The following is a 57,671-nucleotide window of genomic DNA, read 5'->3' as shown; positions in this document are numbered from 1 at the left end:
AGAATTGTCTTGCCCAAATCGCTGCGTAAGAGATATCAAATGAACGAAGGGGATCCGGTAGAAATTTTAGTTCAGGGCGACCATATCATTTTAGAGAGATATCGTCCAAAATGCGTTTTTTGCGGTTCCATGGAACAGGTCAGTGAATTCAAGGAACGTTCCATATGCAGCCAATGTCTCGTTGAAATGAACCGGCTATCCTAGCCCGTTCCGAAACGGCAGAGTATCCTTGCAAATTACGATGTGGGATGCTGTCATTCCGGCCTGTAAATAAATAAGCCTCCCTATAGGGAAGCTCATTTATTTACAGGCCTTTTGTTTTGTCATCGTTGTAGGACGAGGTCAGAATACCGCACAGGAACATGGCCAGCACCACAGTAATAATCCAAAATGTCAGCGAAAAACTCATAGCGGAACACCTCCACGATTAACTCCTGCTCCTATTATACCCGTCTCCTTCATAAAAATAAATCAAAATTATGAACTAATTCATAGACAGAATGAAGTCGAGCGTGTTTCAGACCCTTATTTGAAAAACAGAAAATGGGTCGGAACCGGACGCAGCTGTCCGTCCGAAGGCTTGTTGACGACGCGTCCGTTGACGATGAGGGAAGATGAGCCGCCTCCATCGAGATTATAAGCGTCCTGTACGCCCATTTTGAACAATTTGTTTTGCAACTCGGTCAGCGTGGCCCCGGAGCTTCCGTTCTCATCTCTCCCGTCGATGACGAGGATGAGAAGCTGGTCATCCTTGTAGTTGCCGATCACCGTACGTGGAGCCCGCAGCGGTGAATTCAACCATTTAGTCGGAATGGTCGTTTTAACACCGTTATTGAGCAGCAGAGGTACGAAGGACGCACCGAAGGATGGCTGAAGCATGTCCAAATCGGTTTTGTTCTTGAATTTCCCGCCGATCAGCTTGCCGGATTTATTAAGGCCGACAAAAAATAAATCTTTAAAAGAAGGTTCAAAGCCGGTCAAATATTCGCCGTTCAGAACAGTCGTGCTTAGTGGGTAACGTTTCCCATGCGAATCGGCAAATCCTCCGGCGTTGATTCCGGCCACCGCGCCGTGCCGTTGCACCGCACGCAGCGTCGTTTCCGAACCTCCAAGCTTGTCCTTGCCGAGCGACATTTTCATTGCATCCGGGGATTTCAGTTTGACTTTCATCGCATAGCCTTTATAGGTGCCGGGATTGACTTTATACAATTCTATCCGGATTTTGTCGCTTTGAATGGTTTGGTAAGGCGACCCTAATTGGGCCGTTATCCTTTTGTTGTAGATGGTTTCCGGCTGTTTTGCCGACTGCTGCGCCGTCTCTACGATTGAGGACATCGTCGCGGTAGTTTTATGATATAACTCCGCGGTTTCCCGGATGGAAGATGCAGTCAGCTTCGCTGCCCCCTCCGCTTCGTCCAGCCGTTGGGCGATTGCTCCGGTGACTTGCGGAATTTCCGAATCCGGTACAAAGCTTTGGATCCCGGCTTGAAATTCGATACCGGCACCGCCTATAAAGAGAGCGATCAATAATCCCAGCAGAGGGCCGGTGGCCAGCAGGAAAAATCGGTTGATTTGTTTGATTGGAGTGATCATTTCAGCAAATCCATCTTCTTCTGCAGTTCGGCCAGTTGTTTTTTGACCTCGTTCAATTGAGTGTACAGCTTGTTGCTGTTGTCGCTTTTATTCGTGGTGTTGTCTTTGGTGAATTCCAGCAGTTCATTGAAAGTTTCGACCTTGTTCTGCAGGTTGCTTACTTCGCTGTTTAGTGCGGATAGTTGAGCCGTATAGTCGGCTTTTAATTCATCCGCCTTGATCTGCCAGTTGGCATTGAGCTGTTGCATCATGGATTCCTTTAGATGATTGCTGTATAAGTAAGCGGAAACTCCGCCAGCTCCTATTAGTAAAATCCAGACAAAAACAACCAATTTCGCGGAAGGCCTTCGCGTTTTCCTGCTGCGCGGGGACTCGCTAGCGAGCTCAGTATTGTACGACATGATATCACCTCAGGGTTGTTATTTCCAGACTACATTCTATCATGAGGTTCCTATTATCGCAAAAACGACTAGATTCCGACAAGTCCGCACAAAACTAATAGTCTGCTAACGGAATTGCCGGGACATTTTGTCCTCGGTTACAATCGGCATAGGAGACAAAATCGGGAGGTGTGCAGATGCAACCGTGGCTCAAAAAGAGGATTGAGAACTTTCCGGCTGTGCTGAAAAGCCAGGTTGACAGTTACTTAGATGAAGGAACGTTTATATCTTTTGCGGGACCTGAAAAAGCTGGGCAGGATTCCTCGGAGAGGGACGGGAAAGGGCTGGAGGAAAACGTAGGGGAATCCGCGAAGAGCTTGCTTATGCATGATTTATTGGGCGGCCCGGATTGGACGGGAACCGGTATCCTGGACCCGGGGAACAAAGAGTATCTATGGGTTACCTTGCCTGAGGGTATGGATGCGGAGGTGTTGTTAAAAGCTTCTTTACTAAAAGGAACGGCGTTTTGGCCGGGCTCGATCCCTTTTCCGGAGGAGGGTAAAGATGACCAGGCCGTGGGACGAAGTCCCGATTCCGGGATGATCCGGCTATACTACGCCGGGCAAAGCGAGGATAGAATCTTGGCGGGCTTGGCCCGGATCTCCGAAGCGATCTCGGAATTTACCGCACGATTTGAAAATTGAGGCATGCCATTCCGGAGCGAGTTTAAAAGTCTTGCTCCGGACCGGCATCGGCTGCTGAAGCGGCCTGGTTCCACCCGTCCGCCACGCCCCGGTAAAGCGCTATTCCTTCAATCCCTTCCTCCGTCAGGGCATAGCGGCCGCGCGCGACCCGGCGGAACCAGCCATAGTAGTTTCGCTGAAGGAATGCGGCGGCATTACCGATGCCGCTGCGGTCGCGAACTTCGCGTGGCGCCATCTCCCCGCCGGCCTGAAGGGCGAGGGCGACGCGCAACGCTTTTTCCCGGTAGGCGGTCACCAGCTTGGTTCCGTGGCTGCCGCCGACATTGTAATCTCCGCTGCGCTCGTTGAACTCGTAAAGCAGCTTGGAGGCTCTCGCCTTGATCACCTTCGGAGACGGTACGATCACTTTGTCCCCTGGAGAGCAAAGGATCTCCACGAAAGGCGGCTTGGTTTTGTACCGCGTAACGGTAAGGAGCCCGAGACCCAGCCTGCGGCAAAGAATGGTGATCTCGCTCCAGCGCTGATTGTGTGCGCCGCGCTTAACCCGATTCCTTTCCACGGCCAGGTAGACCTCGCTGCTTAATTTTTGTCGTTCCAATCCCTGCAGCAGCAGGGCAAGATTGAATGTTTTTTTCATTTCCACAATCAGCGGTTGCTCACTGCCCGGAGAGATTCCGACCAAATCACAGTGCCGAACCTCGCTTTTTATCGTATATCCCCGCTCCTCGAAAAATGCTTTCAGCGGCGCATACAGTTCCGTCTCATGCTGTACAGCCATCACGATCTTCCTTTTCAAGAAATTTGCCTTCCCGAAAAATTATATCATATTCGATGGTCAACTTATCCGCTCCCTACGCATAGGTATGTAGTACACTTTTTCCAAAAAAGCGCGGTGATTAGAGCCGCGTTGACATCCGGTGTAAGAAGCTTGCGAGACAATGAGCGAAGGCATGCGCCCAGCCTAAAGCCTATCAGCCAGGATTTTACTAACGGGGGAATCAGAACACATCAAGCGGAGTACAGGAGGTACCGAACATGGACATTTTTGAACGTATAGCGGCATACCGGACGGAGAGCGATTCCCTGGCGTGGAATGGCACATTCAAGCAATATATTCAGCTGCTCGCCAAGGACCCTGCTCCTGCCATGACGGCCCATGCCCGGGTATATGAAATGATCGAGTCTTACGGTGTGGAGGAAATGAACGGTCGAAAGAGGTATAAATTTTTTGAACAGGAAATATTCGGTCTCGATCGTGCGGTAGAAAAACTCGTGGAGGAGTATTTTCATTCGGCGGCCAGGCGGCTTGATGTCCGTAAACGGATATTGCTGCTCATGGGTCCGGTCAGCGGCGGCAAATCGACGCTGGTGACGCTACTGAAGCGGGGACTCGAGAAGTTCTCGCGAACCGACAGAGGAGCCGTTTTTGCTATCTCCGGCTGCCCGATGCATGAAGACCCGCTTCATCTGGTACCGCATGAGCTCCGGCCCGAAGTGGAGAAAGAACTCGGCGTACGGATTGAAGGGAACTTATGCCCCGTGTGCCAAATGAGATTAAAGACCGAATATGAAGGCGACATTGAAAAGGTTGCCGTAGAACGAGTTCTGCTGTCCGAAGACGGGCGGGTCGGCATCGGCACGTTCAGTCCCTCTGATCCGAAATCCCAGGATATTGCCGATTTGACGGGGAGTATCGATTTTTCCACCATTACGGAGTACGGATCGGAATCGGATCCGCGGGCTTACAGGTTTGATGGGGAACTCAACAAAGCCAATCGCGGTTTGATGGAGTTCCAGGAAATGTTGAAGTGCGACGAGAAATTTTTGTGGAATTTGCTGTCCCTGACTCAGGAAGGCAATTTCAAAGCGGGGAGATTTGCGTTAATTAGCGCGGATGAGCTGATCGTGGCTCACACGAACGAATCGGAATACAAAGCGTTTATTGCCAACAAAAAAAATGAGGCCTTGCAGTCACGGATGATTGTTATGCCGATTCCATACAATCTCAAGGTATCCCAGGAAGAGAAAATTTATGCCAAGCTGATCGGACAGAGCGATATGAGTCATGTGCACATTGCCCCGCACGCCCTGCGTTCCGCGGCTATTTTTTCTATTCTGACCCGGCTCAAGGAGACCAAGAAGCAGGGCGTCGATCTCGTAAAGAAGATGCGTCTGTACGATGGCGAGGAAGTCGAGGGGTACAAGGATGCCGATTTGAAGGAGCTTCAAAACGAGTATCTGGAGGAGGGCATGTCCGGCGTGGATCCGCGCTACGTGATCAACCGGATTTCGAGCGCACTGATCAAGCAGGATTTACACTGCATGGGGGCGCTGGATATCCTCCGCGCGATCAAGGACGGTCTGGATCAGCATGCTTCCATTACGAAAGAAGAGCGCGAACGTTATTTGAATTTTATTAGCATCGCCCGCAAGGAATATGATGAACTCGCCAAAAAAGAAGTGCAAAAAGCATTTGTATATTCTTTTGAAGAATCGGCAAGAACCTTGTTCGAGAACTATCTCGATAATATTGAAGCCTTCTGCAACTGGACGAAAATCCGCGATCCGCTCACCGATGAGGAGATGGAGCCGGATGAACGGCTCATGCGCTCGATTGAAGAGCAGATCGGCATTTCGGAGAACGCCAAGAAAGCCTTTCGCGAGGAAATTCTGATCCGTATTTCCGCGTATTCCCGCAAAGGCAGAAAGTTTGAATACAACCACCATGACCGGTTGCGCGAGGCGATCGAAAAGAAACTGTTTGCCGACCTCAAGGATATCGTCAAAATCACGACGTCCACCAAAACGCCGGATGAAAGCCAGTTGAAGCGCATGAATGAGGTCAGCAAGCGGCTGATCGACGAGCATGGCTACTGCCCGGTCTGCGCCAATGAACTGCTTCGCTATGTGGGGAGCCTGCTGAATCGTTAGAACTTTATCTTACTTAATCCGATACACCGTCAATCCGGTACTGCGCGCCGCTCCAGTAGCTATTCTGATAGAAGATATAGATTCACAGCCTGACGACGATTCAGTCGTCGGGTTATTTATATTTGTTTGGCTTAAATAGAATCATGAGTCGCCAAATTGGTTAAACTATGAAGGAAAACGTCTAGGGAAGCATCGAGAGTTCAATGATCGAGAACAAGGATAGAGACAAAAATCAAGAATTACGCCGGGAAACAAACCTCAGGAGGGATTCTATATGCCAAACATAAATTTAGCCGTTATTTATTACAGTTCTACAGGGACGAATTATCAATTAGCCAGTTGGGCTGTCGAAGGAGCCAAGATTGCAGGTGCAGAGGCTAAACTGCTGAAAGTGGAGGAACTTGCACCGCAGTCGGCCATTAGCAGCAACCCGGCTTGGAAGGCGCATGTGGAAGCGGCCAAAGACGTTCCGGTCGCCACCATGGATGATCTGATATGGGCGGATGGAATCATTTTCAGTGTACCTACCCGATTTGGTAATGTACCGTCCCAAATGAAGCAATTCCTGGATACAACCGGCGGCCTTTGGGCCCAAGGCAAGTTGGCCAACAAAGTCGTAAGCGCAATGTCCAGTGCCAGCAACCCCCATGGCGGCCAAGAAGCTACGATTCTGTCGCTATATACGACGATGTACCACTGGGGTGCGATTATCGCAGCTCCAGGTTACACGGACCCGGTGACCTTCGCGTCCGGAGGAAATCCTTACGGCATGAGCGCAACGGTAGGTCAGGACGGGGAAATTCAGGAGAACCTGCGTGACGGAGTCATATACCAAGCCAAACGCACCGTTTCCGTCGCGCAATGGGTGAAAAACGGGAAGCCGCAGTAAGTGGAGCAAGTTTAGAAAAAGAAGCAAGAGCAAAGTAAGAAAGTCAGAGTTGAGCAAAGAGTAAGGGTAAATTAAAAGTAAGAGGAAGAATAAAAATATAACTATAAATATAAATAAGAGTAATAGTCAGAGTGAGGGTAAGAAAAAAGAGTAGAGTGAACAGCAAGAGTAAGTGTAAGTGTGAGTGTGAGTGTAAGTGTAAGTGTGAGTGTGAGTGTAAGTGTAAGTGTATGAGAGTAAAGAGTTAATAGGTTTGAACAAGAGTAGAGGTAGCACGGTGGGCAACTGCAATAAGCAAACGCTGGCAAGGTCCCAAATAACTGTAATTCCTACAGGTAATTTACCGGATTTCATGGGTTTTGGAAAATTAGCTGGATTTTCTACAGTTAATTTTTCTGCGGAAAGAGATCTTTCGGCGGAAAAGGCGAGAATCTCAAATATTAGCTGCAGGATTTACAGTTAAATTTCGAAATCAGGCGGATCTTTGAAGATTAACTGTAGGTTTTACAGTTAATCTTATGGATCAGACTCGCGGAAGACAAACGAGCTATGCAATCGAGCCGCCGATGCCTAGCCAAGCATCAACATCAATTAAATCAGCAGCCAGAGATTTCTGGCTGCTCGTTTGCGTTCAGGTCATAGCTTAAGGCATGTTTCTTCCGCGGGTGCTGACGTAAAGGGTGTACCACTCTTCACGAGTGAGACGCACCTCGGCCGCGTCGCGGCAGGCACGGATGCGGTCCGGGTTGATGGTGCCGATGACGGGCTGGATGCCTGCCGGATGCCTCATCAGCCAGGCGAGTACGATTGCCTCGGTAGTCGTTCCTTTTTCATCGGCCATATTCCGGACAAGTTCCGCCGTTTTCACGATGCTTTCGCCTTGTCCGTCCAGGGACCGCCCGGAATACAGGCCTTGAGCCAACGGTCCCCACGATTGGAGCTGGATGTTCTCCAGCCGGCAAAACTCCAGCGTTCCTTCCGGGAAGACGGTATCCTTATATTCGTCCTGATTGACGTGGATACCGGTCTCCAGGAAGCCGAACTTGTTCAGGCTCATTTCGAGCTGGTTTACGATAAACGGCTCTTCGCAGTAGGCTTGAAGCAGTTTGATCTGCCCCTGGCTCATGTTGGATACGCCGAAATGGCGGACCTTGCCGGCCGATTTGAGCTGATGGATGGCACTGGCAACCTCCTCGGGCTCGACCAAAGCATCGGGGCGATGCAGCAGCAGAATGTCCAGGTATTCCGTGCCAAGACGCTCTAAAATTCCATCTACGCTGTTCAAAATATGGCTTTCCGAAAAATCGAACCGATGCGGGCTTGTCCCCTCCGCGAACCGGATTCCGCATTTGGACTGAATCACTATTTTTTCGCGCAAACCCGGATTTTGCTTCAGAACGTGCCCGAATACCTTCTCGGCTTTGCCTGCGGTATAAATGTCGGCATGGTCAAACATATTGATGCCGATCTCCAGCGCGGCTTCGACCGCGGCTTGTCCCTCACGGTAATGCTCTTCGGTGATACCGCTATTTTTATCCCAGTCACCGCCCATGCGCATGCATCCGAGAACCAGTTGACTGACTTCAAGACCCCGCTGCTGTAATGGAATCGCTTTCATATATAGCCTCCTGTGCAATGAATGTAATCCAAACAACTGATCATATTATAACAAATAACGATCCATCGGACGCTAACGTTAAAACGTAGATCTGAAAAAGACACCCCGCCACCCTTCCGGCCGACGGAGAGTCTTCTCGAAACAGGATACGATCAAAGTATTTTCCGGTAATGCTTTTCCCCGTCATAGCTGAACAGGGCGGTCTTATCTTCCACGACGGTCTCCAGGTGGACCGGTCTGCCCCAAAGCCGGAAAACGTAAGGCAGCGTGCGCTCCAGATACTTGAGATCCAGTTCGATCCCTTCGTACTGATGTCTCAGCAGCAGCTCTCCGCCCCGCTGGTAATCTCCGTCTTTGACGACGATATAAGGGGAGCCGCCATTGACGCGGGAAGCGACTAACTGGTCGCGGATGTTTTCCCAGGCTTTGTCGGTAATTTTCCATTCCGGACCCTGCTTTTCGAAAATATACAGATCCAGCTCGCGGACCAGATCTTTCGTCAAATAACTGCGGAGGAAGGAAATATCGGAGTCGAGTTCGCGGACCTCGAAGATTTTATCCCGTCCCTTACCCGGCTCCCGTCCGAACCGGGTTATTTCTTCTTCCGTTGGATGGTCCCAGCGCCGCTCGATATCCTCGAATATTTTCAGCCCCAGATAATACGGGTTCAGGCTTTGGCGGGACGGTTGAACGACCGATGAATTCAGCTTCGCGAATTCGATCGTTTCCTCGCTGGTCAAATCAAGTTCGCGCAGGATGCGCTGATGCCAGTAGGAAGCCCAGCCCTCATTCATGATCTTCGTCTCCATCTGCGGCCAGAAATACAGCATTTCCTCGCGCAGCATGCTCATGATATCCCGCTGCCAGTCTTCCAGGGTTTCCGAATATTCCTGGATAAACCAGACGACGTCTTTTTCGGGCTCCGGCGGGAAAAGGCCAAAGGAATCCGGTTTCGATTCTTTGGCTTTACCACCTTCGGCTGCTGTATCGAGCGCCCATAAGTCATCATATTGTCCGCCCTGGAACGGCCCTTGCCGCGACTCTTTCGCCCGGCGAAGCTTCTCTTCCGTTTGTCTTCGTTTATCGTAACGCATAGGTTTAATCAGTTGCTGGTCCACATGCTCCTGAATCCCCAACACCGAGTCGATAAAAGCCTCGACGATATCGGCGCCGTACAGCAGTTCATAATGGCTGATCCGTTCGGCGGTGGCGGACATGCTTTCCACCATATCGCGGTTTGTACTGCTAAAGCGCATATTATTTTTAAAAAAATCGCAATGGGCCAGGACATGAGCCACGATCAGCTTGTTCTGAATCAGGGAATTGCCTTCCAGGAGGAACGCATAGCACGGATTCGAGTTAATGACCAGCTCATAGATTTTACTTAGCCCGAAGTCGTATTGCATCTTCATTTTATTGAACATTTTGCCGAAGCTCCAGTGCGAAAAACGGGTTGGCATACCGTAAGCCCCAAACGTGTAGATGATGTCGGCCGGGCAAATTTCGTAACGCATCGGATAATAGTCCAGTCCGAAACCGTCCGCGATCTCCATGATTTCCGCGATGGCATATTCGAGCTGCGAGAGTTCACTCGTCACGATAGCGCCCCCTTTTCCCGTTTGTGAAAAAACCGTTTCAGCGCGTTGTACACTTCGCCCTTTTCCTTAATGACATAGTATATGAACCGGTCCTGCTTCAAATTACGGTAAGCGGACATTAGCGTACTGCCCCGGTTATACTGGTTCACTTCGCCGTAACCGAACAAGTTGCAACGGTTCAGCAGTTCGCCGATCAGTCGGATGCAGCGCTCATTGTCGGAAGTCAAATTATCTCCGTCGGAGAAATGGAAGGGATAAATATTGTAGCTGGAAGGGGGATAACGGGCATCGATAATTTCCAGCGCTTTCTGATAGACCGAGGAGCAGATCGTGCCTCCGCTTTCCCCGCGGGTAAAGAAATCCTGCTCGCTGACTTCTTTGGCTTCCGTATGATGGGCGAGGAAAACAATCTCCACCTTCTCGTATTGCCGCCGCAGAAACCGCGTCATCCAGAAGAAAAAACTGCGGGCGCAGTATTTTTCAAAGGCCCCCATACTCCCGCTCGTATCCATCATCGCAATAATGACCGCATTCGACTTCGGGATGCGTACATCCTCCCAGGTTTTATAGCGAAGATCGTCGGGGGATATGCCGTGGATGCCGGGTAAGCCCGTAGTGGCGTTGCGTCTGAGATTTTCAAGAATGGTACGTTTCTTATCGATATTGGACATCAGCCCTTTTTTACGGATATCGTTGAACCGGAAGGAGACGGTTTCGATTTCTTCCTTGTCTTTATCTTCGATAAAAGGAAGCTCCAGCTCATCGAACAGCAGATCTTCCAAATCTTCGATACTGATTTCCGCCTCGACGACATCGCTTCCCGGCTGATCTCCCGCTTTTCCGCCTTTGCCCGGATCCTTGGGGCTCTCCTGCGCAAGCACATCTCCCACTTCGCTGTCCCCGTCACCCTGACCGACATGCTTTTGCTTCTGAAAATTATGAATGAATCGGTACTCCTCCAAATTCCGAAGGGGGACCTTGATGATCTGTTTTCCATCCGACATGATGATGTTCTCTTCCGTGACTAGGTCGGGAAGGTTCTGCTTGATGACTTCCCGTACTTTCTCCTGGTGGCGCTGCTGATCCTGATAGCCCTTGCGGTGCAGCGACCAGTCTTCTTTCGATACCAAGAAACTTACTTTGTTAGGATCAAACGATGACAATGATAAGCACCTCCCCAATTGGCTTGGTTGAACGGCGAGAGTAGTTGTAAATAAAGTATATTCACGGGGACTCCTGATATGTGAGCGGGCATAGGACATAAAAGTCGAAAGGGTGCCAAAAGTAGTATATTTGCAGCCAGATTGCGAAGAATAGGGATATTATCCCAGGCATGTCTTCCCCTAAGTTTCAGGAAACGGTTTAAATTTGAGGGAACGGGTATGGTAATAAAAGAAACACTCACCATTGGAGGTATAAAATGGTCAGAAAATTACAATTGCCTCTTCAAACCTTAAGTCTGGTCGTTTCCTTCATGGCCTGGGTGTTGATTTCCTCGCTGATTACGTACATAAGCCTGGATATTCCGCTGAGCTCGGGGCAAAGGGCCTGGTCGACGGCCATTCCCGTTATTTTGGGCTCCTTGTTGCGAATTCCCGCAGGTTTTCTAACCAACCGGTACGGCTCAAGGATGATGAATAGTCTCAGTTTCATCATTTTATTGGTGCCGGTGTTTTATTTGAGCCGGGCGGATTCATTTCTTGATCTGGCCATCAGCGGCTTCTTTCTCGGGATTGGCGGGGCGACCTTTTCAATCGGGGTAACGTCTCTGCCGAAATATTATCCCAAGGAAAAACAGGGAACCGTCAACGGGGTATACGGAATCGGTAACCTCGGGACCGCGATCTCCACGTTCGGAGCACCGTTGCTGGCTGATGCGCTCGGATGGGAACGGGCCGTAGCCTGGTTTCTTGTTTTGCTGGCTTTATTTGCATTGCTTAATTTACTGTTTGGCGACCGGCATGAAGAGAGGGTCCGCAGTTCCTGGATCAGTCAGTTCAAACAGGTTTACTGGAACCGGAAATTGTGGTTTTTCAGTATTTTTTATTTTATTACTTTCGGTTCTTTCGTGGCCTTTACGATTTACCTCCCCGGCTTCCTTGTTAGTTATTTCGACCTTGATAAAGTGGACGCGGGTCTGAGGACGGCGGGTTTTATCGCTTTGGCGACGTTTCTTCGCCCGGTCGGCGGTATCTTGTCCGACAAAACCAATCCGTTTATCGTGCTGATGTTCGTGTTCGCAGGGCTGACTTTATCGGGAGTGTTGCTGTCCTTCGGATTAACGATGCCGCTCTTCACTGCCGGTTGCTTCGTAGTGGCCATATGCGCAGGGATCGGAAACGGCGCCGTGTTTAAGCTGGTGCCACTTTATTTCGCCAAGCAGGGAGGGATTGCAAGCGGGATTGTGTCTGCGGCCGGGGGGATAGGCGGTTTCTTTCCCCCGCTGTTACTTACCTTGCTGTTCGATTGGACGGGTCATTATGCCATCGGATTTATGGCTTTGTCCGAAGCTTCGCTCGCCAGCCTGATACTAGTGCTTTGGGTATTTTTCAACAACAAATTGGAGTTTGCCGCCGACATTATCAGATCCACGGCGGATGCCGTGATGGTCACGGACACGAAGGGAGTGATCCAAACGGTAAACGACGCATTTACCAAAGTTACCGGGTACGCCAAGGAGCAAGTCATCGGCAAAAATCCGAACCTGCTGAGTTCCGGTTATCATGAGAAAGCTTTCTATGACACTTTCTGGAATACCTTGAAGGATACCGGAAAGTGGCAAGGAGAGATCGTTAACCGCAGGGCGAACGGAGAAGTCTACCGTGAATGGCTCTCGGTTACTGCGCTTGGAGATGATCAGGGCGGCGTCAGGCATTATGTTGCGATATTCAGCGATGTGTCGCAGGCCGATTCCGTCCTTGCATCGGATATAGACACCGTGCCGTTAGAACACCCGGACAAAAAACCATAATCGAGGAGAGGGGAAGTGAATTCATGTCGGGACCTGCACTGAAAAACGTGGACAGCCATACTTCCATTCATGAGGCTGCACTGGAGGAAGCCAGAGAACTGACGGAACTCTTCGGAAAGTCCCTTAGACAAGGAGAACGGGAGAAATCGTTGGAGCTTGCCTACATCACTTTGGAACACTGGGAAACGCGCACGCTGCAGCATGCATTGAGTGAAGAAGAAGGGTTATACGTGGAAGCAGTAAACCTCAAACCGGAGCTTCAGCCCGTCATTATTTCTTTGACCAGGGACCATGATCTGCTGAGGCAAACCGTTCAGGAGATCAGGCTACTGCTGGCCGGTGGCGAGGTATCCGAAGAAATTCTTTACCGGTTTCAAGCGCTGATCGTTATTGACCAGCTTCATAACCGGGATGAGATGGAGATGCTGGAAAAGGAAATCGAGGGGGTGCTCCATGACCATCATTAATGATCCATATGCGCTTGCGGCTATGTTACCGGACAAGCCTTTGCCTGCGGTGGAACCGAGACTTTACCAATTGCTGGCCAGGGAACTGCAGGCATTGCATCTTCATCCTTATGACGTTAAGGCGGGAGGCCGTGCTGATGAACAGGGATTAACTCTCAATTTGCGGTTCGGCGAGGATTTGGGACAGCTGCTCAGCCGGAGATTTTCCTGGCAGGTCATTGAAGCGGGTGATGAAGAAGTAGTGGCGTTTTTCCGTGAGGCGGCGGAAAGGATGCGGAAAACGCTGATCTCCGACTATTTTAAGATCATGAAGTCCTGATAGGTTTGAAGATTGCAGTTAACAATTCCTTTACGGAAGAGGTGGACGTGATGGATCAGGCGGAAATGGAACGGTTTGTCCGGAATGACCGGGAAGATTTGTTGGCCTTGTTGGAGATGCGCTTTGAAACCGTGCCGGGTAGCGTACGTGAACAAATCGGCCGGATGGATGATCTGAACGAGCTTCAGCGGCTAATACTTGCCGCATGCAACGCTGCGGAATGGGAAGTTTTTAGGGAAGAACTGAACGCAGGAAAGGGCAGCTTCAAGCTGACGGGCGAAAGATTTAATCCTGTGGCAAATCCAAGCGGGAAAGGAGCATCTCTGTGAGCGACAAAAAAAACAGGCTCTTCGAAACCCTGAAATATTTGAAGCGCGGCGAAGCGATCAATGAGGGTTGGACCGAGGAGAGCCCGAGGTCCCGGGATTGGGAAGGATTGTACCGCGGACGCTGGCAACATGACAAAGTCGTGAGATCGACGCACGGCGTCAACTGTACCGGATCCTGCAGCTGGAATGTGTTCGTCAAGGACGGGATCATCACCTGGGAAACGCAGAAGACGGATTATCCGACGACGGGAGCGAACTTCCCGGAATACGAACCGCGGGGCTGTCCGCGCGGCGCCAGCTTCTCCTGGTACACTTACAGCCCGATTCGCGTGAAGTACCCTTATATCCGCGGTGATCTATACGAGATGTGGCAGCAGGAAATGGCTGCGGTACAGGATCCGGTCATGGCCTGGGACAATATTGTGAGCGATCCGCAAAAGCGGGAGAGATATGTCAAGGCAAGAGGGAAAGGCGGATTTGTACGGGCAGACTGGGATACGGTCTGCCAGATTATCGCCGGCGCCACGATTCATACGATCAAGAAATACGGACCCGACCGGGTGGTGGGCTTCAGCCCGATTCCCGCCATGTCCATGGTCAGTTATGCGGCGGGTACCCGCTTTTTGTCCCTGATCGGAGGGACGATTCTCAGTTTTTATGACTGGTATGCGGATCTCCCTCCGGCTTCGCCGCAAGTTTGGGGTGAACAAACCGACGTGCCGGAGAGCGGGGACTGGTACAATACCAAATATTTTATCATCTGGGGCACGAATATCCCGCAGACGCGATCTCCGGACGCCCATTTCATGGTAGAAGCAAGATACAACGGGACGAAGGTGGTCGGCGTCAGTCCCGATTATTCCGAGTACGAGAAATTCGCGGACATTTGGCTGCCTGCCCGGGTAGGCACCGACGCTGCGCTGGCGATGGCGATGACGCATGTCATCCTGAAGGAATTTTATGTGGATCAGCCAACCCCATATTTTACGGATTACGTGAAGAAATTTACCGATTTGCCGTTTCTCGTCATCCTGGATGAGCAAGCCGGCGGTTTCCGTTCCGGACGCTTCTTGCGGGCATCGGATCTGGGATCCTCAGTAGAACTGGCTGAATGGAAAACCGTGCTATGGGATGCGGCAACGGGTGTCCCTGAAGTTCCGAACGGCAGTCAGGGCTTCCGCTGGGATCAAGACAGCAAGTGGAATCTGGATCTGGAGAAACCGGACGGGACAATCATCGATCCGCAATTGACCTTTATCCATGAAGCGGACGAAGTGGCGCTCGTTGACTTTCCTTATTTTGCGGAAGAAGAAGGCGCTATGGTTAAGCGGGGGGTTCCGGTCAAGTACTTGCGGGATGCCGCAGGCGAATTGATAAAGGTAGCGACGGTATATGACCTGATGATGGCCCATACCGGCGTTTCCCGGAATTTGCCGGGCGACTATCCCATCGATTATGACGATATGAAGCCATATACGCCGGCCTGGCAGGAAGCCATAACGGGGGTGAAAAAATCCCATTGCATCCAGGTGGCCAGGGAGTTCGCCGATAATGCGGCCCGCACGGGCGGCAAATCGATGATTGCCATGGGCGGCGGGACGAACCATTGGTACCACAGCGATCAAATTTACCGGTCGATTTTGAACCTTGTTCTGCTTACGGGGTCGCAGGGCGTGAATGGCGGAGGCTGGGCCCATTATGTGGGACAAGAGAAGGTCCGACCGCTGGAAGGCTGGCAGCAGGTTGCATTCGCCGGCGACTGGATCAAGCCGCCCCGGCTGCAGAACGGGACCTCGTTCTTCTATTTCGCTACGGAACAGTTCCGGTATGAAACAAGAGTCAATGAAGAACAGCAGACTCCATGGGGCGGAAGGTTCAACAAAATGCATCCCGCGGACGTGAACGCGATGGCGGTGAGATTGGGCTGGCTGCCGTCCTTTCCGCAGTTCAGCGAGAATTCCATCGATGTGGCCAAGCAGGTTCGGGATAAAGGATTCGCGGATGACAATAAAGCGGCTCAAGAAGTTGCAAGAATGCTTAAAGAAGGGGAGATGGACTGGTCGATCGAGCACCCGAACGATCCGCGCAATTTTCCGCGCGTCTTCTTTAATTGGCGGTCGAACCTGCTGGGGGACAGCGGTAAAGGCCATGAGTATTTCGCCAAGCATTTGATCGGCGCGGATAATCAGGTGCTCACCGACCCGAGCCATTCCTGGCAGCCGGAAACGGTAGAAACGGATGAGGTTCCTCCGGAAGGCAAGACGGATTTGTTCGTCAGCATGGACTTTAGGATGACCAGTACCGGGCTGTTCTCGGATATCGTGCTTCCGGCTGCGACCTGGTACGAAAAGTATGATTTGAGCAGCACGGACATGCATCCCTTTGTCCATCCGTTTAATCCGGCCATCGAGCCCCCTTGGCAAAGCAAAAGCGACTGGGATGCCTTCCGTGAAATCGCCAAATATTTCTCCGAATTGGCCGAGAAGCATCTTCCCGTATGCGAGGATGTCGTCATGACGCCGCTCGGGCATGATAGTCCGGACGAGATTGCTCAGGTTTACGGAAAGATCCGGGATTGGCGGAGCGGGGAAAGCGAGGCCGTTCCGGGGATAAGCATGCCCCATTTTCAGTTTGTGGAACGGGATTACCCTAATGTTTACGGGAAGATGATTACGGTCGGGCCCAATATTAAAAAGGGTTACGGAGCTAAGGGGGTAAAAATTCCCGGCGAAAAGGTGTACGGGCAATTGGAGGACCGGCTGGGGATTTCCAAACGCGAGGGCATCGGCAAAGGTCAGCCCGAGCTATATTATGACCGGCAGGCCATCGAGGCCATTCTCTTGATGTCGGGAGCGACGAATGGAGAGCGGGCCGTAGAAGGCTGGCGATCCATGGAGGGAAAGACGGGCAAGCAGCTTGCGGAAATCGCGGAGCCCCGCGAGGAGGATGCCTTTACGCTGCTGGATATAACGGCGCAGCCTCGCCAGGCCATCTCCGCTCCGGTCTGGAGCGGACTCGAGAAGGATAACCGCCGCTACTCGCCGTTCACGCTCAATACGGAATACGGCATTCCGTGGCGTACCCTGACCGGCAGGCAGAGTTTCTATCTCGATCATGAGATGATGCTCGATTTCGGGGAAGGACTGCCGCTTTACTTGCCGCCGCTGGCCCATGTTCCTTTTCTTAAGGGAGAAAAGGAAGTGCCGAACAACGGCAAATCTTTGACGATCCGTTACTTGACCCCGCATCAAAAATGGGGGATTCACACGATGTTCACCGACACGAACCAGATGTCCACGCTGTTCCGCGGCTGGCAGGTCGTCTGGATGAACGAAAAAGACGGGGCATCCATCGGAATCAAGGATAACGATTGGATCGAAGTCTATAACCGCAACGGGGTGGTAGCGGCCAGAGCGGTGCTGACTTACCGGATTCCTCAAGGGATTGCGTATATGTATCACGCGCAGGACCGCACGCTTGGCGTTCCCGGCACCTCCATCACCAAGCAGCGGGGCGGCACGCATAACAGCGTTACGCGCATAACTCTGAAGCCGACTCACATGATCGGCGGCTATTCCCAACTGAGCTACGGATTCAATTATTACGGGCCGACAGGAAACCAGAGAGATACGATGACCATTATCCGTCCGCTGAAGGAGGTAGATTGGCTTGAGGATTAAAGCGCAGGTAGCGATGGTGATGAACCTTGACAAATGCATCGGCTGCCACACCTGCTCCGTGACGTGCAAAAATACGTGGACCAATCGCCCCGGCACGGAATACATGTGGTACAACAACGTGGAAACGAGACCGGGGCCGGGCTATCCGAAGGAATGGGAGGACCAGAAGAAATTCAAGGGAGGCTGGGTACTGCGAAACGGGAAGCTGACGCTGCGCGCAGGCGGGCCGATAACGAAGCTGGCCAATATTTTCTACAATCCGAACATGGCCGGTCTCGACAGCTTCTATGAACCCTGGACCTATGATTACGATAACCTGATTCATAGCCCGAAAAGAAAGCATCTTCCGGTCGGGCGTCCCGTATCGCTCATTACCGGCGAATATTTGGACAAGCCGGAGTGGGGGCCCAACTGGGATGACGATCTGGCCGGCGGGAGCGAGATCGTGCCGCTGGATCCGAACGTCAAAAAACTTCAGGAGCATATTGCTATGGAGTACGAGAAAACGTTCATGATGTATCTGCCGCGAATTTGCGAGCATTGTCTGAATCCGTCCTGCGTAGCCTCCTGCCCTTCGGGAGCGCTGTACAAGCGGGAGGAGGACGGGATCGTTCTGGTGGACCAGGAGGCGTGCCGGGGATGGCGGTTCTGCATGAACGGCTGTCCTTACCACAAGGTGTACTACAACTGGAATACGCATAAAGCAGAAAAATGCAACTTTTGCTATCCGCGGACCGAAGCGGGTATGGCTACCATCTGTTCGGAAACCTGCGTCGGCAGAATTCGGTATATCGGCGTTGTATTCTACGATGCCGACCGCGTCAAAGCGGCCGCATCCGTGGAGGATCCGCAAGATTTGTATGAATCGCAGCTTTCCGTGTTTCTGGATCCTACGGATCCCGAAGTCATCAAGGAGGCGAGAAAAGCGGGGATTAACGATTCCTGGATCGATGCGGCCCAGCGCTCGCCCATTTACAAGCTCGCCATGAAGTGGAAGGTAGCCCTGCCTTTGCATCCGGAATACCGTACGCTTCCGATGGTATGGTACGTACCGCCGCTCAGCCCGATCATGAATCATATCGAGGAGGAAGCACTGCAGACCGATCACTATATTCCGGCCGTGGATCAAATGCGGATCCCGATGGAATATCTGGCTTCCCTGCTCACCGCGGGAGACACCTCGGTTGTCCGGTGCGTTTTGTTGAAAATGACGGCGATGCGCATACACATGAGGGGCAAGTCGCTCGGCGGGATGGATGATTTAAGGCACAGCAAACTGTTGGAGGAGGCCGGAATCACGGTGGAAGAGATTGAAGACATGGCCAGATTGTTTGCCGTCGCCAAATATAACGAACGGTTCGTGATTCCGACGGGAAGAAGAGAAATGGATGGCGAGGAAGCGCTGCATTACAAGCAGGGGGCTTGCAGCATAGAATCGATTACGCCGTCCTCTGCTTTCATGTCGCATCTTTTTGCAAAGGAGGAGTAAGAGTGGAAGCGAAACATGTTCTTTTGGCCGCTTGCGCAAGAATGTTGGGGTATCCCGACGAGGGGTTCCATGATATGCAAACCGATCTGCTGGATACTGTACAAGCCGGCATCGACGATCCGATCCTGCGGGAACATTTTAAAGCATCGGTATTCCCGGTTTGCTCCATTCCATTAAAGGAACTGAGGGAGATTTATGTATGGACCTTCGACTGGAAGGAGAAAACCGGGCTGTATCTGACCGCTCATGAGCTGGGAGACAGCAGGGAGCGCGGAGCGGCGCTAATTTTGCTGCAGCATATTATCAGGGATGCCGGATTCAGTTTGGCTGACGGGGAACTGAGCGATTACATGCCCATGCTGTACGAATTGCTGGCAATCCGGCCCGATCATGTCCATGTGCGCGCGTTGGAGCTTCGACTTGCGGCAGCCAGCAAGCGGATTCGCGACAATTTGCCTGAGGACTGCCCCTATGGAGGTTTGTTCCGCATTCTCATGACCGATGTGTTCGAAGAGCCGACGGAGGAAGAAATCCGTAAGCTGGAAAGTAAGCGGGAGACCGCCGATCTGGACGAACTGCCGTATCCGATCCTGTTCGGGATGGACGGATCAGCCCGGAGTGATACCGGTTTGCCGGTTTACAAAATGTGTAACTGAAAGAAATGGAGGTACATCGATGACCGGTATTTTCTGGTGGGTCGTGTTTCCGTATATAACGTTGACAGTAATGATCGTGGGCTTGTTGTACCGTTTTGCTTTTCGTCAAGTTAGCTGGACTGCGCCTTCTACGGAAATTTTTGAAAAAAAATGGCTTAAGGTCGGTTCGACCGTGTTCCACTACGGGATTATATTCGCGTTCATCGGCCACATCATGGGCGTGCTGATTCCGAGAAGCGTTTATCATTCCTTGGGCGTTTCCGATGAAACGTATCACGTGTTCGCGATCGCCGGAGGAGGCCTGGCCGGGTTGATGGTCGTCGGCGGCCTGGTGGTTCTCCTGATCCGGAAATTGACTAACCGGCGGGTGCGCGTCCATGCGGGATTCGGGGATTATTTTGCCGTCATTCTGGTACTGGTCGTAGCTGCGATGGGAACCTATATGACCCTTGTCTACAATACGACCGTGGTTGCCTACGAATACCGGACTACGATCGGTCCCTGGTTCCGAAGCCTGTTCATTTTGAACCCGCAGTATCATTTGATGGAAGGTGTCCCGTTCCTGTTTCAGCTCCATATTGTGCTTGCTTTTCTGTTGTTTGCGTCCATTCCGTTTACCCATCTCGTGCACATGTTCTCTCTTCCGGCGCGTTATCCCGCGAGAGCTCCGCAGCAGTATCGCTCGCGGATAAACTACAAGAAACGGGAAAGAACCTGATTTTTTTGAAACTACAGCGTCCCGGAACGAAACAGCCGGGGCGCTGTTTTTATGTATAGGCTTCTAGGCATATGGACCCTATTCATAGTTTCCGAGAATCGGTAAAATGTAGGGTGATATAGATCATAACTTGTCAATTACTACCTTTGATAAAAGGAGCCTTGGCCGTGGAACACGATAAAAGCGGACTGCTGAAACAGCTCATTTCCGAGGATAGCACATACAAGTTACTGTACGAGAATCTCCCTGATGCGATTTGCATCATTGATGTTAACGGCAGATATGTGGAAGTGAATCCGGCGACCGAGAAGCTGACCGGATATCCGGCCTCTCATTTTTTACAATTGAATCTCGATCAGCTGTTTTGTGAAAAAGGACAGCAGAAGCGGGACGCTTATTTTAAAAAAGCACTGCACGGAGAAACCGGCAATTTCGAAATTACGTTCAAACGCCGGGATGGAGAACTTCGGGATGCCTGCGCAACCTACATTCCGATTGTTCATGAAGCCGGGGTAGTCGGCGTCTTTTCAATAACGAAGGACATAACGGCAGAAAAAATAAACCAGGCGCGCGGAGTTAAGGAAAGAAACCGGATCGAGGAAGCGCTCCGGGAAAGCGAGGGACAGTATCGCCTGATTTCCGAGTATTCCATGGATTTGATTTCCCGGCATGCCGCAGATGAGGACAATACGTATCTTTATGTCTCGCCTTCCTCTCTTTCGCTGCTCGGGTATGAACCCGAGGAAATGATCGGAAGCAGCGCTTTTGACTATTTGCACCCCGAGGACGTGCAGATGGTCAAAGATGACATGAAATTGCGGATGAATTCCAGGAGCGTTTTTTCATTGACTTACCGGGTTCGCCACAAGGACGGGAGATATATCTGGTTCGAGAGTACGGGCAGGTACAGATATTTGGCGTATTCCGGCGAAATCGGTGAAATTATTACGATTTCCCGCGATGTGACCGAGCGCAAAGAGAGCGAACGGCGCCTTCAGGAGAGCCAGCAGCGTTACCGCTCTTTGTTCCAGTACAGCCCGTCCAGCGTATATTCGATGGATTTGAGCGGCAAATATACCTCTTTGAATTCCAATCTGGAGACGCTGCTGGGATATTCCAGACAAGAATTGCTCGGCATGAGCTTCCAGCAAATCATTGATCACGTAGATCTGCATCCTACGATTCATCATTTTGAACAGGCTAAGAACGGAAATCCGCAAAACTATGAAACGACGGTGATCCGCAAGGATGGAAGCCATTTGGAAATCGCGGTGACGAATGTGCCGATCATCGTCGACAAGCAGGTGGTCGGCGTTTACGGCATCGCTAGCGATATCACCGAAAGAACGCGATATGTTGAGCAAATCGAGAAGCTGAGCTATCTCCATTCGTTGATTTTGAGTTCCGTTTCCGAAGGGATTTACGGGCTGGACGAGAACGGCAAGACCGTCTTCGTCAATTCTGCTGCGGCGGACATGTTAGGTTACGAAATTCATGATTTTATCGGACAATCCAATCACCAGCTTATTCATCATACCAAAATAGATGGTGCCTCCTACCCGCTGGAGGAATGTCCGATCATCCGGACGATGAGAGACGGGGTCCCCCGGATCGTGAATGAGGACGTGTTTTGGAGAAGAGACGGGTCCAGCTTTCTGGTGGAATACCGCGTAAATCCGATGATCGAGCGGGGACAGCTCATCGGGGCCGTCGTCGTCTTTAACGATATTACCGGGGAACGGGAAATCATGCGGGCAAAAGAGTCAGCGGAACGTGCCACCCAGGCAAAATCGGAATTCCTTGCTATGATGAGCCATGAAATTCGCACGCCGATGAATGGCGTGATCAGCATGATCGACCTGCTTCAGGATACGAACCTGAACGAGGACCAGCGATATTATGCCGAGGTGCTGTCTAGCAGCAGTCGGGCGTTGCTGTCCATTTTGAACGATGTCCTGGACTTCAGTAAGATTGAAGCCGGAAAAATGGCGCTGGAATATGAAACTTTTCATTTGGAAAGCTGCGTTATGGGGGCGGTGGATTTGTTTCTCCCGGAGGCGGCCAAAAAAGGGCTGGAGCTCAGCTATACCATTTCACCCGAGGTTCCGGAATATTTCTACAGCGATCCTTCCCGGCTGAGGCAAATTCTGGTCAACCTGATCGGCAATGCTTTGAAATTTACCGAAGAAGGTGAGATCACCGTTCAAGTCCGGCAGGCTCCAGCATATGATTCGCGGGATCTCCTTGAATTCGTAATTACCGATACCGGGATCGGCATTCCGACCAACAAGCTGCATCGACTCTTTCAATCTTTCTCCCAGCTCCATCCGATCATTAACCGGAAGTATGGGGGAACAGGCCTTGGCCTGGCGATTTGCAAAAAAATCGTGGAAATTCTGGGCGGCAATATAACGGTGGAAAGTGTAGAGGGTGTCGGCTCCACGTTCCGTTTCACCTTGGTCGGCGAGTTTTCCAGGGAAGGAGTGCCGAAGGAAGGTCCTACGGAAGCTTTAACGGAATTGGCGTCGGCAGCGATGGCTGAGGGCAATTCTTTTGAAGAACAAACCGGACATCAGAACCGTCCCTGGAAACCCAGGACTTTGTCGATCCTGATTGCTGAAGATCATCCGGTTAACAGCCAGGCGTTTGTCCAGATGCTTGAGCATCTGGGATATGAACCCGATATTGCGCATAATGGCATGGATGTGATCGAAGCGCTAATGGGGAAAAAGTATGATCTGGTTTTTATGGATATCGAGATGCCGATGATGGACGGGATAAAAACCGCGCGCCTCCTCCGTCGGCTGCTTCCGGTGGACAGGTTGCCTGTGATCATTGGCGTAGGCTCCTGCGGCGAACCCGATAATCGCGAAAGATGCCTGGCCAGCGGCATGGAAAGTATCATCATCAAACCGCTAAATCCGGAGGATATTCAGGAACTGCTGGACGTATGGGGGCCGGAGTTGCTCAACAAGTAAAGCATGCAGAACCGTAGGACTTGTTTCTAACGTAGTTAAATAGCCAAACAGCTAAAAGATCTCGCCCGTGGCGAGGTCTTTTTTTCTGCGGGTTCAGTGCATTGCGGGGAGGGTGTGATGGACAGTGAGCAAAGAGAATTATCAAGCGATGAACATTGTCCGGAAGAGGAAAACAAGGTGTTACGGCTGATTGATGAACCTTATGGACCAATTGAAATTATTGCAGTAAAACGGGAAAATTCAGCAGCGCTCTCCGACCTCCACCATACTATTGCAGATATTATGATCAAACAAGCTGAAAAGAAAGCCGCTCAGGATTAATGAACGGCCTTCTTTTATTCTAATAGTCTACTCGGTTACAGTTATACCGATAGGAGAATAGTTTTTAAGAAGCCGATAAACTAACCTTTCTGTCACTGTTGCCGGTTGCAAACCGTCATGATATCGTTTTCAAAGATTTTTCAAATATCCATGGTTAGACACTTTACCAAATTACGATCAGGATGTCCATTTTGAAAAAAACCACATTTCTCAAGTACCTGCTGCACTTGATTTGCATATTGTTATTCTATAACTTCTTACTGATAGGGAGGTAGACGATATATGACAATCCCTCTTTATATTGTTGCAGGAACTAGCGGTTCTGGAAAATCGACAGCTGCCAAGGAAGTACGTAAAATAATGGGTTCCGGCTTCAATGTATATGATATGGACACTATCATTGTCGATGGAAATTTCCAGACGGCTTGCCAACACTGGCTCAGGATTGCATATGCAAACTCTTTAAGTGGGAATACCACAATTTTATTTGGAGCAGTTCCTTATCCGTATAATGTAAATATATGTGATTATTTTCATTACTTTCATCCAATCCACTATTTACTCCTACATTGCAATAGCGCCAGCAGAACTGAACGTTTGCTGAAACGTGGTGGATGGACGGAACAGGGGATACAGGGTACGAATATTTACGCAAAACAACTGTGTAATAACTATATTTCCGCAAGCTTACCAATAATAAACACTACTATTAATTCACCTGTACAGGTTGTGAATCAAATCAAGGAATGGATATTGTTGAAGCAGAAGCTAAACACATAGTCCAGTGCGGATAACAATTTCACACCGCGAAGCTTTCAGTTGTCTTAATGTCCTTTGGCAAACCAACAGGCTGCTTCTTGGGCAGCCTGTTTACATGTTAATTTTTCTGTTCGATTTCAGGCTCAATCCGAAGATCACCGATATTAATTTTCTGATCAACTTCCACCATCGAACCCCCCTCCGATTTTGCCGTTTTCGGGATTAAAGGCATGATAGCCTTTATTTCGGTCCGATAGCCGTCAACACCGAAAAAATCGAACAGCTTAACGTCTCCTGTGTCCGTTAGAGCGCCAAAGTTGCGGTCCCGTAGTTCATACGTTCATCTTCGCTCACGAATGCATCCGAATAGCAACTAATAAAAGAACCCCGCCCTACAGGGGCGAGGTTTTATAGTTTTAGAATAATTCCTGATCCTGTGGATCTATCAGTCCAAGGATTTGGTGTAAAGAATGCCGATCGTCTTCGCGCCGCAATGGCTTGAAATGACGCAACCGGCGTTAGAGACGGCGACCTCTCTTGCCCCCGTCTTGGACTGGAGCGCTTTTTGCAGGTGGACGGCGTCCTCATCGGCCAGGGAATGGGTGATGAAAATGAGGTCGTTATCCATTTCCGGAATACGGCTAAGCGCGTTGTCCAGAAGCTGGTCCAGCGCTTTTTCCCGGCTGCCCCGGATTTTGTAGGCCGGCGTCATTTTGCCGTCGATCACCTTGATGACCGGGCGGATACGAAGCAAACTTCCCACAAGATTCTGCATACCGGAGCACCGGCCGCCTTTATACAAATAATCCAGCGAGTCGATGACGAACTCCGTCTCGACCCGGGGGCGAACCGCATCCAGTAAGGCTACGATTTCTGCAACGCTCTTTCCATCTTCTGCCGCCCGGACCGCCTTCATCACTTGGAGACCTATTCCGGATGACAGGTTCAGTGAGTCAAATACCTTCACCTGACCTTCGGCAAACTCCGTTGCGGCTATGAGCGCATTTTGATAGGTCGAAGACAGCTCCGAGGACAAGCTTATGTAAAGAATTTGCCGTCCCGCTTGGATGAAAGGGGAAAAGGCCTGAATAAAGTCGGCCGGAGACGGGGCGGCTGTTTTCGGGAGCCGCCCTGTTGCATCAACTTTATCATAGAGCTGGGGAGTATTCAGGTCAACGCCATCGCGGTAATTATTTTCTCCGAACGTAACGTACAGCGGGACGATGCCAATATCATATTTTTGAATCCATGCAGGCGGCAGGTCACAAGTGCTGTCCGCAAATATTTTGATTGCGCCCATGATTGAGATCCTCCTTGGAATTCGGATAAGCGGATGCCTTAAACAGGAATCTTCTTAGTATACATAATAGCAACGGTATGAGGACCGCAATGGCTGGAAATGACGCATCCCGCTTCGGCAATCGCTACCTCGCCCGCGCCGGTCTGCTCCCGGAGAATCGAGGCCAGACGACGCGCCTCCTCTTCGGCAAGCGTATGGGCAACGATGATCAAATCGTTATCCATCTCCGTTATATTGGAAAGCGCATTATCGAGCATCTGCTGAACCGCTTTTTCTTTCTTTCCGCGCACTTTATAGGCAGGAATGATGTTGCCGTCCACAACTTTCAGGACAGGCCGGATTTGCAAAAGACTGCCTATGAAATTTTGCATGCCGGAGCATCGTCCGCCCTTATATAAGTATTCCAGCGTATCGATAACAAACTCCGTTTCGACCCGCGGCCGGCAGCTTTTCAGCAAAGACACGATTTGCTCGGCGCCCTGGCCTTGTTGCGACGCTCTCACGGCTTTCATGACAAGCAGTCCGATTCCGCTGCACAGATTAAGAGAATCGACGACATGAATCCGGCCTTCGGAAAACTCGGCCGCCGCGATCAGGGCGTTCTGGTAGGTCGATGAGAGCTTCGAGGACAGGCTGATATACACGATGTCTTCGCCCCGTTCAATATGAGGAGCAAAGTGATCCAGAAAATCTTTAGGTGAAGGAGCCGTTGTTTTCGGCAAGTTTCCGCCAGCTTCCACCTTACGGTAAATATCGAGCGGAACGATATCCAGCCCGTCTCTGTAGGTTTTGTCATCAAAAACGACGTAAAGGGGGATGATTCCGATTTGATATTCGCTAATCCATGCCGCAGGCAGATCCGAAGTGCTGTCCGCGAAAATTTTGACCTTTGACATAAGTTTCTCCTTAAATTCAGATAGTCCAATCTATATCTTAACAAAATCCTTGTCCGTTTAACATCGTTTTGAGACGGCCGCTTAAAAAAACATCTTTTGATCACAGTCTGGTTACGAAAAAAGAAAAGATCCCTCGGACCGGGCTGCAAACCACTGGTGCAAGGGATCGGGAAAAAAGTTGTTGTTTGACTTAAACGTTACAAAGCTTAACAGGGAATAATTATATCGAGCCGAGAGCAAACAAAATCATCAGCAGAATAAAGATGCCGACCGAAAACGACAGACCCAGAATGGCGAAAAGCTTTTTGCGGTTTTTAAGAACTAAGCCGATTATCGACAAAATAAGGGCAACCAAATGCAGCACGCCGGCAAGCATCATCATCAGGATTCCGATAATGGCTCCGGAATGTATCATCATGTCTTCGGTAATGGCGTCGATCGATTGGTCCGCGATATCAATGACGGCGGCCGTAACCAGGGTTAGGGAAAAAATGTAGACCACAATGGCCACCAGAATAACGACGAATGAAGCGATGCCCGGTCCGGAATGCTTACGTGCGGAGGCTGCGAGAGCGCCGTATTCGGGATAAGGCGGCACCGGCACGGGAGTCCCGTTTAAATTATTTTGCTCATATTGGTCCATACTTGATAAGTCTCCTTTTAAGGGATTGATATTCTTTGTTTAATTCTTCACATATTTCAAAAAAAATCAATAACGAGATTCCTAGATATGATAAAATCATTGATTTTTCGACTCGGACGTTATCGGACCCCATCCATTTGGAAAGAGAGCCATTGCTGGGTTATGATAATAGAAGTCGTGCTTTCTAGATTGTAAGCATCCCAAAAATCCATTTTGAGAGGCGGAAACATATGCACCGAAAATATGCCGGAACAGGCGCGTTCGTGATGCTGGCTGCCGTTGCGCTTGGAGCCTTCGGGGCTCACGTACTGGAGCCGCAGATCGGCGAGAAGGCGATCGGGACGTTTGAAACCGGGGTTCACTATCATATGATTCACGGGATAGGTATGCTATTGGCGGCGTTTGCTTCCGGGCTTGGCGGTGACCGGAGACGGCTTTTATGGGCAAACCGATTGTTTTTGCTGGGGATCATTCTTTTTTCGGGCAGCTTGTATCTGCTCGCCGTCACCGGCTGGAAATGGTTCGGTCCCATCACTCCGCTAGGGGGCGTGTCATTTATTGCAGGCTGGTTGATGTTTGCTTTGGCTATGCTTAGAAAAGACAATTAACGAGGGCTTTGCATAAAAATACGGCCGGGTCGTCTCAAGTGAGCGTCCAGCCGTATGTTTTAAATAAGATATTTTCTTATTTTTTATCGATAAAATCGATAATCTCGCTGAGATTAAAAGTATATACCTGTTTCTCATCCACATGATACACGCTGAGCGTATAGGTTTCAGGCAGGAAATTCAAGACCCGGCAAGGGATGCTTGTTCGTTTGCCGTTGTGATTGACCAGCAGACGAACCAGCCGGTTTTCGGCGATATAGGTTTTAATCCACTTTTCAAATTCTCCGCTTTTGGCGATTTCTTCGAAAGTGCCCTGCTGTGTTTTTGATGCGGGTTCTTGTGCGGGAGCTTTGGCTTTGGCCGGCTGGGCGTCCGGAGTTTTCTTCGTTTGCTCGGTTGCGGTCAGCCGTTTATAGGATTTGGAGATAATGGACTGTTTCTTGGCGGTTAGCAAGGACTCGATAATTTCTCCAAGCTCAATCCCCGAGTTAATTCTGTAATCGATAATATGTTCCCCGGAATTCAGTAACGTCAGCAGAGATTGCAGCGCCTTGGCATTGGTCTCGTTTCTCACGAGAATCTCTACATTGAATAAATAACCTAAATCTTCTTTCTTGTTGCGTTCAATCTGATTGTCCATATAGCCCCCAAAAACACGTTCATTAATTATTGTTACGTTGTATTGTTATGCATCGTTGCACTAACCATCATAGCACCGCGAGGGAGACAATCATAGTCCTAAACCTCTTTGTTTTCATGAAATTTAAATGGAAAATAAAGGTTACTATAATCGGACAATAAAAATGGAGGGTGTTTGAAGCTCTTTTTCATTTTTTTTGGAAATCGGGTATAATAAGAAAGACAAGCAGCTTGTTTCGGCTTAACTTGGCTCGGGTAAACTTAGAATATTGTTGTATTATACCTTTATCGAAAGCGAGGGTTTACAATGGCGAAAGCGGACTCTAAGACTTCAAGCAAGACGAAAAAATCCAGTTTGGAGCAAGTACTCAATGAGCAGGTTGCCAATCTGAATGTGTTGTATGTGAAAATTCACAATTATCATTGGTATGTGAAGGGAGAAAACTTTTTTACCCTTCATGTTAAATTCGAGGAGCTATACAATGAAGTTTCCGAAAAAATGGATGCGGTAGCGGAACGGCTTCTTACGATCAAGGGCAGCCCTTCGGCAACTTTGAAGGAATATTTGGAAATCGCGACCATCCAGGAGGCTACCGGTAAGGAAGACCAACGAATGATGGTACAGAATCTGATCGAAGATTTCGCTACTTTGACCGAATCTTTCCAGGAAGGCATCGAGCTTGCCGACAAGGAAGGCGATGAGGCGACCAGCGATCTGCTGACCGGCTTTAAGGGAGAACTCGAAAAACATATGTGGATGCTGCGTTCTTATCTCGGATAATATATTGGGACAGGAACAAGGGGCTTACGCGGGCTTGGCCAGACATGGTCAGGCCCGTTCCCGTTTTCGACAAACTCCGCAAATGCTAATTGTCTGTGACAAAGCTTATGGAAAGAGACCATTCTCCGCTTCGACACGTTGATTAAGCTTTAAAAGTGAGTTAGAATGAAATGAGAATCAATGAGAATCACTTAGAATAATTCTAATGTGATAATTATTATGTTACAATAGCAACAAAATAGAAGGATAGATTTTAACGACCAATGGAGGGAGCAGTAAATATGGCTACACATTTCGTTGTTGAGGGACTTAAAGCGACAATTGAGGGCAAGGAGATCCTGAAAGGGATCGACATTGAAATAAAGGGTGGAGAAATCCATGCCATTATGGGACCGAACGGAACCGGGAAAAGTACGCTGGCTTCTGCACTGATGGGTCATCCCAAATATGAAGTTACGGACGGCAACGTAAGTCTGGATGGCGAAGACGTGTTGGAGATGGCCGTTGATGAACGCGCCCGTGCCGGCTTGTTCCTGGCTATGCAGTATCCGAGCGAAATCGCCGGCGTAACGAACTCGGACTTCCTGCGCAGTGCAATCAATGCGCGCCGCGGTGAAGGCAATGAGGTATCTCTGATCAAATTTATCCGCCAAATGGAAGGCAAAATGAAAGAGCTTGAAATGAATCCGGAATTTGCCCACCGTTATTTGAATGAAGGCTTCTCCGGCGGGGAGAAGAAGCGGAACGAAATTTTGCAAATGCTGCTGCTTGATCCAAAAATCGTCATTCTTGACGAAATCGACTCGGGCCTCGACATCGATGCGTTGCGGATCGTGGCGAAAGGCGTCAATGCAATGCGTAGCGAAGAACGCAGTTTCCTGATCATTACCCACTATCAGCGTTTGCTGAACTATATTACACCGGATTATGTCCATGTCATGATGCAAGGACGTATCGTGAAATCCGGCGGACCGGAACTGGCGGAACGCCTGGAACGCGACGGCTATGATTGGATTAAAGAAGAGCTTGGGATCGTGGATGAAACTGTAGGTCAAGAAGCCTAAACGGAAGGAGGAAAAAAAATGACTACACAAACCGTTCTTCCGGTAGAACCCCAAACACTCCAGAACATCTCCGCGAGCAACGGGGAACCGGCCTGGTTGACCGAAAGCCGTCTGAACGGCATTCGGCTGGCCGCGGAACTGGAATTGCCGAAGCTGGAAAAGACGAGACTCGACCGTTGGGATTTGAGCAACTTCGGAACGATGCGCCAAGATCGCCCTGGGCTGACCCAGCAACTGCCTGAAGGCGTTGCTTCCTATGTCGATTTGAAGGAAGACAGCAACCTGGTCGTGCAGCATAACAGCTCTGCGGTATTTGCCCGGCTGTCCGCCGACCTTGCGGCCAAAGGCGTTATTTTTACCGATTTGGAGACTGCGGTGCGCGAGCATGGCGAGCTGGTGAAAACCTACCTGCATACCATTGTTAAACCGGAAGAGAACCGGTTGACGGCATTGCATGCGGCACTTTGGAACGGCGGCGTATTCTTGTACGTGCCGAAAAACGTGGAAGTGGATGTTCCGTTGCAAAGTATTTTCCTGATCGATGACGCCTCGGCATCTTTTGCTCCGCATATACTGATCGTGGCGGAAGCTAACAGCCGCGTGACTTACGTCGACAATTACATTTCAGGACAATATGAAGGAAATGTCGTGCATAACGGCGCTGCTGAAGTTTTCGTCAAAGAAGGAGCCAAGGTGCAATTCGCTTCGGTTCATCATTTGAATGAGCAAACGACCGATTTGATTAACCGCCGCTCTGTCGTAGAAAATGACGGCAGTATCGAATGGATCGTCGGCGAAATGAATGCCGGGGATGTAGTAAGCGAGACATTGTCCATCCTGAAAGGGAACGGATCGGTATCCGACGCGAAGGTAATCGCGGTAGGTTCCGGTTCGCAAAAACTGAACTATACAACAAAGGCGGTTCATTTCGGCAAAAGCTCGGAAAGCCAAATGATTACCCGTGCCGTAATGCGCGAGCAAGCAACAGCTATCATTAACGGTATTACCAAAATCGAGAAGGGCGCGACGAAGGCGAACGGAGAGCAGACGGAAAAAGTGCTGATGCTCAGCCCGAAAGCCCGCGGAGACGCGAATCCAATTCTGTTGATTGACGAGGACGATGTGAAGGCCGGCCATGCCGCTTCCGTCGGCCAGGTCAACCAGGAACAAATTTATTATTTGATGTCGCGCGGTATTTCCCGCGAACAGGCTGAGCGTTTGATCATCTACGGTTTCCTCGCTCCGGTCGTTTCCGATATTCCACTGGAGCAACTGCAGCAGCAATTGCAGGGACTGGTGGAAAGGAAGCTGGGCCAATGAACGCGGAACAGATCAAAGCGCAGTTTCCCATATTAAATCAGGAGATCAACGGGCATCCGCTCGTTTATCTCGACAGCGCGGCGACTTCCCAGAAGCCGCGCGCCGTGCTTGAGGCGCTGCAGCGTTACTACGAATCGGATAACGCGAACGTACACCGCGGCGTCCATACCCTGGGCAGCCGGGCTACGGATGCTTACGAAGGCGCCCGCGAGAAAGTCGCTCGGTTTATCGGGGCCTCGAGAACCGAGGAAATTATTTTTACCCGGGGAACGACGACCGCATTGAACCTGGTGGCCTCCTCTTACGGTCCTTCTGCTTTGGCGGAAGGGGACGAAATCGTGATTACCCAGATGGAGCATCACAGCAACCTGATTCCCTGGCAGCAGCTTGCCAAAGCAACCGGGGCTGTGCTTAAATTCATTCCGCTCCAGCAAGACGGAAACATCGCGTTGGAAGATGTGGAGAAGACGGTGACGGACAAGACGAAAATCGTCTCCACTGCGTATGTCTCTAACGTTCTCGGCGTAGTGAATCCGGTGAAGGAAATCGCTGAAATTGCCCACCGGCATGGGGCTGTCATGGTTGTTGACGGGGCGCAAAGCACGCCGCACATGAAGGTCAACGTGCAGGATCTGGATTGTGATTTCTATGCGCTATCCGGCCATAAAATGTGCGCTCCGACCGGGATTGGGGTACTATATGGTAAGAAGCATCTGTTGGAATCGATGGGACCCGTCGAGTTCGGCGGTGAGATGATCGACGATGTCGGCCTGTATGAATCGACATGGAAGGAGCTTCCGTGGAAATTCGAGGGCGGAACGCCGATTATCGCCGGAGCCGTTGGTCTCGCGGCAGCGATCGACTTCCTGGAAGAAATCGGGCTGGATGAAATTCACCGGCATGAAACGAAACTCGCGGCTTATGCGATGGGGCGTCTGTCGGAGATTGAAGGAATTACGGTGTACGGTCCGCGCGAACGCGAAGTCGGCCTCGTCACCTTTAATCTGCTGGATGTTCATCCGCATGATGTGGCTACCGTACTCGACGCGCAGGGCATCGCCATCCGGGCGGGCCATCACTGCTGCCAACCGCTGATGCGCTGGTTGCAGGCAAGCGCAACGGCAAGAGCCAGCCTGTACCTGTACAACACGGAACAGGACATCGACCGATTGGCGGAAGCTCTAATCCAAACAAAGGAGTATTTTGCGTAATGCAATTGGACGATTTATACCGCCGCGTCATTATGGATCATTATAAAAATCCGCGCAACCGCGGAAAGTTTGAAGACGGTGGCCTTACGGTCGATTTGAACAATCCGACCTGCGGAGACCGTATATCGTTGCAGCTCAAAGTCGAAGACGGCATCGTGAAGGATGCCCGGTTTACCGGGGAAGGCTGCTCGATCAGCATGTCATCGGCATCGATGATGACGGAGGCCGTCAAAGGCCGGACTTATGAAGAGGCCATGGATTTGGCCAACCGGTTCTCCTGTCTTATGAAGGGCGAGCCTGCGGATTTCGAGGATTACGAAGATATAGAGGCCCTGTCGGGTGTGAATAAATTTCCTGCCCGGATCAAATGCGCCACGCTGGCGTGGAACGCGCTCAAGAAGGGCATACACGAAGAATCATAATTTTAAGGAGGTAATGCAGCCATGGCAAAAAAAGCGCCTGAAATGGAAGAGTATAAATATGGCTTCCGCGACGAGCACAAGGCGGTTTTCCAATCGGGCAAAGGCTTGACCCGCGAAATCGTCACGGAAATTTCCCGTATCAAGGATGAACCGGAATGGATGCTGAACTTCCGGCTTAAATCGCTTGAACAGTTTGAGAAGATGCCGCTGCCGCGCTGGGGCGGAGATTTGGATGATCTCGATTTTAACGATATTCAATACTATGTTCGACCTTCCGAGAAGCAAGGGAAGACTTGGGAAGAGGTTCCTTCCGAAATCAAGGAAACGTTCGACAAGCTCGGCATCCCTGAGGCCGAACAGAAGTTCCTGGCCGGAGTTTCCGCGCAGTACGAATCCGAGGTCGTATATCACAGCATGCAAAAGGATCTGGAAGATCAAGGCGTAATATTTACGGATACCGACACTGCGCTTAAAGAGCATCCGGAAATTTTCCGTGAATATTTCGGTACGGTGATCCCTCCGGCGGACAACAAGTTCGCGGCACTGAACAGCGCCGTATGGTCCGGCGGAAGCTTCATCTACGTGCCGAAAGGCGTTAAATGCGAAGTTCCGCTGCAAGCCTATTTCCGGATCAACTCGGAAAATATGGGGCAGTTCGAACGGACGCTGATTATCGCTGACGAGGATAGCTTCGTGCACTATGTGGAAGGCTGTACGGCTCCGATCTACAGCACCAATTCCCTGCATAGCGCCGTCGTTGAAATCATCTGCAAAAAGAACGCGCGCGTTCGTTACACGACGATCCAGAACTGGGCGCCGAACATCTACAACCTTGTTACCAAACGGGCGGTTGCTGAAGAGAACGCCACGATGGAATGGGTCGACGGCAATATCGGCTCCAAATTGACGATGAAATATCCAGCAGTCGTGCTGAAGGGCCGCGGAGCGAAAGGCAGCGTGCTGTCGATCGCAGTAGCGGGCAAAGGCCAGCACCAAGACGCAGGGGCCAAAATGATCCATCTTGCGCCGGACACCACGTCGACGATCGTTTCCAAATCGATCAGTAAGCACGGCGGCAAAGTAACGTACCGCGGTCTGGCTTCCTTTGGACGCCAGGCGGAAGGCGCCAAATCCAACATCAAATGCGATACGCTCATTCTTGATAATGAATCGACGTCCGACACGATTCCTTATAACGAAATCATGAACGACAATATCGTTCTGGAGCATGAAGCTACCGTCTCCAAAGTGTCCGAGGAGCAGCTCTTCTACCTGATGAGCCGCGGTCTCTCCGAAGCCGAAGCGACGCAAATGATCGTCATGGGCTTCATCGAACCGTTCACCAAGGAATTGCCGATGGAATATGCGGTAGAAATGAACCGGTTGATCAAGTTCGAAATGGAAGGGTCTATCGGGTAAGTTAAAAGCTGTATAAAAGCCCGCTGTCCATATAGGTCAGCGGGCTTTTTGTGATTACACTTTAAACAATATTTCTTTTTTCTTAGCCTCAAATTCTTCGAGGCTAATTATTCCTTGATCTTTCAATTGCGCTAATTTTTCAAGCTTTGATAATTCATCTTCAACAGTTTGGTTTGTAGGAGCAATCGTGGAAGGTACACTTGGTTCATTTTGGAGCTTATAAATTAATTGCTCTAATCTCGTAAAGTTTTCGTAATCTTTATTATTGGCGATAGTTATCGTATTCTCATCAAAGAGATAATCAGAGCCCTTAGTGAATCGCTTGACTTCACTTCCGCCGGAATTTGGTATTATTTGAAAATAACCATTTTGTAAAAAAGTTTTCTTTTTACTTTGTATGGAAGCAATATTCTTGATAGTATAGGTCTTTAAAGATTTTCTTTCAAGGACCTTGCCTCTTTGTAAATAAACGGCATTCTTGGTCACTGCAATTAGTCCATTGAAACCTTCCGCATAGTCAATAATATCCTGCTGGTTGACGGATTGAAGTAACGTGTTCAATAATTTTGACATATCAGACTTCCTTCCCATATTCATGTGAATACATGATACCAAAATAAGGATGTATTTTCTATTAGTAAACTTAATAGTATCTGGACGCAGCACTATCGACACAAATTGATGGAGTGGACACGCTTCTACTTCTGACTAATTTAGAATTGCATCGGTATTATCCGGGTTACATGCTTAATTTCCTCCAACATCACCCAAACGGCGCCCTCAACGGTCCTAATCTGAACCTTTTCAGGTCTATGCCCCCATTTAGGTAAACCGACGATAGAATTTCCGTCTTCCAGCGTCAACACAACATGATGCTCCAAGGTTACCGCCATTTTTAATTCATGCATATTACTCATTTCTGCCACCCTTCTAAATATGCCTTCTTACTATATCGGTAGTTGAGGTGTGAATCTAAACCTGTTCTGGAAATAATAAAAACTCTTCCATATTCCGTATATGGGAGAGTTTTTATTGAGAGATGCCGATCATTATGTTACAAGTAAACTTCCTCAATCGCCGTGTCGCGTTCCTTGGACAGATCGACGAATCGGGAATCCGTCTGTACGAGAGGCCTGAAGAAATCGGATTGGTTCGTCATTACGATGGAGCCGACTTCTCCGGAGCTAAGCAGTACTCTTTTGCCGATAAAATTAGGAAGCAAGTGGTTGATGAGTGCCTGGGTTGGTTCCGGACTCAGTTTCCCGAAGCTGAGGCTGTTCAATTCCCGCAGAACGGATAACAATTCCTGCTTCGACTGGTATACCCGGTTGGAGGTCATCGCTGTGTACACATCGGCAACGGCCGCGATTTTGGCGAGCGGATGGATGTCTTTTTCAGTAAGGCCATGAGGATAACCGCTCCCGTCTTCACGCTCGTGATGCTGTAGGGCCACCAGGGCAGACAGCTTGTCTCCGGTGGATTTCAAAACGATGTCATGTCCGTATGTCGTGTGGTGTTTGATTTCTTCAAATTCTTCCGGCGTGAGCTTGCCTGGTTTATGTAAAATATCCTGGGGCACCATGCATTTACCGATGTCGATCAAATAACCGGCTTTTCCTGCCGTATAGGCTTCCTCCGTAGGATAGCCGAGCCAGGAGGCGATATAATAAGAGAGCATTCCAACCTGCATGGAGTGATTATATGTGTAATTGTCGCTGTCGCTTAACAGGAGCAGAAGGGAAACTACGTCCTTTTGGTTCACTAATTGATTCACCATGGGCTCAAGCAGTTCATCCACTTGATTTTCGTCAAAAGTACCCCGGGTTAGCGCTTCCAAGAAAATCGATTCAAATCCGTCCACCGCATTGTCGAAGTAGGGCTTTAATTTTTGTACCTGCTCTGAAATCGGCGGTGCCACAGGGATCTGAACATCTGGCGTATAGGGTACGACATCCACATAATCGATGCCGTGCTGCATGAGTTTGACGATTGCATCGTTTGTGAGTTCTTTTTCCTTTTGAAGGACCAGGACCCCAAAATGATTGAAAATATCGGATTCGAGACGGTCTCCGGGACTGAGATCCATAATGTGTATTTTCAAGGACGATGACACCTCGTTATGAGTTTTCTTTCATCATAACAGGGAATAAATGGATTGACAATGAATGTTTATGGGACTTGAAATTAGCAAGTCTAGGAAAGCTCGCCCGGAGCTGAAGGGTCCCAGGGTCCCAGTCCGTGCCCCTTCCATTCGGTTCCGTCCTCCCAGGATTCTTTTTTCCAAATGGGCACAATTTGTTTCAATCTTTCGATCGAGTAGCGGCTTGCTTCATAGCAGCCGGCCCGGTGCGGGGAGGATACGGCGATCACTACGCTGGCCTCGGCAATCTTCACAAGGCCGATCCGGTGGCTGATCGCGCAGCGGGTCCCTGGCCATTTTTCGTTGATTTCGTCGCCGATTTGTTGCAGTTTCGCCAGGGCCATCGGAACATAGGCTTCGTATTCCAGGTGAATCGTCCGCTGCTCTCCGGTCATTTCGCGAGTAGTCCCGGTGAACGTAAGGACTGCACCGTGGTTTGCGGTAATGACTTTAGTGGTAACTTGATCTATAGATAGCTCTTGATGCGTAATGACGTACATCCCGTCCTCCGAGGCATGGTGCTGAAGGTCTGGTTTGGGTTCGCCTCCGGAGACGGGCGGAATGAGCGCCACTTCATCTTTCTCCGAAATGGGAGAGTTCCCTGCGGCGTACTCCTGATTGACGGCAACGAAAGAAACGGAAATCAAGGAAGCGGCCGCCGGATAATCCTGTGATAACAGCTCTTTCAGCCGGTCTGCGTTCAGTTCGTTTTCGTTACAAGCAAATTCTAGGGATGACGTTCCGATTCGGTCGGCAAGCCCTGCAAATAGCGATATTGTAATTATCATTTTAATTCACCTCGGAATGGATATGAAACCATTTTAATATATCATATAAAGAAGACAATATATAAATTTGAGGTATATAATATTCTTTATAACTGAAAAGTTCGTGCAAACTCAGTGTAACGTAATTTCTAGATAACAAGGAGGGTGGGCCATGCTACCGGAGAGTGACCAGGAAACGTTAATGATCGTATACACCAATGATTTGCACAGCCATTTTGGCACGATGGGACGCATAGCGGCGATGGTCGACGAGCTTCGCGGCCGGCCCCATACATCCGTATTGCTGCTCGACATCGGCGATCACATGGACAGGGCGGCTCCCGAAACGGAAGGGACAATGGGACAAGCCAATGTCGATGTGCTTAATCTTACCGGTTATGACGCGATCACGATAGGCAACAACGAAGGTCTGACCTTTACGCCGAAACTGCTGGAACAAGCCTATGCGGGTTTGACCTGCCCCGTAATTTGCGGAAACATCCGCGAAAAGGAAACGGGACGTCCCCCTAAATGGATGAAGGAGCATTGGATTGTCCGTCGGGGCGGGATGACGATCGGCCTGATCGGCGCGACGGCGTCTTATCCCGAATTTTATGGTTTGCTTGGACTTGAGGTGCTTGACCCGAAGGTCACGATTGCAGATTCTGTGGAGAAGCTGCGCAGTCAGGTGGATCTGATCGTTGTCATGTCCCATTTGGGACTGCCGATGGATCGGACGCTGGCGGAAAGCATTCCGGGTATCGGCCTGATTATCGGCGGCCATACTCATCATCTGCTGGAAGAACCGTTGATGATTGGTAATACGGCGGTAGTCGCTGCAGGAAAGTTCGGGATGTATCTTGGCCGTATCGAATTCCGCAAAGCGGACGGAAAGCCCGTGCTCGCTGAAAGCCGATGTGCAGTGGTGGGGGATGGAGAAGAGAGCGAAAGCGTGCTGAAGGCCATAGGGATTCATCAAGCAAGCGCTAAGCGGCGTTTGGACCGTACCGTAGCTGTCACGGAGATGGATCTGCCCATTGATTATGGATCAGAATCTCCCTTTGGCAATCTGCTGGCCCAGGCGGTCAAAAGGTATACCGGCAGTGAACTGTCGATCATAAACAGCGGTCAGTTGCTAATGGGTCTTCCCGCTGGAGAAATTAGCGAGGGAATGCTGCATGAACGTTGTCCTTCTCCGATTAATCCCTGCCGGATGAAGCTGAGGGGAGAAGATATTCTTTATAGTCTGGAGCAATCTTTGCTTCCGGAAATGACGGATAAAAGTATCTATGGTTTTGGTTTTCGGGGTAAGCTGCTTGGAGGAATTTGCGTGGACGGCATGGATATTTTATATGACCCTTCCGGGGAACCGTTTCACAAAATTACGCAGGCTAGCGTACAAGGAGTCCCGATCTTACCCGATAAAGATTATATAGTAGGTACACTAGACATGTTTACGTTCGGAATCGGCTATGAACGGTTAAAAAACGGCACGGAAAGGCAGTATATGCTGCCGGATTTTTTGCGCGACCTGCTGAGGATGGAACTTCAAACGGCGGGAGCCGTGGTGAACTGTTTTCTTCCGCGATGGAAAGAGATCGAATTGTAAACGAAGGATGCATTCCCGATAATTCCATTGTATTCTATAATAATAAAGGTTAGTTCAACTACATCATATGCTAAGCAAACAATGAGAGACGGAAGTGGTTTTTTTGCGCCTGATACCAGTAAGTTCCTTACAGCCCGGGATGAAGCTTGGAAAAAAGATTTATAATGAGGACGGGATTATTCTGCTATCGGAAAATGCGGAGCTGAGCGATGCGGTTATTCGCCGGCTGCGTTTGCATGGATTGGATTTCGTCTATGTGGCCGATTCGCGGACAGAGGATGTTGTCATTCCTGATATGATTGAGGATGAGACGCGCCGCCGGGCGCTTCAGGAGATCCGTACCAGTTTCCGTAAAATGACGGGACCGGCCGTGAGGGGGATCGTATATCCTTATTTGGGTAAGACGTTTACCAACTTGGTGGAATCCATAATGGACGATCTTAGTTCACGGGAAGACGCCATGATTATGATGATGAACATCAATAGTATGGATCATTATTTGTACCGGCACTCGCTTAATGTGTGCATTTATACGATTCTGCTCGGTCAAATTCATGGATACGACAAGGAGGATCTGACCTTACTCGGACTTGGCGCGATGCTCCATGATATCGGAAAAACCAAGTTGCCGCTTGAACTCTTGAACAAACCTTCCAAATTAACCGAGGAAGAATTCAATCAGATTAAGCTGCATACCCAAATCGGGTTCAACATGCTCAAGGATGAGCCGGGTATTCCTTTAAAGTCAGCGCACTGCGCTTTTCAGCATCATGAACGTATCAACGGCGGCGGCTACCCTCGCGGACTTAAAGGGAATGAAATTTCCGAATTCGCGCGTTGGATTGCCATTACCGACGCCTATGACGCCATGACTACACATCGGGTGTACCGTCCGGCCATGTTGCCGCATCAAGCACTGGAAGTGCTTTATACCGGCTGCGGGGAATGGTATGAGAAATCCAAGCTGGAAGTGTTCAGGGATCATGTAGCGATCTATCCGTTAGGAATGACGGTTACGCTCAATACAGGCGAGAAGGGCGTCGTGGTCAAGATACATAAAGACATTCCCCATCGCCCGACGATACGCGTTCTGAGTGATCCGCTGGGAGCGGAGCTGAAATCGCCGTTCGATGTCGATTTAAGATTCCGGTTGTCCATGGTCATTACGAAAGTGGACGGGATGGAAAATAAAACGGAGGAGTCCGTCTCTTGACGGTAATATCTTCGTAAGAGGATTCTGCACCGATCCGGTGCATTTTCTTCTTTTTTAGGTTAATAAAAGAAATAAGGTGAGTAAATGATGAAATTAGAGAATGTTAATATGGATAGGTATTCCGCCATCAGTCCGGGCTACGATCCCTGGGACCCGATTGTTTCACTCCGCGAATTCGGACGGCATGTATTGACCAGCGTGGAGATGACGGTGACCAATTTGTGCAATATGCGCTGTGAGCACTGTGCGGTAGGCGACAGCCTTATGCTGAGGGAGCCGGAGCAAATTCCGTTAGAGGTCATGCTGAATTCGCTGGACCAGGTGGAGAATCTGCGCACGATCAGTATCACGGGCGGGGAGCCGACCTTTCGTCGGCAAACGGTGGACGAAGTTATTGTTCCATTACTGAAGTATGCGAAATCAAGAGGCGTACGTTCGCAAATCAATTCCAATTTAACGCTGGACTATGAACGATATGAGAAGCTGCTTCCTTTTCTGGATGTGATGCATATTTCATTCAACTATACCAATGAGCGTGAATTTCATGAGGTCGGATTCGCCCGCAGCGGACATTCTGTAAATGCGGATGTCGCTTATAGGATGTATCATAAAATGATTGAAAACTCGCGAAAGCTAAGTGAAGCCGGAATGTTTATCTCAGCCGAATCGATGATCAATTATCGTACTTATGATAAATTGCCGGAAATACACCGGCTGATTCAGGACATGGGTTGCCGGCGGCATGAAGTTCATCCGATGTATGCCGCCGACTTTGCCGAAGGGCTGCCGGTTCTTCCTTTAGAAAAGATGCGGAGCGCTATTCATTCGCTCCTGGATGCCCGGAACCGGGAACTTTGGATGTTGTTCGGCACGCTGCCCTTTTTCGCCTGCAACGGGAATAAGGAGGATACCGAGTTACTCCGCCGCTTGCGCAAGGAGCCGAATGTAACGGTGCGGAACGATCCCGACGGACGAAACCGGGTAAATGTCAATATGTTTACCGGGGATGTATATGTGACCGATTTTGCGGCGATCCCGGCTTTCGGAAATGTACGGGATGCGCGGTTGGACGATATATTCGCCGATTGGCTGAATAACCATCCCCTGAATCAAAAGGTAAACTGCCACTGCGATGCGGCGGGTTGCTGCGGGCCGAATTTGCTTGTCGCCGATATGTATTACAAAGACATCGACTTCAAATCCCGGAAAGCGATCACACTATAGAAAGAAGGCGCACTTTACATGCACTACGCCATCGCCAACGCTCATGCTGATTTTGAATTTGGCAAACTGGCCATAAATTTATTAATCGTATTTATTTTAGTATTCCTGAACGGTTTCTTCGTTGCCGCGGAATTCTCGCTGGTGAAGGTTCGGCAGTCCAGGCTGACCCAACTCGTCAGCGAAGGGAATAAACGCGCCATATACGCGCTGAGGGTGAACAAGCGGCTGGATGCCTATCTTTCGGCGACCCAGCTCGGGATTACGCTTGCTTCGCTTGGACTCGGTTGGGTCGGGGAACCGGCGGTGTCGGAACTTCTCATCGAACCGCTGATGCTCAAAATGGGCGTCACCGATCCCACGCTGATCTCAACGGTTTCCGTAGCGATCGGATTTGCGATCATCACGTTTTTGCATATTGTCATCGGGGAACTCGCCCCGAAATCTTTGGCGATTCAGAAATCCGAAGCGACTTCGCTTTGGCTTTCCGCTCCTCTCCTGTTCTTTTATAAGATCTTTTTGCCAGTGATCTGGCTGCTTAATTCGGCGGCGAACGGCATGCTTCGATTAATCGGCATCGAGCCCGCAGGCGAAGGGGAAGCGGCGCACTCGGAGGAAGAAATACGCATCCTGATGAATCAAAGCGCCAAGAGCGGGGTCATCGACAAAGATGAAATGAAGCTGATGGACAATATTTTCGATTTCTCCGACATGCTCGCCCGGGAAGTCATGCTTCCGAGGACGGACATGGACTGCCTGTATACCAATTTAACCTGGGAAGAAAATATGAAAATCATAGCGGAAACGAAACATTCCCGCTATCCGGTAGCGGTGGAGGATAAAGACCAGATTATCGGTTTCGTCCACATCACGGACCTGCTGCTTCCGGAGGCCGGACGTCCGCTGAATCTGGCCGACATGGTCCGCCCGATCCTGAATGTGCCGGAATCGATGGAAGTCAGCCATGTGCTTCGCCTGATGCAGAAGAAGCATTCCCAACTGACGCTCGTAGTCGATGAATACGGTGGTACGGCCGGACTGTTGACGGTCGAGGTGATTCTCGAGGAGATCGTCGGCGATCTTCATGACGAGTTTGAAGATGAGCGGCCCGAAGTCGAAAAACTGGGCGAAGGCGTTTATTCCGTAGACGGCCGGTTACTGCTTGAAGACGTGAATGACCTGATGGGCATCGATATCGAAGACGATGAGGTCGATTCCGTCGGCGGCTGGCTGTTCAAGGAACTGGAGGGCGCCCCGGCGAAAGGGAAGAAGAAGTCCTTCGGCAATGTGATCTTCGAAGTGGCCGAATCCGGCCGATTGCGGATTACCCGGGTAAAAATCAGCAAAGAGACTGTCGCTGATAATTCAGCGCAGGAATTTGAGCCAGGAGTGTAACCATTAAAAAGTATAAAAACGTCAGTCCTTGTACCCACAAGGCTGACGTTTTTTTCGGTTTATTCACAAGAAATCGGGTTCATATTCTGGGCGAACGTCATATGTTAATGATGAGGATGCAGGGGACCTAGTTGTCCCGTGCAGCAATGGAATCCCTTAGAAGGAGGAACCCAGATTGAGTTTTCCGAATGAGCAATCTTATGCTCCATTTATCGGCCCATGCGATCCATGCCCTCCCATAACCTGCAAAACATACAGCACACCTCCGCAGTTGTTTATTTGCTTTCAGCCGCCTAATTGGCCCCAGTTCACTCCGCAGGAAGCTTTGAGACATGGCACGTTGTGGCCCGCTTTGTACAGTCCCTATGAATCCAGATGGGGAAAAGGACGGTGATGAAATGAGTTCCACATCGAAACCGCATTGCGATCCGGAGTACTACGCGTTGTTGGAGAAGCTTCAGGCGCTGGATTTCGTGCTTGTCGAGCTGAACCTTTTTCTCGATACCCATCCGGATGATTTGGCTGCGATCCAGCAGTTTAACCAGTTAACCCAGGAGCGGACGCAATTGGCAAACCATTTTCAGCAACTCTACGGGCCGCTGCAAAATTTCGGACGTGCTTATTCCAAGTATCCGTGGGAATGGTCGCAGGCCCCATGGCCGTGGCAGGTATAACAACCTGCCGCCTGCACTTAAAGAGCTAAAGGAGGTAAGTACGAAGCAATGTGGATCTATGAGAAAAAGTTGCAATACCCGGTTCGGGTCGGCAAATGCGATATTCATATGGCGAAGTTGTTAATGGAGCAGTACGGCGGTGCGGACGGCGAATTGGCGGCTGCCCTTCGTTATATGAATCAGCGGTACACGATCCCGGATAAGGTGATCGGTGTTCTTAATGATATCGCTACCGAAGAATTGGCGCACCTCGAAATGATCGCTACGATGGTCTATAAATTGACTAAAGACGCCACCGTGGAGGAACTCAAAGCCGCCGGGCTGGACAGCCATTATGTGGCCCATGACCGGGCGCTCTTCTATGAGAATGCTTCGGGAGTTCCCTTCACCGCCGCTTACATCCAGGCCAAAGGCGATCCGATCGCCGATCTGTATGAAGACATCGCGGCGGAAGAAAAAGCGCGGGCTACATACCAGTGGCTGATTGACATGACGGACGACGTCGACCTGCAGGATAGCCTCAAGTTCCTGCGCGAGCGCGAGATCGTTCACTCCCTGCGCTTCCGCGAATCGGTGGAAATCTTGAAAGACGACCGCGAACATAAGAAGTTCTTTTAGAGTACTGGGCTAATATTTGCCGCCACTTTGAAATGAAGGTGATCCCTTATGTCAAAATCCAAGCGCGGGAAAGCGTTGTGGATCATTCCCTCCAGAGGCCGTGGCACATGCCCGGTCTGCAAAAGCACTCGGATTAAACTGCTTTATACGAAGATGAGCAGCTCGGGTCAGGCTCTGAAAGTCTGCAAACGCTGCTTCAACGCACCCCAGGAACGAATCGATACCGGAGCAGACCAGACCGTGCAGCGATAGAGCAGCTTGTGATCCAAGTCAAGATAAAGAAACCGTCAGGGCATCTTCCCCTGACGGTTTTTCTATGGAAACTAATTTACGTTCGTTTTTCTATGACCAATAATATATTGAACCGCTTCCTGCAAATTTGACGCATTGAAATGAGCCCCGGTTCCTGGGGGAAAGTCCTCTCGCGATCCTCGGCCATCGGTCAGGAAAACCGTGTGCAGTCGCGACTTAATCCCGGCCTGAATATCCGAACAATGGTCACCGATTAAGTAAGAATGCGATCTTCTCAGGGAGAGTTCCGAGATGGCACGTTCGATCAAGCCGTCTTCGGGTTTGCGGCACTGGCACGCCTCGTCCGGAGTATGGGGACAAACATAGATGGCACCGATGTGCCCCCCTTTTAATTGAATCTCCCGCTTTAGCTTGTTATGGATTTGTTCCAATTCCGTTTCACTGAAAAGTTGGCTTCCGATCCCCGCCTGATTCGTAATGATCACGGTAGCAAATCCTGCACGGTTCAATTGTGCGATGCACTCGCCGGCCTGCTGCGTCAGGATCAGTTCATCCACCGATTTTACGTAATCGGAACGGTTTAAGTTAAGCACACCGTCACGGTCAAGAAATACGGTAGGTTGTTCATATTGTTCTCTAAGTTGGCTTGTCCAGCAGTGACATAATAACAAGAACACATCCTCGGCCATAGACGGCGCATCCATCGGCACGGTTAATGCAACGTCGCAAAGCTGAATTAGCTCATTAGAAGATTCACCCGTTACGGCTACGGTGCTCATGCCGATTCCGCTGCAATATTCCACGGCACGAACCACATTCTGATGCGGAGCCGAGGCACTGAACACCATAAGCAAATCATGTTGGGTAACCCGTTTGTTCAAGAAATCGGTAAACATATTTTCCAGCAAGTTGTCATTGGCATATGCGGTTAGGGCTGACATCGATTCGGTTGCGGATACGACATTGAGCGCGAATCCATAGCGGTTTAGCAGCAAGGTACCGAAAGATTTGGAAATATCGTTGGCAAAATGATCGCAGGTACTGCCGCTGCCGCCTGAACCGACCAAATAAAGGGTACCGCGGCGATCGGCGAGGTTGGATAATTGACGATAAATTTCACTGTAGTTGTCCCAGGTGCAGTCACTGATAAACTGGTTTATTGCTTTTACATAATCTGCAGTTATCATGCGAAGAACGACCTCCCTGTATTGAATTAAAAACTATGCCGACAGAGCCAGCTTATTCTTAACTTAATATAATCGGACGGAGATTACTAGATTATATTTCCATAAATTGATTGATCTATCATATTTAAGAAGTATTTCAACCATAAACCTCAATATCGCCCACCTTAAAAATGGATGCAACTATTTTATAATGACAGGGACAAGTAAGTAAGTTTTGTATATTTTTCACTCCACAACCAGTCTCTATGTTTTGAGGATTCATTAGAATTCGGGGGCGAGGGATGTTTAATGATTGTGATTAGAGCACCATTAAGAATCAGTTTTTTTGGCGGGGGAACCGATATTTACGGGTTTTGGAAGCAAGACGTCGGAAAAGTGATCAGCACATCCATCCGAAAATACATCTATGTATTCATCTTTGCCAGAGACGACAATCATATTTATCTGGATTACCTCGATAAAGAGTTTGTTTCGGGTATCGATGAGATCCGCCATGAAATTATTAGAGAGTGTTTACGCCTTACGGGATTGCTTGGCGGAGTAAATATTGTCGTCAGGTCCGACGTCACCTCGAATGGCAGCGGATTAGGCTCCTCCAGTACATTGACCGTGGCTTTGCTGCATGCGTTATTCATGCACCTTGGGCAACAACCTTCCCCGGAAATGCTGGCCATTCTGGCTTGTCACATCGAAATAGATCTCCTTCACAAGCCAATCGGCAAGCAAGATCAATACATTGCGGCGTATGGCGGTTTTAGAGTTCATGAATTTTTACCTTCCGGCAAAGTAACCAGTGCCATTCCCGACATTTCATGCGAAGAGATTGTCCGGCTGGAAAAGCACCTCATTTTATTTTCAACACAAATTCCCCGTAAGGCAGAAAGTATTTTGAGCAGGCAAAGCGACAATATTGAATCGACCCGCCCCATTTTGTCCATTATGCGGGATCATGTTGATGAAGCAATAGCATGTTTGCAGCGAGGCGACATGGATCACTTTGGGCTGCTGATACAAGAAGGTTGGGAGTTGAAGAAAAAGTTGTCCAGCGGGATCAGTAATGCCCGGATCGACTCTTACATTGAGCGGAGTATAGCTGCGGGGGCCTACGGAGTGAAAATCGCCGGAGCCGGCGGAGGGGGGCATATGCTCGTCGTGTGCAAACCTGAGCTTCAGGGAAAGGTCATTACCGAACTGGCGGAACTGGCGAAAGTAAAAGTCGGGTTCGACTCTATGGGAAGTACGGCGATTACGCTCGAAGATTACAATAAGCAAAACGGTCATCATTCGATAGATTCCATTTTGTGTTCTGCGGAGGAGGCTGAATGCATTGTATCCACACAACAAAATCGTTGAACTTAGAGATATTCTGGACGTTGTTTCCGGGCAAGAATTAGATACTTTAACCGCAATTATGGAAGACGTGATTGATCATGAGGGCCTCATTTATTTTTGCGGTAACGGCGGCAGCGGGGCGACAGCCAATTTATTGGCCGGAGATTTTTTGGCAGCTGGAATTCGGGCACTCAGTCTGAATGCGAATATGGGTGTACTGAATCACTATAGTGCCCATTTCGGGTACCGGTATGTTTTTAGCAAACAATTGGAATGTCTGGGCAGAGAAAGGGATCTGCTGTTTGCCATTTCCGGCAGCGGTAATTCCGCCAATGTTCTGGAGGCCGTCACAACGGCAGCAGACAGAGGAATGCATACGTTTGGCCTTACGGGAATGGGAGGCGGCCAATTGAGCCGATTAAGCCGGAAGGCTCTGGTAGTCCATTCCGACGACATGGAACAGATTGAGAATGCGCATGTCATTATCGGGCATGCGGTTTTAGCCAAGCTCAGCAGCTTTTCCGCTGCGAGGTGCTTACATTGAATGTACTGGTTACGGGCGGAGCGGGATTCATCGGCCAGCATACCGTTCATAGATTGGTTTCGGAGGGATATCGGGTTACGGTGCTGGATAATTTCATGTCCCGTGTTCATATGGATGCGCCTGAACCCGATTTTCCCCGGGACGTTCAGGTCGTTCGCGCCGATCTGTTGGATCGCAGCCGGCTGGAACAATTGCTTAGGCAGGCCAACTCCATAATTCACTTGGCGGCGTATCAGGATTATTTAACGGATTTCAGCTCTTTTTTTGCCACGAACAGTGTAGGGACATCCTTGATTTATGAACTGATTCTGGAGAACAAGCTTCATATCGACAAGATCGTCGTTGCTTCTACACAGGCGGTTTACGGGGACGGGAAGTACCTTTGTCCGGAGCATGGACATTTTTACGGTTCTCGGCCCTTAAAACAGTTGGAACTTGGCGACTGGGAGATGAAGTGTCCCGTTTGTAATGGCCCAAGTACTTGGACCGCATTAGATGAGAGCGACGCAAATCCTGTAACTCCCTACGGAATTTCCAAGTTTGCCGCAGAACGGTTCGCGATCTCTATGGGAGAAAAATATGGCATTCCTACGACTTGTTTGCGTTATTCGCTCGTTCAGGGTCCGGGACAATCGATTTACAACGCCTATTCGGGCATCGGGAGGATATTCAATCAGCAATTGATGAACGACAAGCCGCTTACTATTTTTGAAGACGGGGAACAGAACAGGGATTTTGTCCATGTAAAAGATGTGGCAGAGGCTAATCTCCTGGCATTAGAATCTCACCTTACGACCGGACAAATCTATAATGTTGGCGGCGAAATCCCGACCACGGTAAATGAATATGCGAGGAAGCTGATTTCCTTATATGGAGGCGGTTATGAAATGGAGGCTCCGCAGCTGTTCCGGATCGGGGATGCCAGGCACACCTTTTCATCTTCGGCAAAGCTGACTGCCATGGGCTGGCAGCGCAAATATACGCTGGATGAGATTATCCGCGATGCGAAAGCGTGGTTTAATTTACGAAACGAACAAAAAGACAGAAGCGGTGAAGCTATCGTGGTGATGTCCGGTCAAGGGGTATTGCGAAAATCACGGCAAGGCCATTAACGTGTACAGAGGTAAAAGGATGATCAAGAAAGCAGTGATTACGGCTGGAGGGTTGGGGACACGCTTCTTGCCGTTCACCAAAGCAATCCCTAAAGAGATGCTGCCGGTGATGAATAAACCAGCTATCCACGTTATCGTGGATATGCTCGGCCAATGCGGCGTGGAAGAAGTACTTATCATTATAAACAGGCACAAAAAAGTGATTATCGATTATTTCAATCGGCATGAGCCATGGGAGCGGCAATTGCAAGAAAAAAACGCCCTGCTCCTGGAGCAATACCAACGTGATTTTTACGGGCTGCCGATCATTAATTTTGAAATGCAACACCAGCCTTCCGGACTAGCCGATGCCTTGCTTCATGGGGAGCGGTTTACGGGGGATGAACCGTTTCTGGTCATTTTGGGGGATGTGATCATCGAGGAAGGAGTAAGCCATCTTGTGCGGTTAATCAAGGCCTATAGCGAAACCTTGAGCCCGGTTATCGGCCTGGCTACCGTCGAGCGTGAGCGAATTAGCTGCGTGGGGATCGCCGAGCCGGAGGACCAAGCCGGTTGTTCGTCAGATGTTTTTATGATCAGGAGAGTCGTCGAAAAACCGGACCCGCGCGAAGTAACTTCGAATTTATCGATTTTAGGCAGTTACATTTTTCCGGGTCTTATCTACGATTTGCTCAGGTCCTCGATGATAGGTAGATCCCATATGAAGGAAGTAGATTTGTCGGACGCCTTGAATACGCTGGTGGAGAGAGACCGGTTATTTGGCGTGATGCACCATGGGGCCATTTACGATATAGGTACCCCTCAAACCTGGTTTAGGCTGAATGAAGCCTTGTTCACCGGAAAAATAAAACTGGCTTAACATCCGTAAAGGGGGGCAGTTTTCTATGATAAGCGTAATCATGCCTACCTTCAATAAATCGCCGTATTTGAGGCTAACCCTGGCCTCGTTCATGAACCAAAGCTACAAAAATTATGAGCTCATCGTAGTTGACGACGGAAGCGGGGATGATACGAGCCAAGTAGTTCAGGATTACGCGTCGAAATTGAATCTGACTTTTATACGCCAACAAAACCAGGGGCGTTCACAGGCTCGAAATTGCGGGATTCGCGCTTCAAGCGGGCAGCATATCGTGCTTGTTGACGATGATTGCCTTGTTCCGCCGGACTATTTGAAACGATACTCCGAGCTGCTGACGAGGTATGGCGACCGCTATTTTATCATCGGCAAAATCAGCAGGGTTCTTACGCATTGGAGGGAGGGGCTGCCATTGTCTCTCCAAGACATGCAGAAGGCTGGCGAGGTCCTGGGGAGGATCATACCGGATGAAAGAAACGGCATCGCTTTACGTTCGATCGTTAAGGAAGACGAGGTCGTGCATCAATTCGATAAGACCATTTCAACAATCGATCTCGGCGAAGAACCGCATCCCGATAACCCCAAAAACATCGATGCTACCAAACTCTATCATTTCCGGTTCGGCTGGTCCTACGGAACCACGGCCAATATGGGCGTTGCCAAGGCTGCGGCGCTGGAGGCCGGACTGTTCGATACACGCTTCAGCGGCTGGGGGATGGAGGATACCGCTTTCTGCTTCGGCTTGTGGCAAAACGGGCTGGATATGAAATACGTGCACGAGGCCATCAACTATCATCAGGTTCATTCCAGGCCGCCTTCGCGGCACGACGAGTTCAAGGCCAATTTCAAATATTTCAGCGATAAATATCAGCAATACCTGGAACCTTACATTTATGATATGGCCGCGAAACATTATCTTGACGTGTTCGAAGCCGAGCGCTTCATCAGAAAATTGCTTTTGAAAAAGAAAATGTTATCGGAGCGCCGGATCATATCCAAGAAACTGAAATCCAGAGTGTTGTTTCACTTGTATATGTACAAAATCATGCGGCTTAGATTTAACCGGCGTTAACTTTGTTAATGAACGGTCAGTTCCGCCTTTAAAATGGCTATGCTTTGCTGTTCCAATTGTTTAAGCCGGGCCAGCTTTTCTTCCAACAAGCCGTTGTTTGTAGTGCGGGTCAATTTGTATTTTAGCAGCAGGTTTTTCAGATTTTCCGAGAGTCGGGAAGCTTCCTGCAAGGTTTGTTGTACCTCGGGATTTTGGTTCCGATACTGCAAATAAACGGAGAATATGAATCTGGATCCTGCGATAACGGTGAATGCATCGATAAAACGCTCGGAGATCGAGACGAAGTCCATATTTTCCGGAGGAGCAGTTAGCATAGAGGTGACCTGATCGTAGAATGTGCAGGGATCCTCGAAATGAAGCAGCCAGTTGTGATAGCGCCGAGTCGTTTCCGCTAACAGTTGCTGAGGGTCATAAGGAAAAAATTTGAAGAACCCAAGTGCTTTTTTGCTGATAATGAACGCTTTCCGGAAGGTTTCCACATCTAATTTGTAGGGTTTATAGTCTCCAAGACAACTCTCGTTGTCATCCAGAAAGGTGAAATACGGCTTCGCTTCTTTCAAGTTGTGTCCGCTAAAGTAGATGTAGTGATACTCGTCCTGGACGGAATTCCGGTGCGCCAAAAACATCATTTTCGAGTTGAAGGAGACAAGCTCCCCCCGGTCAATGCAGGCAATCATTTCACTTACGGCATTATCGAACGAACGGAACCGCTTGTACTCGACGGAAACGCCGAGCAGTTTTAAATCATCATAAGACATACATTCGGTATGGTAACACCAGCGGGGTTTGGCTTCACCGACGCATTGCTTGAAGATGTTCTCCGTAGATTCAAAACTGTTGTAAAACAGAAGTTCGACCGGCAGATTCGCGAATTTCAAATAACTTACGATTTTTGATGCGCGGCAGTTAAAAAGTTTGGTCTCATACCGTGGCAGCAAATCGATCTTGGTTACCAAGCTTTTCATTGGGCAAACCTCCATTTGGATTAAAATTAGGACCTTAGGCTGGCTAAAATTGTTCTAATCCGGCCGTCAGTTCCTGAAGTTTCTGCCGGTTGCGCACTAATTTCTGGGTAGCCGTTCTCGGTAAGGAGGGGAGGAAAAAAATTTTGTTCGGTATTTTATAATTTGCCATTTGTTCCGTGCACCATTGCAGTACTTCGTTTCTGCTTAATGAAGAGTCGCCGCTGATATAAGCCTCAATTTCCTGTTGACCGGATTGGGTGATGACAACTTCATGAATAGCGGGGTGCAACTTTAGAATATCTTCGACCTCCGTCAGATTCACTTTTAATCCCCCGACAATCAATAACGAATCGGCTCGCCCGCAGATATGCAGTGTATGGTCATATTCGTCCATATAAGCAATATCAAACGTACGCAGCCATCCATCCTGATATCGCTCCGGCAAACGGTCAAAAATGTATGGCGATTGTTCCTGGAAAATATAGAGCTCGTCCCGTTCGATTTTATGCCGCAAGCCACCGAGAATACGGCCGAGACTGCCCGGGAAATCCCCTGGAAAATCGGCAGATATGATACCCGTTTCCGTCATACCGTAGATCTGTCCCAGCGAGATGCCGAACCGGGTTGAAATGAGTTGCAAAGTTGGCTCCGGTAATAGTTCTCCTGCTGTAATCGCGATGCGGACATGGTCCCATGGGCGGAAATCACTGGCGGAAGCCAGCAAATTATAGTGAAAAGGAACTCCGACAATGCCGGTTACCCGGTGTCCATGGATGTTGTAAAGGATGTCTTTAGCTTGCTGGCTGGAAGCGAACAGAATCGATGCGCCTTGCCGTAATAAAGGCAGTAGAGCGGTCAGCAGACCATACGTATGGCTGATGGAGCTCAAAATCAGCACTTTGTCTCCGGCAACGAAGCTGCCTTCGGCTTTAAGAACGCGATCGATTTCTTTGATGAGTGAGTCCGGCGTTCGGCCGACAACCTTCGATTTGCCCGTGGATCCCGAAGTAAATTGGATGAGGCAATAAGAGATATCGGACTTGCATCCGTCATAACGTCTGGTGACACATATATCTATATCGGGTGCAAACGGGGCAAGGCTGTTTACCGGGGATGTAGGACCAATATAGTAATGCGGGTGGCAGATTTGCATCAACTCCTCGCTCTCGGCAGGCTTCAGGCGAAAGTCGAGCAATACAACTTGGCAATTGTGTTTCCACAGGGCGAGCAGCAAGTAAATAAAAGTAAAAGAATTGGGCAGTTGCAGTGCAACGGAGCTGTCGGGTTCGATTCCTTGCATGTGCAAATAAGACTGCCAATATTCGACGAGGTCTTCCAAATCGCCATAAGTAACATTGTGGTGGCCGCTCAGGCAGATGTCGCCCCGGTTTTTACCATTCATGAGATGGACATACAGATTCTCTATGGATTCGTGAGAACTATTCATTTCCTTAATCCTCCTTATTTTAAAATATTTAGAAATATAAACCTACGTCTCTTTTACCATAAAGAAATTCAAAAAGATAGACTGCTTTTCAAAAATATGAATTGACGGTGACTTAAAGCGAGGTGGTCGATGTGGAGCAAAGCGGCATGATCAGGATTCAAAAAGAGGACATCCGGCAGATGCTTCAGGACAGAAGAATATTCCGCAACCTTCCGGAGGGTTTGGAGGATGATACACAAATTGTGTTCGACTCCCTTTCGATGCTCTGGCTGATGCACTGCCTGGAGACGGAATGGGGAATCAATCTTTACGCAGAGGATTATGACTGGCTCGGCGTATGCAGCATTAACGATATTCATCGGGTCATCCTCGGCCAATCAGGTTAACGAGAGCGTTACCGCAAGCGTCGGCAGGATTTCCGGAGGGAGGGGATTCATTGCTAAGAGTCGTGATTACGGGTTACAGCTTGTTTACCGCTTTTGGATTTGGCCGGGAAGTGGCTGCGGAGCATCTTTTTGGGGGAACGCATGGGTTTAAGCCCATCGAAAGGTTTGATCCTGCGCCTTTTCGATGTTCCTTTGGAGCGGAAGCCGATTTTAGCGGAAGCTTGCTGGAGTTGGGAATGATCTGCGCGAAGGAAGCGCTAAGTCACGCCTCGCTGAGCCTGCCCGCAGATGCCGGAATTGTAATCGGATGCGCCGGTGACTTTGAGGTTGTCCATCGGTTTTGGAGCGGAGTCCAGCGCCTTGATCCAAGCGGGGCACACTTGGAAACTGCGAGGTTGTCCGAAAGCTTGCCGGGTTACCACACGCGTGCAATCGCCGATATGTGCGGCATTCCCGGGACAAGGACGCTGACGTTTAATAACGCTTGTATCTCCTCAAGCAATGCGATCGGCCACGCTTATGACCTGATTCAATCGGGCAGGGAACATTCGGTTTTGTGCGGAGGTTACAGTCTGATTAACAAGGAGTTGTTCGCCAAGTTCGATGCCGGAATGGCATTTTCCCGGGACGGGGTTATCCGGCCGTTCTCGCTGAACAGATCCGGACTGCTTTTGGGAGACGGAGGATGCATGATGGTGCTGGAAGAACTGGGACACGCCTTGCATCGGAAGGCGACAATTTTGGCCGAGCTTACGGGATGGGGGTTATCCAGCGATGCCTATCATGTCAGCAAGCCGCATCCCGAGGGCAACGGCATTGCCGCTGCGGTAACAACGGCTTTGAAACGTTCCGAAATTTCGCCGCAACAAATCAGCTATATTAACGCCCATGCCACGGGAAGCAAATTTACCGATTGCGCCGAGACGAACGGGATCAAGCAGGTGTTTGGGGACAAGGCGTACGATATTCCCATCAGCTCGACCAAATCGATGACCGGGCATCTCTTGCAGGCAACCGGAGCCGTTGAAACCGCAATCTGCCTGATGGCGCTGCAAGAGGATTTGGTTCCGCCTACGATCGGGCATGAAGCCTTTGATCCGGAGTGCGATCTCGATTATGTGCTCCACGAAACCAGAACTAAAAAGCTGGAGTATGTACTCAACGTGAATTCCTCTTTTGGCGGAAACAATACGGCCCTCATTTTGCGGAAATGGAGGTGAAGGGCGAGGATGATGCCGATGTCCTTGTCGGTCAAAGCGCAGAGTTGCATTAATGCTTATGGTATTTCCGCCTTGGAGCTTGCGGATAAAGGAACCGCCGGATTATCTCCGAAGGAGATCGAATTGCCGGTCGTTCCCGGCTTTATTAAATCCAATTTCAGCCCGCTCATCTTTGAGAGCATCGCCCGGTTAAATCAAAGTTGCCGGATCCGGAGCGGACCGCGCACGGCAATGATTATGGGCAGCGTTTATGGGGATACCTCGACCATCGATTTAACGAGCCGCGACCTGGTGGAGGGGAGGAACAAGATGAACCCGCTGCTCTTTTATCAATCCGTTCCGAATTGCATCATGGGTTTCATTTGCATGGAATATGAAATTACCGGACCCGTCTCCTGCATTAGCGGGTTGGACGATCTGCTGGTCCCGCTGTTGGATTTGGCGGGAACTATGCTCCACGGCGATCGGTGCGACCAGGTCATCGTCAGCGGGATCTGCTTGTCGCAATCACCATGGAGCGATGAAATGAATGGCCGTCCCATTCGGGACTGCGTTGTTTCCTTGCTGTTGGAGCGCGAGCATGGAACGCACAATTTTCATCCAATGAAATCGTTGGAGAAAACAATTGTCGTAAACAGGAATTCTCAGGGATGGAGCATTCAATCTCGTAACGAAGGCGGGGAGGAGGCATGTCATCATCATTTTCCCGAGTTTCCTGGGTTAGGCCGACTGCTTGAGCTTAGCGCACAGGTTCATCAAATAGCGAAGGCTACCTAGGCCAGCATCATTTCAGCGATATAACATGCGGTGAAAGAAGGTGAATCGATGAAAATATTGCTTGTGGATAACTATGATTCCTATACCTATAATCTGTTCCAGCTCATTGCGCAAGTAAACGGGGAAGAGCCCGTGGTCATTAAAAACGACGATTTGGAATGGGAGCAACTATCCAAATACGATTTTGACGGCGTCATTATTTCTCCCGGTCCGGGACGTCCCGAAGTTCCGCGGGATTTTGGGGTGTGCGAATCGATCATCCTCCAGTCCGGCGTACCCGTGCTTGGCGTTTGCCTCGGACATCAAGGGATCGGGCACCTGTACGGAGCCCGTGTAACGCAAATGCCGGACATCATGCATGGAGGGATCAGCCGGGTAGAGCATACGGGGGCAGACCTTTTCCTGGACATTCCTCAACAATTCCAGGCGGTCCGCTATCATTCTTTAATGGTTCAGGATGTGCCTTCCGACGAGCTTGAAATTACGGCTTGGTGTGAAGATAACGTCATCATGGGCATTCGTCACCGGAAGCTGCCGGTCTTCGGCATTCAATTCCATCCGGAATCCGTTTGCACCGAGTATGGACACCGGATTATCGGAAATTTCATTGGCATAACGAAGAAATTTTGGGCCGACAATCCGAAATCATGCCCGGAGGACAAGACTCCGCTTGAATTTTTGCATTTGACGGAAGGAAAGCGGGAGAAAGCCATACAAGAACGAAACGTAGATCGTAGCGTTCAACCCGTTCAAATACTTGTCCGCAAAATCAATCATTTCGCCGATCCCGAACAAGTCTTCACCCAATGGATTCATGACAGGGACGTTTATTCCTTTTGGCTGGACAGCAGCAAAACGGATCAAGGTTTAGCCCGCTTTTCTTATATGGGAAATACGTCAGGACGATTCAGTCAAACTGTTAAGTATGAAGTGTCCCGTAAAATCGTCACCGTGACCAGTAGAGGCATAACAACGGAGCATAGAATGACGATTTACGAATACCTGGAACGGCAATTGGCCCGGTTCACTGCTGAACCTGAAGTTCCGTTCCCGCTGAATGGCGGATTTGTGGGGTATTTGGGATACGAATTAAAAGCCGATTCCGGTGGAACCATGGCCTATGCAAGTAAACTTCAGGACGGATTGCTGGTGCTGGCTGACCGGATGGTGGTTTTTGATCATCAGGAACATTGCATGTATTTGCTGTGCCTCGCATTCCAGCATGAGGATGAAGCTGAGCCGGGGAAAATGCAGGATGAATCCTGGTTGGACGAGATGGATCGCCGGTTGAGGCACATCGATGGCAAGCCGGTTGACCGTTCCTCGGGTACAACGTTCGGCAAACCTCCAAATTGTCCGGATATGCTTGCTTTTCAACTAAACCGAAGTTACCCGGAGTACATTGAGGATATCGTGAATACGCAACAGTTTTTGCGTCAGGGAGAATCGTATGAAATCAACCTGACGAATGAACTGGAAGTCAGCTGCGCTGTCGACCCTCTGCAATTGTATTTAACCCTAAGGCAGATCAACCCGGCCCCTTACTCGGCATATTTATCCTTCGGCGATGTTCAAGTGCTGTGCTCTTCGCCGGAGTGCTTCATTAAGGCAGACCGGGAGGGGGGAGTCCAGGCCAAGCCGATCAAAGGTACGTCTGGAAGGGGAGCCACACCAGACGAAGACAACGAGCTCCTCCGGAATCTGGCCGTCAGTGCGAAGAATCGGGCGGAGAATCTTATGATTACGGATTTGATGCGTAACGATTTGGGACAGGTCTGCGAGGTCGGAAGCGTCACGGTTCCCAAACTGATGCATATCGAAACTTATCAGACCGTGCATCAGATGGTAACGACCGTTTCCGGAAAACTGAAAAAGGGAAATACCGCCGTTTCCTGCATCCGTACTGCCTTTCCCGGAGGCTCGATGACCGGGGCGCCGAAAATCAGAAGCATGGAGCTTATCGACGTGTTGGAGCACCGCCCGCGCGGCATTTACTCGGGCAGCATCGGATATTTCGCCTTGAACGGGTCTGCGGATTTTAATATCGTGATCCGCACGATCGTATGTCATAAAGGCAAGCTGACCATCGGCGTAGGCGGGGCCATTACGGTTCTTTCGGACCCGGAGGAAGAGTATGACGAGATGCTTTTAAAAGCCAGGGCCCTGATTAAGGCCATCGTT

Annotated in this window: 56 protein-coding genes (2 of these 56 cut by a window edge); 39 read left to right on the top strand and 17 right to left on the bottom strand. The window is 49.8% G+C overall.

All coding sequences use genetic code 11. The features are described 5' to 3' along the window. Nucleotides 1–204: the 3' portion of an AbrB/MazE/SpoVT family DNA-binding domain-containing protein gene (locus DFP94_RS18895; protein ID WP_114498032.1), read on the top strand. It extends 42 nt beyond the left edge of the window; only the last 204 of its 246 coding nucleotides appear in the window; the start codon falls outside the window, past its left edge; its stop codon occupies nt 202–204. A 321-nt stretch (nt 205–525) separates the two neighbouring features. On the opposite strand, the gene DFP94_RS18890 is transcribed toward DFP94_RS18895, so the two are convergent. Both DFP94_RS18890 and DFP94_RS18885 read right to left on the bottom strand, forming a co-directional pair. Then, nucleotides 526–1,593, bottom strand: coding sequence for a phosphodiester glycosidase family protein (locus DFP94_RS18890; RefSeq protein ID WP_114498031.1), 1,068 nt, complete (start codon nt 1,591–1,593; stop codon nt 526–528). After that, complete coding sequence (locus tag DFP94_RS18885; protein ID WP_114498030.1) at nt 1,590–1,994, bottom strand: hypothetical protein; 405 nt, start codon at nt 1,992–1,994, stop codon at nt 1,590–1,592. The genes DFP94_RS18890 and DFP94_RS18885 overlap by 4 nt, the downstream gene beginning before the upstream one ends. Before the next feature lie 176 nt (nt 1,995–2,170). Between DFP94_RS18885 and DFP94_RS18880 the strand changes: the two genes are divergently transcribed. Continuing rightward, nucleotides 2,171–2,677, top strand: coding sequence for a hypothetical protein (locus tag DFP94_RS18880; RefSeq protein WP_114498029.1), 507 nt, complete (start codon nt 2,171–2,173; stop codon nt 2,675–2,677). A gap of 22 nt (nt 2,678–2,699) precedes the next feature. Here DFP94_RS18880 and DFP94_RS18875 read toward each other — a convergent pair whose 3' ends face one another. After that, entirely contained in the window at nt 2,700–3,455 is a 756-nt protein-coding gene (locus tag DFP94_RS18875; protein WP_114498028.1) for a DUF2161 family putative PD-(D/E)XK-type phosphodiesterase, read from the bottom strand. 257 nt (nt 3,456–3,712) lie between these two features. Between DFP94_RS18875 and DFP94_RS18870 the strand changes: the two genes are divergently transcribed. Together DFP94_RS18870 and wrbA are read left to right on the top strand one after the other, a co-directional pair. Next, nucleotides 3,713–5,608, top strand: a complete 1,896-nt coding sequence (locus DFP94_RS18870; RefSeq protein WP_114498027.1) for a PrkA family serine protein kinase — start codon at nt 3,713–3,715, stop codon at nt 5,606–5,608. A gap of 274 nt (nt 5,609–5,882) precedes the next feature. Beyond that, nucleotides 5,883–6,497 (top strand): NAD(P)H:quinone oxidoreductase, encoded by a 615-nt coding sequence (gene wrbA, locus DFP94_RS18865; RefSeq protein WP_114498026.1) that lies wholly within the window; start codon nt 5,883–5,885, stop codon nt 6,495–6,497. Between the two features lie 643 nt (nt 6,498–7,140). Here the strand turns inward: wrbA and DFP94_RS18855 are convergent. From DFP94_RS18855 to yhbH, 3 genes are all read right to left on the bottom strand, one after another. Continuing rightward, a complete protein-coding gene (locus tag DFP94_RS18855; protein ID WP_114498024.1) occupies nt 7,141–8,115 on the bottom strand; it encodes an aldo/keto reductase in 975 nt (324 codons plus the stop codon). 152 nt (nt 8,116–8,267) lie between these two features. Beyond that, nucleotides 8,268–9,713 (bottom strand): SpoVR family protein, encoded by a 1,446-nt coding sequence (locus DFP94_RS18850; RefSeq protein WP_114498023.1) that lies wholly within the window; start codon nt 9,711–9,713, stop codon nt 8,268–8,270. Further along, complete coding sequence (gene yhbH, locus DFP94_RS18845; RefSeq protein ID WP_245954972.1) at nt 9,710–10,876, bottom strand: sporulation protein YhbH; 1,167 nt, start codon at nt 10,874–10,876, stop codon at nt 9,710–9,712. Before yhbH ends, DFP94_RS18850 begins: the two co-directional genes overlap by 4 nt. A gap of 257 nt (nt 10,877–11,133) precedes the next feature. Between yhbH and DFP94_RS18840 the strand changes: the two genes are divergently transcribed. From DFP94_RS18840 to DFP94_RS18790, 11 genes are all read left to right on the top strand, one after another. Then, nucleotides 11,134–12,684 (top strand): nitrate/nitrite transporter, encoded by a 1,551-nt coding sequence (locus DFP94_RS18840; protein ID WP_114498021.1) that lies wholly within the window; start codon nt 11,134–11,136, stop codon nt 12,682–12,684. Between the two features lie 23 nt (nt 12,685–12,707). Next, nucleotides 12,708–13,151: a hypothetical protein gene (locus DFP94_RS18835; protein WP_114498020.1), complete on the top strand. Its 444-nt coding sequence runs from the start codon at nt 12,708–12,710 to the stop codon at nt 13,149–13,151. Continuing rightward, nucleotides 13,138–13,470, top strand: coding sequence for a hypothetical protein (locus DFP94_RS18830; protein ID WP_245954970.1), 333 nt, complete (start codon nt 13,138–13,140; stop codon nt 13,468–13,470). The genes DFP94_RS18835 and DFP94_RS18830 overlap by 14 nt, the downstream gene beginning before the upstream one ends. A gap of 5 nt (nt 13,471–13,475) precedes the next feature. Continuing rightward, the gene (locus DFP94_RS18825) at nt 13,476–13,799 is read left to right on the top strand and encodes a hypothetical protein (protein WP_245954968.1); all 324 of its coding nucleotides are present in this window, start codon (nt 13,476–13,478) and stop codon (nt 13,797–13,799) included. Further along, on the top strand, nt 13,796–17,479 hold the full coding sequence (locus tag DFP94_RS18820; protein ID WP_114498019.1) for a nitrate reductase subunit alpha: 3,684 nt from the start codon (nt 13,796–13,798) through the stop codon (nt 17,477–17,479). Before DFP94_RS18825 ends, DFP94_RS18820 begins: the two co-directional genes overlap by 4 nt. Continuing rightward, on the top strand, nt 17,469–18,968 hold the full coding sequence (gene narH / locus DFP94_RS18815; RefSeq protein ID WP_114498018.1) for a nitrate reductase subunit beta: 1,500 nt from the start codon (nt 17,469–17,471) through the stop codon (nt 18,966–18,968). Before DFP94_RS18820 ends, narH begins: the two co-directional genes overlap by 11 nt. A gap of 2 nt (nt 18,969–18,970) precedes the next feature. After that, a complete protein-coding gene (gene narJ, locus DFP94_RS18810) occupies nt 18,971–19,624 on the top strand; it encodes a nitrate reductase molybdenum cofactor assembly chaperone (RefSeq protein WP_245954967.1) in 654 nt (217 codons plus the stop codon). A gap of 19 nt (nt 19,625–19,643) precedes the next feature. After that, the gene (gene narI, locus DFP94_RS18805; RefSeq protein ID WP_114498017.1) at nt 19,644–20,342 is read left to right on the top strand and encodes a respiratory nitrate reductase subunit gamma; all 699 of its coding nucleotides are present in this window, start codon (nt 19,644–19,646) and stop codon (nt 20,340–20,342) included. A 167-nt stretch (nt 20,343–20,509) separates the two neighbouring features. Beyond that, entirely contained in the window at nt 20,510–23,320 is a 2,811-nt protein-coding gene (locus tag DFP94_RS18800; RefSeq protein ID WP_114498016.1) for a PAS domain-containing hybrid sensor histidine kinase/response regulator, read from the top strand. A 117-nt stretch (nt 23,321–23,437) separates the two neighbouring features. Further along, complete coding sequence (locus DFP94_RS18795; RefSeq protein WP_114498015.1) at nt 23,438–23,641, top strand: hypothetical protein; 204 nt, start codon at nt 23,438–23,440, stop codon at nt 23,639–23,641. A gap of 282 nt (nt 23,642–23,923) precedes the next feature. Beyond that, nucleotides 23,924–24,421, top strand: coding sequence for an AAA family ATPase (locus DFP94_RS18790; RefSeq protein ID WP_114498014.1), 498 nt, complete (start codon nt 23,924–23,926; stop codon nt 24,419–24,421). Between the two features lie 424 nt (nt 24,422–24,845). On the opposite strand, the gene DFP94_RS18785 is transcribed toward DFP94_RS18790, so the two are convergent. The 3 genes from DFP94_RS18785 to DFP94_RS18775 form a co-directional block, all read right to left on the bottom strand. Continuing rightward, entirely contained in the window at nt 24,846–25,700 is an 855-nt protein-coding gene (locus tag DFP94_RS18785) for a DegV family protein (RefSeq protein ID WP_114498013.1), read from the bottom strand. 38 nt (nt 25,701–25,738) lie between these two features. Continuing rightward, nucleotides 25,739–26,596 carry a DegV family protein gene (locus DFP94_RS18780; protein WP_114498012.1) on the bottom strand — a complete coding sequence of 286 codons (858 nt, stop codon included), beginning with the start codon at nt 26,594–26,596 and terminating at the stop codon, nt 25,739–25,741. A gap of 220 nt (nt 26,597–26,816) precedes the next feature. Next, nucleotides 26,817–27,239 (bottom strand): hypothetical protein, encoded by a 423-nt coding sequence (locus DFP94_RS18775; protein ID WP_114498011.1) that lies wholly within the window; start codon nt 27,237–27,239, stop codon nt 26,817–26,819. 230 nt (nt 27,240–27,469) lie between these two features. Here DFP94_RS18775 and DFP94_RS18770 point away from each other — a divergent pair, with 230 nt between their 5' ends. Then, nucleotides 27,470–27,847 carry a DUF423 domain-containing protein gene (locus DFP94_RS18770; RefSeq protein ID WP_114498010.1) on the top strand — a complete coding sequence of 126 codons (378 nt, stop codon included), beginning with the start codon at nt 27,470–27,472 and terminating at the stop codon, nt 27,845–27,847. 76 nt (nt 27,848–27,923) lie between these two features. On the opposite strand, the gene DFP94_RS18765 is transcribed toward DFP94_RS18770, so the two are convergent. Next, nucleotides 27,924–28,487 (bottom strand): hypothetical protein, encoded by a 564-nt coding sequence (locus DFP94_RS18765; protein WP_114498009.1) that lies wholly within the window; start codon nt 28,485–28,487, stop codon nt 27,924–27,926. A gap of 306 nt (nt 28,488–28,793) precedes the next feature. Between DFP94_RS18765 and DFP94_RS18760 the strand changes: the two genes are divergently transcribed. The 6 genes from DFP94_RS18760 (at nt 28,794) to sufB (ending at nt 34,703) form a co-directional block, all read left to right on the top strand. After that, nucleotides 28,794–29,267 carry a Dps family protein gene (locus tag DFP94_RS18760; RefSeq protein ID WP_114498008.1) on the top strand — a complete coding sequence of 158 codons (474 nt, stop codon included), beginning with the start codon at nt 28,794–28,796 and terminating at the stop codon, nt 29,265–29,267. A gap of 281 nt (nt 29,268–29,548) precedes the next feature. Then, nucleotides 29,549–30,331, top strand: coding sequence for a Fe-S cluster assembly ATPase SufC (gene sufC, locus DFP94_RS18755; RefSeq protein WP_114498007.1), 783 nt, complete (start codon nt 29,549–29,551; stop codon nt 30,329–30,331). Between the two features lie 18 nt (nt 30,332–30,349). Continuing rightward, nucleotides 30,350–31,651 (top strand): Fe-S cluster assembly protein SufD, encoded by a 1,302-nt coding sequence (gene sufD, locus DFP94_RS18750; RefSeq protein ID WP_114498006.1) that lies wholly within the window; start codon nt 30,350–30,352, stop codon nt 31,649–31,651. Continuing rightward, complete coding sequence (locus tag DFP94_RS18745) at nt 31,648–32,862, top strand: cysteine desulfurase (protein ID WP_114498005.1); 1,215 nt, start codon at nt 31,648–31,650, stop codon at nt 32,860–32,862. The genes sufD and DFP94_RS18745 overlap by 4 nt, the downstream gene beginning before the upstream one ends. Continuing rightward, nucleotides 32,862–33,284: a Fe-S cluster assembly sulfur transfer protein SufU gene (gene sufU / locus DFP94_RS18740; RefSeq protein ID WP_114498004.1), complete on the top strand. Its 423-nt coding sequence runs from the start codon at nt 32,862–32,864 to the stop codon at nt 33,282–33,284. The genes DFP94_RS18745 and sufU overlap by 1 nt, the downstream gene beginning before the upstream one ends. Before the next feature lie 21 nt (nt 33,285–33,305). Beyond that, nucleotides 33,306–34,703, top strand: a complete 1,398-nt coding sequence (gene sufB / locus DFP94_RS18735) for a Fe-S cluster assembly protein SufB (RefSeq protein WP_114498003.1) — start codon at nt 33,306–33,308, stop codon at nt 34,701–34,703. A gap of 54 nt (nt 34,704–34,757) precedes the next feature. On the opposite strand, the gene DFP94_RS18730 is transcribed toward sufB, so the two are convergent. The 4 genes from DFP94_RS18730 to DFP94_RS18715 all read right to left on the bottom strand — a co-directional run bounded on the left by DFP94_RS18730 (nt 34,758) and on the right by DFP94_RS18715 (nt 37,631). Continuing rightward, nucleotides 34,758–35,276 carry an SHOCT domain-containing protein gene (locus DFP94_RS18730; RefSeq protein WP_181873217.1) on the bottom strand — a complete coding sequence of 173 codons (519 nt, stop codon included), beginning with the start codon at nt 35,274–35,276 and terminating at the stop codon, nt 34,758–34,760. A gap of 140 nt (nt 35,277–35,416) precedes the next feature. Next, complete coding sequence (locus DFP94_RS18725) at nt 35,417–35,620, bottom strand: hypothetical protein (protein WP_114498001.1); 204 nt, start codon at nt 35,618–35,620, stop codon at nt 35,417–35,419. A gap of 137 nt (nt 35,621–35,757) precedes the next feature. Further along, a complete protein-coding gene (locus tag DFP94_RS18720; protein ID WP_114498000.1) occupies nt 35,758–36,804 on the bottom strand; it encodes an HD-GYP domain-containing protein in 1,047 nt (348 codons plus the stop codon). Nucleotides 36,805–36,896: 92 nt separating this feature from the next. Further along, nucleotides 36,897–37,631 (bottom strand): molybdenum cofactor biosynthesis protein, encoded by a 735-nt coding sequence (locus DFP94_RS18715; protein ID WP_114497999.1) that lies wholly within the window; start codon nt 37,629–37,631, stop codon nt 36,897–36,899. Nucleotides 37,632–37,782: 151 nt separating this feature from the next. Here DFP94_RS18715 and DFP94_RS18710 point away from each other — a divergent pair, with 151 nt between their 5' ends. The 8 genes from DFP94_RS18710 (at nt 37,783) to DFP94_RS18675 (ending at nt 44,592) form a co-directional block, all read left to right on the top strand. Further along, entirely contained in the window at nt 37,783–39,219 is a 1,437-nt protein-coding gene (locus DFP94_RS18710; protein ID WP_114497998.1) for a bifunctional metallophosphatase/5'-nucleotidase, read from the top strand. Nucleotides 39,220–39,322: 103 nt separating this feature from the next. Then, complete coding sequence (locus tag DFP94_RS18705; protein ID WP_114498079.1) at nt 39,323–40,432, top strand: HD-GYP domain-containing protein; 1,110 nt, start codon at nt 39,323–39,325, stop codon at nt 40,430–40,432. A gap of 108 nt (nt 40,433–40,540) precedes the next feature. Next, complete coding sequence (yfkAB, locus tag DFP94_RS18700; RefSeq protein WP_425459266.1) at nt 40,541–41,656, top strand: radical SAM/CxCxxxxC motif protein YfkAB; 1,116 nt, start codon at nt 40,541–40,543, stop codon at nt 41,654–41,656. A gap of 18 nt (nt 41,657–41,674) precedes the next feature. Next, nucleotides 41,675–43,048: a hemolysin family protein gene (locus DFP94_RS18695; RefSeq protein ID WP_114497996.1), complete on the top strand. Its 1,374-nt coding sequence runs from the start codon at nt 41,675–41,677 to the stop codon at nt 43,046–43,048. 175 nt (nt 43,049–43,223) lie between these two features. Further along, entirely contained in the window at nt 43,224–43,442 is a 219-nt protein-coding gene (locus DFP94_RS18690) for a spore coat associated protein CotJA (RefSeq protein WP_114497995.1), read from the top strand. Nucleotides 43,443–43,446: 4 nt separating this feature from the next. Beyond that, on the top strand, nt 43,447–43,722 hold the full coding sequence (locus DFP94_RS18685) for a spore coat protein CotJB (RefSeq protein WP_114497994.1): 276 nt from the start codon (nt 43,447–43,449) through the stop codon (nt 43,720–43,722). Between the two features lie 48 nt (nt 43,723–43,770). Beyond that, nucleotides 43,771–44,340, top strand: a complete 570-nt coding sequence (locus tag DFP94_RS18680; RefSeq protein WP_114497993.1) for a manganese catalase family protein — start codon at nt 43,771–43,773, stop codon at nt 44,338–44,340. A 48-nt stretch (nt 44,341–44,388) separates the two neighbouring features. Next, nucleotides 44,389–44,592 carry a hypothetical protein gene (locus tag DFP94_RS18675; protein WP_114497992.1) on the top strand — a complete coding sequence of 68 codons (204 nt, stop codon included), beginning with the start codon at nt 44,389–44,391 and terminating at the stop codon, nt 44,590–44,592. A 71-nt stretch (nt 44,593–44,663) separates the two neighbouring features. Here DFP94_RS18675 and DFP94_RS18670 read toward each other — a convergent pair whose 3' ends face one another. Further along, nucleotides 44,664–45,779 carry an HAD-IIIA family hydrolase gene (locus DFP94_RS18670; protein WP_114497991.1) on the bottom strand — a complete coding sequence of 372 codons (1,116 nt, stop codon included), beginning with the start codon at nt 45,777–45,779 and terminating at the stop codon, nt 44,664–44,666. Between the two features lie 288 nt (nt 45,780–46,067). On the opposite strand from DFP94_RS18670, the gene DFP94_RS18665 reads away from it, so the two are divergent. The 5 genes from DFP94_RS18665 to DFP94_RS18645 are packed head-to-tail and all read left to right on the top strand — an operon-like array spanning nt 46,068 to nt 50,695. Further along, a complete protein-coding gene (locus DFP94_RS18665) occupies nt 46,068–47,132 on the top strand; it encodes a GHMP family kinase ATP-binding protein (RefSeq protein ID WP_114497990.1) in 1,065 nt (354 codons plus the stop codon). Further along, entirely contained in the window at nt 47,107–47,655 is a 549-nt protein-coding gene (locus DFP94_RS18660) for an SIS domain-containing protein (protein WP_181873216.1), read from the top strand. The genes DFP94_RS18665 and DFP94_RS18660 overlap by 26 nt, the downstream gene beginning before the upstream one ends. Further along, complete coding sequence (locus tag DFP94_RS18655; RefSeq protein ID WP_181873215.1) at nt 47,652–48,767, top strand: NAD-dependent epimerase/dehydratase family protein; 1,116 nt, start codon at nt 47,652–47,654, stop codon at nt 48,765–48,767. The genes DFP94_RS18660 and DFP94_RS18655 overlap by 4 nt, the downstream gene beginning before the upstream one ends. Nucleotides 48,768–48,786: 19 nt before the next feature. Then, nucleotides 48,787–49,626, top strand: a complete 840-nt coding sequence (locus tag DFP94_RS18650; RefSeq protein WP_114497987.1) for a sugar phosphate nucleotidyltransferase — start codon at nt 48,787–48,789, stop codon at nt 49,624–49,626. Nucleotides 49,627–49,651: 25 nt separating this feature from the next. Continuing rightward, nucleotides 49,652–50,695, top strand: coding sequence for a glycosyltransferase family 2 protein (locus tag DFP94_RS18645; RefSeq protein WP_114497986.1), 1,044 nt, complete (start codon nt 49,652–49,654; stop codon nt 50,693–50,695). A 5-nt stretch (nt 50,696–50,700) separates the two neighbouring features. Here DFP94_RS18645 and DFP94_RS18640 read toward each other — a convergent pair whose 3' ends face one another. Then, on the bottom strand, nt 50,701–51,660 hold the full coding sequence (locus DFP94_RS18640; protein ID WP_114497985.1) for a hypothetical protein: 960 nt from the start codon (nt 51,658–51,660) through the stop codon (nt 50,701–50,703). A 43-nt stretch (nt 51,661–51,703) separates the two neighbouring features. Then, nucleotides 51,704–53,107, bottom strand: coding sequence for a class I adenylate-forming enzyme family protein (locus DFP94_RS18635; RefSeq protein ID WP_114497984.1), 1,404 nt, complete (start codon nt 53,105–53,107; stop codon nt 51,704–51,706). A 146-nt stretch (nt 53,108–53,253) separates the two neighbouring features. Here DFP94_RS18635 and DFP94_RS18630 point away from each other — a divergent pair, with 146 nt between their 5' ends. The 4 genes in view from DFP94_RS18630 to pabB are tightly spaced (at most 50 nt apart) and all read left to right on the top strand, a layout consistent with a single transcriptional unit that may run on beyond the window. After that, complete coding sequence (locus tag DFP94_RS18630) at nt 53,254–53,493, top strand: hypothetical protein (RefSeq protein WP_147273867.1); 240 nt, start codon at nt 53,254–53,256, stop codon at nt 53,491–53,493. A 50-nt stretch (nt 53,494–53,543) separates the two neighbouring features. Then, nucleotides 53,544–54,713, top strand: coding sequence for a beta-ketoacyl-[acyl-carrier-protein] synthase family protein (locus DFP94_RS18625; RefSeq protein WP_114497982.1), 1,170 nt, complete (start codon nt 53,544–53,546; stop codon nt 54,711–54,713). A gap of 9 nt (nt 54,714–54,722) precedes the next feature. Further along, entirely contained in the window at nt 54,723–55,490 is a 768-nt protein-coding gene (locus DFP94_RS18620; protein ID WP_114497981.1) for a hypothetical protein, read from the top strand. A 48-nt stretch (nt 55,491–55,538) separates the two neighbouring features. Continuing rightward, nucleotides 55,539–57,671: the 5' portion of an aminodeoxychorismate synthase component I gene (gene pabB / locus DFP94_RS18615; RefSeq protein ID WP_114497980.1), read on the top strand. It continues 87 nt past the right edge of the window; 2,133 of the gene's 2,220 nt are visible here — the first part of the coding sequence; it begins with the start codon at nt 55,539–55,541; its stop codon lies off the right edge, out of view.

The organism is Fontibacillus phaseoli, from assembly GCF_003337355.1.
In the GTDB taxonomy this organism is placed as follows: Bacteria; Bacillota; Bacilli; order Paenibacillales; family Paenibacillaceae; genus Fontibacillus; species Fontibacillus phaseoli.
The sequence above is the reverse complement of the archived record's forward strand: the minus strand, read 5'-3'. Positions and strand labels throughout refer to the sequence as shown.

Excerpts from the sequence above, each read along its gene's own strand:
- DFP94_RS18795 (WP_114498015.1), top strand. The coding sequence starts at position 23,438 with ATGGACAGTGAGCAAAGAGAATTATCAAGCGATGAACATTGTCCGGAA.
- yfkAB (WP_425459266.1), top strand. The coding sequence starts at position 40,541 with ATGGATAGGTATTCCGCCATCAGTCCGGGCTACGATCCCTGGGACCCG.
- DFP94_RS18785 (WP_114498013.1), bottom strand. The coding sequence starts at position 25,700 with ATGGGCGCAATCAAAATATTTGCGGACAGCACTTGTGACCTGCCGCCT.
- DFP94_RS18770 (WP_114498010.1), top strand. The coding sequence starts at position 27,470 with ATGCACCGAAAATATGCCGGAACAGGCGCGTTCGTGATGCTGGCTGCC.
- DFP94_RS18650 (WP_114497987.1), top strand. The coding sequence starts at position 48,787 with ATGATCAAGAAAGCAGTGATTACGGCTGGAGGGTTGGGGACACGCTTC.
- DFP94_RS18680 (WP_114497993.1), top strand. The coding sequence starts at position 43,771 with ATGTGGATCTATGAGAAAAAGTTGCAATACCCGGTTCGGGTCGGCAAA.
- DFP94_RS18670 (WP_114497991.1), bottom strand. The coding sequence starts at position 45,779 with ATGATAACTGCAGATTATGTAAAAGCAATAAACCAGTTTATCAGTGAC.
- DFP94_RS18855 (WP_114498024.1), bottom strand. The coding sequence starts at position 8,115 with ATGAAAGCGATTCCATTACAGCAGCGGGGTCTTGAAGTCAGTCAACTG.
- sufU (WP_114498004.1), top strand. The coding sequence starts at position 32,862 with ATGCAATTGGACGATTTATACCGCCGCGTCATTATGGATCATTATAAA.
- DFP94_RS18710 (WP_114497998.1), top strand. The coding sequence starts at position 37,783 with ATGCTACCGGAGAGTGACCAGGAAACGTTAATGATCGTATACACCAAT.
- DFP94_RS18765 (WP_114498009.1), bottom strand. The coding sequence starts at position 28,487 with ATGGACAATCAGATTGAACGCAACAAGAAAGAAGATTTAGGTTATTTA.
- DFP94_RS18695 (WP_114497996.1), top strand. The coding sequence starts at position 41,675 with ATGCACTACGCCATCGCCAACGCTCATGCTGATTTTGAATTTGGCAAA.
- DFP94_RS18685 (WP_114497994.1), top strand. The coding sequence starts at position 43,447 with ATGAGTTCCACATCGAAACCGCATTGCGATCCGGAGTACTACGCGTTG.
- DFP94_RS18790 (WP_114498014.1), top strand. The coding sequence starts at position 23,924 with ATGACAATCCCTCTTTATATTGTTGCAGGAACTAGCGGTTCTGGAAAA.
- DFP94_RS18875 (WP_114498028.1), bottom strand. The coding sequence starts at position 3,455 with ATGGCTGTACAGCATGAGACGGAACTGTATGCGCCGCTGAAAGCATTT.
- DFP94_RS18775 (WP_114498011.1), bottom strand. The coding sequence starts at position 27,239 with ATGGACCAATATGAGCAAAATAATTTAAACGGGACTCCCGTGCCGGTG.
- DFP94_RS18885 (WP_114498030.1), bottom strand. The coding sequence starts at position 1,994 with ATGTCGTACAATACTGAGCTCGCTAGCGAGTCCCCGCGCAGCAGGAAA.
- DFP94_RS18840 (WP_114498021.1), top strand. The coding sequence starts at position 11,134 with ATGGTCAGAAAATTACAATTGCCTCTTCAAACCTTAAGTCTGGTCGTT.
- DFP94_RS18745 (WP_114498005.1), top strand. The coding sequence starts at position 31,648 with ATGAACGCGGAACAGATCAAAGCGCAGTTTCCCATATTAAATCAGGAG.
- narI (WP_114498017.1), top strand. The coding sequence starts at position 19,644 with ATGACCGGTATTTTCTGGTGGGTCGTGTTTCCGTATATAACGTTGACA.
- DFP94_RS18890 (WP_114498031.1), bottom strand. The coding sequence starts at position 1,593 with ATGATCACTCCAATCAAACAAATCAACCGATTTTTCCTGCTGGCCACC.
- DFP94_RS18665 (WP_114497990.1), top strand. The coding sequence starts at position 46,068 with ATGATTGTGATTAGAGCACCATTAAGAATCAGTTTTTTTGGCGGGGGA.
- DFP94_RS18620 (WP_114497981.1), top strand. The coding sequence starts at position 54,723 with ATGATGCCGATGTCCTTGTCGGTCAAAGCGCAGAGTTGCATTAATGCT.
- DFP94_RS18725 (WP_114498001.1), bottom strand. The coding sequence starts at position 35,620 with ATGAGTAATATGCATGAATTAAAAATGGCGGTAACCTTGGAGCATCAT.
- DFP94_RS18645 (WP_114497986.1), top strand. The coding sequence starts at position 49,652 with ATGATAAGCGTAATCATGCCTACCTTCAATAAATCGCCGTATTTGAGG.
- DFP94_RS18730 (WP_181873217.1), bottom strand. The coding sequence starts at position 35,276 with ATGTCAAAATTATTGAACACGTTACTTCAATCCGTCAACCAGCAGGAT.
- sufC (WP_114498007.1), top strand. The coding sequence starts at position 29,549 with ATGGCTACACATTTCGTTGTTGAGGGACTTAAAGCGACAATTGAGGGC.
- sufB (WP_114498003.1), top strand. The coding sequence starts at position 33,306 with ATGGCAAAAAAAGCGCCTGAAATGGAAGAGTATAAATATGGCTTCCGC.
- DFP94_RS18870 (WP_114498027.1), top strand. The coding sequence starts at position 3,713 with ATGGACATTTTTGAACGTATAGCGGCATACCGGACGGAGAGCGATTCC.
- wrbA (WP_114498026.1), top strand. The coding sequence starts at position 5,883 with ATGCCAAACATAAATTTAGCCGTTATTTATTACAGTTCTACAGGGACG.
- DFP94_RS18830 (WP_245954970.1), top strand. The coding sequence starts at position 13,138 with ATGACCATCATTAATGATCCATATGCGCTTGCGGCTATGTTACCGGAC.
- sufD (WP_114498006.1), top strand. The coding sequence starts at position 30,350 with ATGACTACACAAACCGTTCTTCCGGTAGAACCCCAAACACTCCAGAAC.
- DFP94_RS18880 (WP_114498029.1), top strand. The coding sequence starts at position 2,171 with ATGCAACCGTGGCTCAAAAAGAGGATTGAGAACTTTCCGGCTGTGCTG.
- DFP94_RS18715 (WP_114497999.1), bottom strand. The coding sequence starts at position 37,631 with ATGATAATTACAATATCGCTATTTGCAGGGCTTGCCGACCGAATCGGA.
- DFP94_RS18675 (WP_114497992.1), top strand. The coding sequence starts at position 44,389 with ATGTCAAAATCCAAGCGCGGGAAAGCGTTGTGGATCATTCCCTCCAGA.
- DFP94_RS18760 (WP_114498008.1), top strand. The coding sequence starts at position 28,794 with ATGGCGAAAGCGGACTCTAAGACTTCAAGCAAGACGAAAAAATCCAGT.
- DFP94_RS18835 (WP_114498020.1), top strand. The coding sequence starts at position 12,708 with ATGTCGGGACCTGCACTGAAAAACGTGGACAGCCATACTTCCATTCAT.
- DFP94_RS18630 (WP_147273867.1), top strand. The coding sequence starts at position 53,254 with ATGATCAGGATTCAAAAAGAGGACATCCGGCAGATGCTTCAGGACAGA.
- DFP94_RS18780 (WP_114498012.1), bottom strand. The coding sequence starts at position 26,596 with ATGTCAAAGGTCAAAATTTTCGCGGACAGCACTTCGGATCTGCCTGCG.
- DFP94_RS18640 (WP_114497985.1), bottom strand. The coding sequence starts at position 51,660 with ATGAAAAGCTTGGTAACCAAGATCGATTTGCTGCCACGGTATGAGACC.
- DFP94_RS18635 (WP_114497984.1), bottom strand. The coding sequence starts at position 53,107 with ATGAATAGTTCTCACGAATCCATAGAGAATCTGTATGTCCATCTCATG.